The 57,671-nt window shown below is 48.0% G+C and carries 57 protein-coding genes and 1 pseudogene; 54 read left to right on the top strand and 4 right to left on the bottom strand.

Translation table 11 applies throughout. The features are described from left to right. The first annotated feature begins 21 nt into the window (after positions 1 to 21). From atpB to JZI27_RS13125, 35 genes are all read left to right on the top strand, one after another. Entirely contained in the window at positions 22 to 837 is an 816-nt protein-coding gene (gene atpB, locus JZI27_RS13295; RefSeq protein ID WP_122907926.1) for a F0F1 ATP synthase subunit A, read from the top strand. 51 nt (positions 838 to 888) lie between these two features. Next, positions 889 to 1,110, top strand: a complete 222-nt coding sequence (gene atpE / locus JZI27_RS13290; protein ID WP_057134194.1) for a F0F1 ATP synthase subunit C — start codon at positions 889 to 891, stop codon at positions 1,108 to 1,110. A 123-nt stretch (positions 1,111 to 1,233) separates the two neighbouring features. Then, entirely contained in the window at positions 1,234 to 1,737 is a 504-nt protein-coding gene (gene atpF / locus JZI27_RS13285; protein WP_280207779.1) for a F0F1 ATP synthase subunit B, read from the top strand. Then, the gene (locus JZI27_RS13280) at positions 1,734 to 2,261 is read left to right on the top strand and encodes a F0F1 ATP synthase subunit delta (protein WP_280207778.1); all 528 of its coding nucleotides are present in this window, start codon (positions 1,734 to 1,736) and stop codon (positions 2,259 to 2,261) included. Before atpF ends, JZI27_RS13280 begins: the two co-directional genes overlap by 4 nt. 47 nt (positions 2,262 to 2,308) lie before the next feature. Continuing rightward, complete coding sequence (gene atpA / locus JZI27_RS13275; protein WP_280207777.1) at positions 2,309 to 3,820, top strand: F0F1 ATP synthase subunit alpha; 1,512 nt, start codon at positions 2,309 to 2,311, stop codon at positions 3,818 to 3,820. Positions 3,821 to 3,894: 74 nt separating this feature from the next. After that, positions 3,895 to 4,758 (top strand): ATP synthase F1 subunit gamma, encoded by an 864-nt coding sequence (atpG, locus tag JZI27_RS13270; RefSeq protein WP_122907923.1) that lies wholly within the window; start codon positions 3,895 to 3,897, stop codon positions 4,756 to 4,758. Positions 4,759 to 4,806: 48 nt separating this feature from the next. Continuing rightward, entirely contained in the window at positions 4,807 to 6,216 is a 1,410-nt protein-coding gene (atpD, locus tag JZI27_RS13265) for a F0F1 ATP synthase subunit beta (protein ID WP_280207776.1), read from the top strand. Positions 6,217 to 6,243: 27 nt separating this feature from the next. Continuing rightward, entirely contained in the window at positions 6,244 to 6,642 is a 399-nt protein-coding gene (locus JZI27_RS13260) for a F0F1 ATP synthase subunit epsilon (protein ID WP_122907921.1), read from the top strand. Positions 6,643 to 6,872: 230 nt separating this feature from the next. Continuing rightward, positions 6,873 to 7,613 carry a DUF6042 family protein gene (locus JZI27_RS13255; protein ID WP_122907920.1) on the top strand — a complete coding sequence of 247 codons (741 nt, stop codon included), beginning with the start codon at positions 6,873 to 6,875 and terminating at the stop codon, positions 7,611 to 7,613. A gap of 267 nt (positions 7,614 to 7,880) precedes the next feature. Continuing rightward, entirely contained in the window at positions 7,881 to 8,249 is a 369-nt protein-coding gene (locus JZI27_RS13250) for an NADH-quinone oxidoreductase subunit A (protein WP_122907919.1), read from the top strand. After that, positions 8,240 to 8,758 carry a NuoB/complex I 20 kDa subunit family protein gene (locus JZI27_RS13245; RefSeq protein ID WP_122907918.1) on the top strand — a complete coding sequence of 173 codons (519 nt, stop codon included), beginning with the start codon at positions 8,240 to 8,242 and terminating at the stop codon, positions 8,756 to 8,758. Before JZI27_RS13250 ends, JZI27_RS13245 begins: the two co-directional genes overlap by 10 nt. Then, entirely contained in the window at positions 8,755 to 9,750 is a 996-nt protein-coding gene (locus tag JZI27_RS13240; RefSeq protein WP_280207775.1) for an NADH-quinone oxidoreductase subunit C, read from the top strand. The genes JZI27_RS13245 and JZI27_RS13240 overlap by 4 nt, the downstream gene beginning before the upstream one ends. Positions 9,751 to 9,753: 3 nt before the next feature. Then, entirely contained in the window at positions 9,754 to 10,902 is a 1,149-nt protein-coding gene (locus tag JZI27_RS13235) for an NADH-quinone oxidoreductase subunit D (protein WP_122907916.1), read from the top strand. After that, the gene (gene nuoH / locus JZI27_RS13230; protein WP_122907915.1) at positions 10,902 to 11,909 is read left to right on the top strand and encodes an NADH-quinone oxidoreductase subunit NuoH; all 1,008 of its coding nucleotides are present in this window, start codon (positions 10,902 to 10,904) and stop codon (positions 11,907 to 11,909) included. Before JZI27_RS13235 ends, nuoH begins: the two co-directional genes overlap by 1 nt. An 89-nt stretch (positions 11,910 to 11,998) precedes the next feature. Continuing rightward, on the top strand, positions 11,999 to 12,412 hold the full coding sequence (nuoI, locus tag JZI27_RS13225; protein ID WP_122907914.1) for an NADH-quinone oxidoreductase subunit NuoI: 414 nt from the start codon (positions 11,999 to 12,001) through the stop codon (positions 12,410 to 12,412). Then, on the top strand, positions 12,413 to 12,922 hold the full coding sequence (locus JZI27_RS13220) for an NADH-quinone oxidoreductase subunit J (protein ID WP_122907913.1): 510 nt from the start codon (positions 12,413 to 12,415) through the stop codon (positions 12,920 to 12,922). Beyond that, positions 12,919 to 13,230, top strand: coding sequence for an NADH-quinone oxidoreductase subunit NuoK (gene nuoK, locus JZI27_RS13215; RefSeq protein ID WP_057134156.1), 312 nt, complete (start codon positions 12,919 to 12,921; stop codon positions 13,228 to 13,230). Before JZI27_RS13220 ends, nuoK begins: the two co-directional genes overlap by 4 nt. 27 nt (positions 13,231 to 13,257) lie before the next feature. Further along, positions 13,258 to 15,180: an NADH-quinone oxidoreductase subunit L gene (nuoL, locus tag JZI27_RS13210; RefSeq protein ID WP_280207774.1), complete on the top strand. Its 1,923-nt coding sequence runs from the start codon at positions 13,258 to 13,260 to the stop codon at positions 15,178 to 15,180. 49 nt (positions 15,181 to 15,229) lie between these two features. After that, positions 15,230 to 16,705: a complex I subunit 4 family protein gene (locus JZI27_RS13205; protein WP_251242803.1), complete on the top strand. Its 1,476-nt coding sequence runs from the start codon at positions 15,230 to 15,232 to the stop codon at positions 16,703 to 16,705. A gap of 3 nt (positions 16,706 to 16,708) precedes the next feature. Then, complete coding sequence (nuoN, locus tag JZI27_RS13200) at positions 16,709 to 18,226, top strand: NADH-quinone oxidoreductase subunit NuoN (protein WP_280207772.1); 1,518 nt, start codon at positions 16,709 to 16,711, stop codon at positions 18,224 to 18,226. Positions 18,227 to 18,426: 200 nt separating this feature from the next. Next, a complete protein-coding gene (locus tag JZI27_RS13195; protein ID WP_122907910.1) occupies positions 18,427 to 18,657 on the top strand; it encodes a DUF1146 family protein in 231 nt (76 codons plus the stop codon). Positions 18,658 to 18,753: 96 nt separating this feature from the next. Further along, entirely contained in the window at positions 18,754 to 19,503 is a 750-nt protein-coding gene (locus JZI27_RS13190; RefSeq protein WP_122907909.1) for a YwmB family TATA-box binding protein, read from the top strand. 18 nt (positions 19,504 to 19,521) lie between these two features. Beyond that, positions 19,522 to 20,844 (top strand): UDP-N-acetylglucosamine 1-carboxyvinyltransferase, encoded by a 1,323-nt coding sequence (gene murA, locus JZI27_RS13185; protein WP_122907908.1) that lies wholly within the window; start codon positions 19,522 to 19,524, stop codon positions 20,842 to 20,844. 151 nt (positions 20,845 to 20,995) lie between these two features. Continuing rightward, positions 20,996 to 22,006, top strand: coding sequence for a stage II sporulation protein D (gene spoIID, locus JZI27_RS13180; RefSeq protein ID WP_251242633.1), 1,011 nt, complete (start codon positions 20,996 to 20,998; stop codon positions 22,004 to 22,006). Positions 22,007 to 22,097: 91 nt separating this feature from the next. Beyond that, the gene (locus JZI27_RS13175; RefSeq protein WP_280207771.1) at positions 22,098 to 22,832 is read left to right on the top strand and encodes a peptidoglycan DD-metalloendopeptidase family protein; all 735 of its coding nucleotides are present in this window, start codon (positions 22,098 to 22,100) and stop codon (positions 22,830 to 22,832) included. 195 nt (positions 22,833 to 23,027) lie between these two features. Continuing rightward, the gene (spoIIID, locus tag JZI27_RS13170) at positions 23,028 to 23,312 is read left to right on the top strand and encodes a sporulation transcriptional regulator SpoIIID (protein WP_280207770.1); all 285 of its coding nucleotides are present in this window, start codon (positions 23,028 to 23,030) and stop codon (positions 23,310 to 23,312) included. An 81-nt stretch (positions 23,313 to 23,393) separates the two neighbouring features. Continuing rightward, positions 23,394 to 24,410, top strand: coding sequence for a rod shape-determining protein (gene mreB / locus JZI27_RS13165; protein WP_122907904.1), 1,017 nt, complete (start codon positions 23,394 to 23,396; stop codon positions 24,408 to 24,410). A gap of 6 nt (positions 24,411 to 24,416) precedes the next feature. After that, positions 24,417 to 25,385 (top strand): flagellar hook-basal body protein, encoded by a 969-nt coding sequence (locus JZI27_RS13160; RefSeq protein ID WP_280207769.1) that lies wholly within the window; start codon positions 24,417 to 24,419, stop codon positions 25,383 to 25,385. Positions 25,386 to 25,405: 20 nt separating this feature from the next. Further along, positions 25,406 to 26,257, top strand: a complete 852-nt coding sequence (locus JZI27_RS13155; protein ID WP_122907902.1) for a flagellar hook-basal body protein — start codon at positions 25,406 to 25,408, stop codon at positions 26,255 to 26,257. A gap of 28 nt (positions 26,258 to 26,285) precedes the next feature. Then, the gene (locus JZI27_RS13150; protein ID WP_122907901.1) at positions 26,286 to 26,537 is read left to right on the top strand and encodes a DNA-directed RNA polymerase subunit beta; all 252 of its coding nucleotides are present in this window, start codon (positions 26,286 to 26,288) and stop codon (positions 26,535 to 26,537) included. Between the two features lie 243 nt (positions 26,538 to 26,780). Then, positions 26,781 to 27,305, top strand: coding sequence for a CDP-alcohol phosphatidyltransferase family protein (locus JZI27_RS13145; protein ID WP_122908118.1), 525 nt, complete (start codon positions 26,781 to 26,783; stop codon positions 27,303 to 27,305). A 163-nt stretch (positions 27,306 to 27,468) separates the two neighbouring features. Continuing rightward, entirely contained in the window at positions 27,469 to 27,927 is a 459-nt protein-coding gene (gene fabZ / locus JZI27_RS13140) for a 3-hydroxyacyl-ACP dehydratase FabZ (RefSeq protein ID WP_251242630.1), read from the top strand. A 91-nt stretch (positions 27,928 to 28,018) separates the two neighbouring features. Further along, the gene (locus JZI27_RS13135; protein WP_122907899.1) at positions 28,019 to 28,756 is read left to right on the top strand and encodes a WecB/TagA/CpsF family glycosyltransferase; all 738 of its coding nucleotides are present in this window, start codon (positions 28,019 to 28,021) and stop codon (positions 28,754 to 28,756) included. A 25-nt stretch (positions 28,757 to 28,781) separates the two neighbouring features. Next, a complete protein-coding gene (locus JZI27_RS13130; RefSeq protein WP_280207768.1) occupies positions 28,782 to 29,876 on the top strand; it encodes a glycosyltransferase family 4 protein in 1,095 nt (364 codons plus the stop codon). 171 nt (positions 29,877 to 30,047) lie between these two features. Next, on the top strand, positions 30,048 to 34,637 hold the full coding sequence (locus JZI27_RS13125; protein ID WP_280207767.1) for an S-layer homology domain-containing protein: 4,590 nt from the start codon (positions 30,048 to 30,050) through the stop codon (positions 34,635 to 34,637). Positions 34,638 to 34,681: 44 nt separating this feature from the next. On the opposite strand, the gene JZI27_RS13120 is transcribed toward JZI27_RS13125, so the two are convergent. Together JZI27_RS13120 and JZI27_RS13115 are read right to left on the bottom strand one after the other, a co-directional pair. Beyond that, positions 34,682 to 35,215 (bottom strand): coiled-coil domain-containing protein, encoded by a 534-nt coding sequence (locus JZI27_RS13120; RefSeq protein ID WP_280207766.1) that lies wholly within the window; start codon positions 35,213 to 35,215, stop codon positions 34,682 to 34,684. 74 nt (positions 35,216 to 35,289) lie between these two features. After that, complete coding sequence (locus JZI27_RS13115; protein ID WP_251242626.1) at positions 35,290 to 35,943, bottom strand: YigZ family protein; 654 nt, start codon at positions 35,941 to 35,943, stop codon at positions 35,290 to 35,292. Positions 35,944 to 36,204: 261 nt separating this feature from the next. Here JZI27_RS13115 and JZI27_RS13110 point away from each other — a divergent pair, with 261 nt between their 5' ends. The 4 genes from JZI27_RS13110 (at position 36,205) to JZI27_RS13095 (ending at position 44,982) form a co-directional block, all read left to right on the top strand. Next, on the top strand, positions 36,205 to 37,506 hold the full coding sequence (locus JZI27_RS13110) for a TolC family protein (protein ID WP_280207765.1): 1,302 nt from the start codon (positions 36,205 to 36,207) through the stop codon (positions 37,504 to 37,506). A 348-nt stretch (positions 37,507 to 37,854) separates the two neighbouring features. Continuing rightward, positions 37,855 to 41,073, top strand: coding sequence for an S-layer homology domain-containing protein (locus JZI27_RS13105; RefSeq protein WP_280207764.1), 3,219 nt, complete (start codon positions 37,855 to 37,857; stop codon positions 41,071 to 41,073). Between the two features lie 188 nt (positions 41,074 to 41,261). Next, positions 41,262 to 44,294: a hypothetical protein gene (locus tag JZI27_RS13100; RefSeq protein WP_280207763.1), complete on the top strand. Its 3,033-nt coding sequence runs from the start codon at positions 41,262 to 41,264 to the stop codon at positions 44,292 to 44,294. A gap of 403 nt (positions 44,295 to 44,697) precedes the next feature. After that, positions 44,698 to 44,982, top strand: coding sequence for an Rpn family recombination-promoting nuclease/putative transposase (locus tag JZI27_RS13095; protein ID WP_280207762.1), 285 nt, complete (start codon positions 44,698 to 44,700; stop codon positions 44,980 to 44,982). 150 nt (positions 44,983 to 45,132) lie between these two features. Here JZI27_RS13095 and JZI27_RS13090 read toward each other — a convergent pair. Then, positions 45,133 to 45,456: pseudogene (locus tag JZI27_RS13090) on the bottom strand (IS66 family transposase); the annotation flags it as partial. Between the two features lie 31 nt (positions 45,457 to 45,487). Here JZI27_RS13090 and JZI27_RS13085 point away from each other — a divergent pair. From JZI27_RS13085 to JZI27_RS13075, 3 genes are all read left to right on the top strand, one after another. Beyond that, positions 45,488 to 46,069: an Rpn family recombination-promoting nuclease/putative transposase gene (locus JZI27_RS13085; RefSeq protein WP_280207761.1), complete on the top strand. Its 582-nt coding sequence runs from the start codon at positions 45,488 to 45,490 to the stop codon at positions 46,067 to 46,069. Positions 46,070 to 46,260: 191 nt separating this feature from the next. After that, positions 46,261 to 46,746 carry a hypothetical protein gene (locus JZI27_RS13080; RefSeq protein ID WP_280207760.1) on the top strand — a complete coding sequence of 162 codons (486 nt, stop codon included), beginning with the start codon at positions 46,261 to 46,263 and terminating at the stop codon, positions 46,744 to 46,746. A 125-nt stretch (positions 46,747 to 46,871) separates the two neighbouring features. Continuing rightward, complete coding sequence (locus JZI27_RS13075) at positions 46,872 to 47,747, top strand: tyrosine-type recombinase/integrase (RefSeq protein ID WP_280207759.1); 876 nt, start codon at positions 46,872 to 46,874, stop codon at positions 47,745 to 47,747. A gap of 6 nt (positions 47,748 to 47,753) precedes the next feature. On the opposite strand, the gene JZI27_RS13070 is transcribed toward JZI27_RS13075, so the two are convergent. Then, positions 47,754 to 48,095 (bottom strand): helix-turn-helix domain-containing protein, encoded by a 342-nt coding sequence (locus JZI27_RS13070; protein WP_280207758.1) that lies wholly within the window; start codon positions 48,093 to 48,095, stop codon positions 47,754 to 47,756. A gap of 162 nt (positions 48,096 to 48,257) precedes the next feature. On the opposite strand from JZI27_RS13070, the gene JZI27_RS13065 reads away from it, so the two are divergent. The 12 genes from JZI27_RS13065 to JZI27_RS13010 all read left to right on the top strand — a co-directional run. Beyond that, positions 48,258 to 48,509 carry a hypothetical protein gene (locus JZI27_RS13065; RefSeq protein WP_122902776.1) on the top strand — a complete coding sequence of 84 codons (252 nt, stop codon included), beginning with the start codon at positions 48,258 to 48,260 and terminating at the stop codon, positions 48,507 to 48,509. A 301-nt stretch (positions 48,510 to 48,810) separates the two neighbouring features. After that, complete coding sequence (locus JZI27_RS13060) at positions 48,811 to 49,071, top strand: hypothetical protein (protein ID WP_280207757.1); 261 nt, start codon at positions 48,811 to 48,813, stop codon at positions 49,069 to 49,071. A gap of 1 nt (position 49,072) precedes the next feature. After that, entirely contained in the window at positions 49,073 to 49,477 is a 405-nt protein-coding gene (locus tag JZI27_RS13055) for a hypothetical protein (protein WP_280207756.1), read from the top strand. Next, the gene (locus JZI27_RS13050) at positions 49,474 to 49,935 is read left to right on the top strand and encodes a JAB domain-containing protein (protein ID WP_280207755.1); all 462 of its coding nucleotides are present in this window, start codon (positions 49,474 to 49,476) and stop codon (positions 49,933 to 49,935) included. The genes JZI27_RS13055 and JZI27_RS13050 overlap by 4 nt, the downstream gene beginning before the upstream one ends. Before the next feature lies 1 nt (position 49,936). Continuing rightward, positions 49,937 to 50,260 (top strand): DUF960 family protein, encoded by a 324-nt coding sequence (locus JZI27_RS13045; protein WP_280207754.1) that lies wholly within the window; start codon positions 49,937 to 49,939, stop codon positions 50,258 to 50,260. Positions 50,261 to 50,412: 152 nt separating this feature from the next. Next, entirely contained in the window at positions 50,413 to 50,940 is a 528-nt protein-coding gene (locus JZI27_RS13040) for a hypothetical protein (protein ID WP_221842862.1), read from the top strand. A gap of 197 nt (positions 50,941 to 51,137) precedes the next feature. After that, positions 51,138 to 51,998 carry a tyrosine-type recombinase/integrase gene (locus JZI27_RS13035; RefSeq protein WP_005835116.1) on the top strand — a complete coding sequence of 287 codons (861 nt, stop codon included), beginning with the start codon at positions 51,138 to 51,140 and terminating at the stop codon, positions 51,996 to 51,998. Positions 51,999 to 52,031: 33 nt separating this feature from the next. Continuing rightward, positions 52,032 to 52,520, top strand: a complete 489-nt coding sequence (locus JZI27_RS13030; protein ID WP_280207753.1) for a hypothetical protein — start codon at positions 52,032 to 52,034, stop codon at positions 52,518 to 52,520. A 28-nt stretch (positions 52,521 to 52,548) separates the two neighbouring features. Next, complete coding sequence (locus JZI27_RS13025) at positions 52,549 to 53,337, top strand: hypothetical protein (protein WP_280207752.1); 789 nt, start codon at positions 52,549 to 52,551, stop codon at positions 53,335 to 53,337. Positions 53,338 to 53,444: 107 nt separating this feature from the next. Continuing rightward, on the top strand, positions 53,445 to 53,897 hold the full coding sequence (locus JZI27_RS13020) for a hypothetical protein (RefSeq protein ID WP_221842865.1): 453 nt from the start codon (positions 53,445 to 53,447) through the stop codon (positions 53,895 to 53,897). A gap of 70 nt (positions 53,898 to 53,967) precedes the next feature. Next, complete coding sequence (locus JZI27_RS13015) at positions 53,968 to 55,869, top strand: DUF927 domain-containing protein (protein WP_221842866.1); 1,902 nt, start codon at positions 53,968 to 53,970, stop codon at positions 55,867 to 55,869. A gap of 1,559 nt (positions 55,870 to 57,428) precedes the next feature. Beyond that, a partial coding sequence (locus JZI27_RS13010; RefSeq protein WP_280207751.1) for a hypothetical protein occupies positions 57,429 to 57,671 on the top strand: 243 nt, incomplete at its 3' end.

The following is a 57,671-nucleotide window of genomic DNA, read 5'->3' as shown; positions in this document are numbered from 1 at the left end:
CGGAAGAAAGGGGTGAAATACATGCATTATACGCTGCGATTTGAATGGATGGGAATGGTGTTTGACATACCCACACTCATCATGATGGTGGTAACCACTCTAATCGTGATATGGCTTATCCTGAGACTGACTCGCAACCTGCAGTCAGGTGTTCCTGGCAAAGGGCAAAACTTCTTGGAGTGGATTGTTGACTTCGTAAGAGGGATTGCTGGACAGTTTATGGATACGAAGACGGCTTTCCGTTTTATCGGGTTGGGAGTTGCTTTGATTCTTTACATCCTGATCGGGAACTGGCTGGGTCTAGCAACAAACGTGATGACAGCTCATCACAATACTGCTGATCAGCAAGCAAGTGAAAGTTTTATCAAGCTGATTACGATCTCAGGAACTGAAGAAGCTGAGTTAGCAAAACGGGAGATAGTCATGGAAGAACTGACCTCCCAAGATCCGAACAGTCACGGGGTTGTAGTGGCTTGGTGGAAATCACCGACCGCAGCACCAAGTGTGACGTTTGCACTGGCTTTTGTCGTGCTCTTGTATTCTCATATCATCGGGATTCAGAAGAGTTTTGGAGGATGGGCGAAGCATACACTGCTCAATCCATTACACATTCTTGAAGAGTTCGTCATTAAACCTCTCACGCTTCCACTTCGTTTGTTTGGTAACATCTTTGCGGGTGAGATCTTGATCGCATTCCTGCTTTCCTTGGGAGTTCTCGGATCGATTCCGTTGTTCGTCTGGCTTGGATACTCTGTTTTTGTTGGTGCCGTTCAAGCGTACATCTTTACAACGCTCACAATGGTTTATATTTCCCAGCAGGCAAATGACCAACATTAATGTTCTAGGATATTCCTAATGCTTACACAATACTAAGGAGGTTTTTAAACAATGGAAGGTTTGGCTTTGGCAATTGGTATCGTATTTGGTCTCGCAGCATTCGGTGCTGCAATCGGTAACTCCCTCGTAATTTCTAAAACAATTGATGGCGTTGCTCGTCAACCAGAAGCAAGAAGCAGCCTGATGGGTATCATGTTCCTTGGTTTGGGTCTGGTCGAGGCGGTTCCAATTATCGCAGTAGCTATCGGTTTCATGCTCTACGGTAAGCTGTAATTGGAACAATAAAAGTAAGATAGGCGAGGGCTCGACCTTCGCCTTCCTTTTGTAAAAAAAGTTACGTATGATGTTATCCATTTATTAAGATATTCTCCTGCTACTGAGGAAGGAGTGAAAAGCATGTTAGACTTAGGTGCCGTATCCCTTGAATGGGGTTCGATGCTTACCCAGGCTATCGTATTCTTGATTTTGCTGTGGGTTGTAAACAAGTATGCAATGGGGCCGCTTATGGCCGTTATGGAAAAACGCCGTCAGCATGTTGAGAACGAAATCAGTTCTGCTGAACGAAATCGTCAAGAAGCGGAAGCGCTTCTGGCTGAACAACGCAAGGTTCTGGATGAAGCTCGCTCTGAATCCAAGGCAATCATCGACCGTGCTGTTAAGCAAGCTTCTGATGAAGCTGCCAAAATCGTAGCAGAAGCACAAGCTGCGACAGAAAGCATGAAAGCAGGCGCAAAAGCTGAGCTTGCTCGTGAAGTAGAAAAAGCGAAAGCTGAACTGCGCGGTGAATTGACCAGCATTTCCGTACTCTTGGCTTCCAAGATCATCGAGAAAGAACTGGATGAAGCAGCGCAAAAATCTACCGTTGATAAGTTTCTCGCACAAGTGGGAGATCGCTTATGAGTAGCGCGGTAGGAAAGCGTTACGCTCGTGCCTTGTTTGATGTGGCGAGCGAACGTGGGAAAATCGATCAGGTAGAGGCAGATCTGGGTGCGATCGTGCAAGCTGTAGAGCAAAGCGAAGATCTCTCCAAAATCATCCTCCACCCGCATATTGCGGCGGCTGCCAAGCAATCGCTGGTTGATGACCTGTTCAAAAGCCACGTGGGAGAAGAGACTTTCAACTTCCTGGGCGTCCTGATTGAAAATGGACGCGAATTGCAACTGGTTGATATCTATCGTTCCTTTGTCCAACTGGCAAACAACGCGCGTGGCATTGCAGATGCCGTTGTAACCAGTGCTCAACCACTCAGCTCCGAAGAGCAAGCGGAATTGGCAGAGAAGTTCGGACAAACATTGAATAAAAAGCTGCGTCTGACTGCAGTAGTAGATCCGTCTATTCTGGGTGGGATCATCATCAAGATTGGCGACCGTCTATACGATGGCAGCATGAAGACCAAGCTGGAATCCTTCGCGCAAAAAGCGTAAGGCAGGCAGTACCTCTACTAAGAAGTTGGATGAATGGGGTGAATGAAGTGAGTGCAATCAGACCAGAAGAGATTAGCTCCCTCATCAAAGAGCGGATCGCTAACTTTAAATCTGAAATCGAAGTTGTGGATGTTGGCACAGTCATCCAGGTAGGTGACGGTATTGCCCGCATTCACGGTTTGGAAAAAGCCATGCAAGGGGAGCTTCTCGAGTTCCAAAATGGCGTAATGGGTATGGTACTCAACTTGGAAGAAGATAACGTGGGTGCGGTTATCATGGGGCCTTTCCGTGACATTAAGGAAGGCGACACAGTGAAACGTACAGGTCGCGTTATGGAGGTTCCTGTTGGTGAAGCAATGCTTGGCCGCGTCGTGAACCCATTGGGTCAACCGATCGATGGTCAAGGACCAATCGCGAACGATGGCTTCCGTCCGATCGAAAGCCCAGCTCCTGGTGTAATGGCACGTAAATCCGTACATGAACCACTGCAAACCGGTATCAAAGCGATTGACGCGATGATCCCAGTTGGCCGCGGACAGCGTGAATTGATCATTGGTGACCGTCAAACCGGTAAAACCGCTGTTGCTTTGGACACCATTATCAACCAAAAAGGCCAAAACATGATTTGTATCTACGTGGCGATCGGTCAAAAGCAATCGACTGTTGCTAACATCGTAGAAACCCTGCGTAAAGCAGGCGCTCTGGAATACACAATCGTCGTATCCGCTACAGCTTCTGACCCAGCTCCGATGCTGTACCTGGCTCCTTATACCGGTGTAACCATGGGTGAGTACTTCATGTACAAAGGACAACACGTTCTCTGCGTGTATGATGACCTGTCCAAACAGGCTGCCGCATACCGCGAAATGTCCCTGTTGCTCCGTCGTCCTCCAGGCCGTGAAGCGTACCCTGGTGACGTATTCTACTTGCACTCCCGTTTGTTGGAGCGCGCAGCGAAGCTTTCCGATGATTTGGGTGCCGGATCCATTACGGCTCTGCCATTTATCGAAACACAAGCAGGCGATATCTCCGCATACATTCCGACCAACGTGATTTCCATCACTGACGGTCAGATCTTCCTTGAGACTGACCTCTTCAACGCAGGTCAACGTCCTGCCGTGAACACGGGTCTGTCCGTATCCCGTGTAGGTGGTTCGGCGCAAATTAAAGCCATGAAAAAGGTAGCAGGTCCACTCAAGCTCGAGTTGGCTCAATACCGTGAGTTGGCAGCATTTGCGCAGTTCGGTTCCGACCTGGATAAAGCGACTCAAGCACGTTTGACTCGTGGTGAGCGCTTGATGGAAATCATGAAGCAAGGTCAATTCGAACCAATGCCAGTCGAGAAGCAAGTAGCTTCTATTTATACAGCAACAAGAGGTTTCCTCGACGATATTCCAGTTGCAGACGTTGGCCGCTTTGAGAAAGAGCTTCTGTCTTACCTGGAATCCAACGCACCACAATTGTTGGAGCATATCCGTACGACAAAAGATCTTCCAGATGAAAAAGAATTTAACGCGGCGATCGAACAGTTCAAAAAGGGCTTTTCGGTAACGCGCTAATTATTCACGGTTCGACATCAGATGCATGCCGGGCGGTATCGCTCGGGCATGCGTTCTCAAGGTGGTGAAAACGAGTGGCTAAAGGAATTCGCGAGATTCGACGCAGTATTAAAAGTACAAAAAATACGCGCCAGATCACCAAAGCGATGAAAATGGTGGCGGCTGCCAAGCTTCGCCGCAATCAGGAGCGAGCTGAAGCAGCGCGTCCCTATGCTGATAAAATTCAGGAAGTGATCGCAAGCATTGCGAGCGGTACGTCTGGCTCCAAGCATCCGATGCTGCAGTCGCGTCCAGTGAAAAAGACTGGTTACATCGTCATTACATCTGACCGTGGACTTGCTGGCGGTTACAATGCCAATATGCTTCGAGCAGTCGTGAACACCATTGCTGAAAAGCATAAGTCCAAGGATGAGTATGGGATCTTTGTAATCGGACGAAAAGGTCGTGACTTTTTCACCAAGCGCGGCTACCCTGTTCTGGAAGAGATTACTGGCCTGAAAGACAACCCGTCCTTTGCGGATATCAAAAAAGTCGCAGGAAACGCCGTACAATATTTTTCTGATGAAAAGATTGATGAGCTGTACCTGTGCTACAACAAGTTCCAAAGTGCGATTACGCAGATCCCGACCGTAAAACGCTTGCTGCCGTTGGAAGCCCCTGAAGGCAACACGGAGCGCAAGATGGATTACGAGTATGAGCCGTCCTCGGAGGAAGTACTGAGCGTCTTGCTGCCGAAGTATGCGGAAACACTGGTGTACAGCGCCTTGCTTGAAGCGAAGGCGTCCGAAGAAGGTTCCCGTATGACTGCTATGGGCAACGCGACAGACAACGCAACAGACATGATTAATCGATACACGTTGCAGTACAACCGTGCCCGTCAGGCAGCCATTACACAAGAAATTTCCGAGATCGTCGCAGGTGCCAACGCACAGGCGTAATGGCAGCGAATAGCTCCCAATTTAGCTTTACAGGAGGGAAAAAGTAACATGGCGAATGGACGCGTGGTTCAGGTAATGGGTCCGGTTGTTGACATCGAGTTCGACCGCGGACACCTACCTGCCATTTACAATGCGATCAAAATTCAGCATAAAGCACAAAGCGCTGGAGAGCGCGACATCGATTTGACCGTCGAGGTTGCGACTCACCTGGGTGACAACATGGTTCGTACCGTAGCGATGTCTTCCACCGATGGTTTGGTTCGCGGTATGGAAGCGGTTGATACTGGTGCATCTATCTCCGTTCCAGTAGGTGCTGTTACCCTCGGACGCGTATTTAACGTACTGGGTGAACCAATCGACCTGCAGGAATTGGGTAACGTAGAGCGTCGTGACCCTATTCACCGCAAAGCCCCTGAATTCGTAGACCAAGCGACAACGGTTGAGATCCTGGAAACAGGTATCAAAGTTATTGACTTGCTCGCTCCGTATATCAAGGGTGGTAAGATTGGTCTGTTCGGTGGTGCGGGTGTAGGTAAAACCGTTACCATTCAAGAGCTGATCAACAACATCGCGCAAGAGCACGGCGGTATCTCCGTATTTGCCGGTGTAGGTGAGCGTACCCGTGAAGGGAACGACTTGTACCATGAGATGAAAGACGCAGGCGTTCTGCCGAAAACCGCGATGGTATTCGGTCAAATGAACGAACCACCTGGTGCTCGTCTTCGTGTAGCATTGACTGGTCTGACTATGGCGGAATACTTCCGTGATGAAGAAGGCCGTGACGTGTTGCTGTTTATCGATAACATTTTCCGCTTTACTCAAGCGGGTTCTGAAGTATCCGCTCTCTTGGGCCGTATGCCATCTGCGGTAGGTTACCAACCAACCCTGGCTACTGAGATGGGTCAATTGCAAGAGCGTATTACTTCCACGAAAAAAGGTTCCGTAACGTCCATTCAAGCGATCTACGTACCAGCGGATGACTATACTGACCCGGCTCCCGCTACTACGTTTGCTCACTTGGACGCGACAACCAACCTGGAGCGTTCCATCGCTGAGTTGGGGATCTTCCCTGCGGTTGACCCACTCGCGTCTACTTCCCGTGCTCTGTCTCCAGACGTTGTAGGTCAAGAACACTACGACGTAGCACGTGGCGTGCAAAAAATCCTGCAACGCTACAAAGAGTTGCAAGATATCATCGCGATTCTCGGTATGGACGAGTTGAGCGACGAGGACAAACAAGTCGTTGGACGCGCTCGCCGCATTCAACGTTTCCTGTCCCAGTCCTTCCACGTTGCCGAACAATTTACCGGTAACCCAGGACAATACGTGCCTCTGAAAGAAACCGTTCGCAGCTTCAAGGAAATCCTTGAAGGCAAGCACGATCATCTGCCAGAGAGCGCATTCCTCTATGTAGGAACGATTGAAGAAGCGGTTGAAAAAGCGAAGTCTATGGCGTAAGACACCCTGGAAAGGGGAGACCAGTAAGTGAGTAAGATGACAGTTGAAGTCGTAACTCCTGAACGGGTTGTCTACAGTGGTCAAGCCTCAATGGTCATTGCCCGCGGCGTTCAAGGGGATCTCGGTATCTTGCCTAAACATATGCCGATGGTTACCCCGTTGAAAATAGCGCCTGTTCAAATCAAGGTAGAAGGCGATCAAGTAGTGCGGATGGCTGTAAGCGGCGGCTTCATGGAAGTGCGTGGCGACAAAGTAACCATCCTCGCTGAAACAGCTGAAATGCCAGGAGATATTGACGTTGAGCGCGCGAAGGCATCCAAAGGTCGTGCCGAAAAGCGCTTGTCCGAGAAGTATCCTGAGCTCGATGTTCAGCGTGCTGAACGTTCACTGCAACGTGCTCTTGCACGTATTGATGTGACGAAGTAATCAGGTATCCCCGCACCCTTTGTGGTTGCGGGGATTTTTCGTTTAGAGGACGCAAATTACCGTGTAATTCAGGTACCATGCATGAGCAGACCTTCTTTGCGGGCATGATATTTGAAGTTGGTAATTCCTCGGTATTTTTGTGTATAATAGACCTAATGCCCTGCCAATTAACATTTTTTTCATTTGGGACGTACTGTATTGGCGAATGGGAATAAAGGAGAGTGTAAGTGATGCAAACGATTCGCGATATTCGTCAAAACAATAATGGGATTGTCATTCCAAGTGGCTTTACGGCAAACGGCTGGTCCAACGTATTGCCCCATGAAATGAACGTCCTGTTTCAAGCTCTCTGCTTTGTTGTCACTAAATTCGAGACGAAAGCAGAAATGGAAAAGGAACTAAACGAATTCAAGGGACTTCAAGGAACCTTTGCTCCGCCAACACCTGACATGTTCAAGTCTGAGAGTGACTATGAAGGCTATGTGAAGCTGTTGAACAAGCACAAGGCATTCTTTAGCCGTTCCAACTACGAATATCCAAGCTCCCGAGAAGAAGCCGTCCAGCTCTTTTCCAAATGGGGCTTGTTGATTGACAAGCAAGATGTTTGGGATATCCCAGTACAGCCCTTCCCAGATGTCATCAATCTGTTTGAGCTGACAGAGGCGGAGCAATTGGCGCTGTCCTATGTCAAGCTGGAAGCATTGGTGCATCCTATGTTCAGCAAGCTGATCATGCAACTGCATGAACATGATGAGAACACCTTCAACTTGTCTAAAGATGAGCTGAAAGAGATGTTGAATACGAACGACGAGATGTTGTCCGAAGTATTGATCAAGCTGACACCATATTTGGAAGAGGCTATTGATAATATGCTTGAGATTCCAGACGATGAGAAAATGAAATTTACAGTCGTGTGGGAACGCGTATACGAAGACTTCCTGGGTCAGCAGTTTGGTAATAACGTTCAATAATGCGTTTGGCCAAGCCTTTACAGAGCCACACTTAGAATATGCATGAACGTTTGGAAAAACTTAGGGAAATTTTCTCTGAGTTTTTTCCTTTATATACCTGAGGTGGAAGGCTTTCGTTAGACACTCTCTGGCGGATTTGCTATAATGATAAAGGTATTTTTTTCTAGCAGTATCAGAATGCGTAAGGAAAGATCGAAAGGAGAACCACATCTTTAAAAGGCAGAAAAAACAGTTTTTTACCATGAGGGACAGAAGGGAACGTGGGTAATGGACATCTATACCAACAATTACGTCATTGTCGCCATTTTTTTGATTCTTGGTGTGTTGTTGCCCGTGGCTACTGTTAGCTTTGTTGGCCCGTTGTTGCGTCCGAAAAAACCGACTGCAGAAAAACAAACGACTTATGAAAGCGGTAACATTCCAGTTGGTGACAGTTGGGTTCGCTTCAATGTAAAGTATTACATCTTTGCCTTGATGTTTGTGATTTTTGATGTAGAGACGCTCTTTCTATACCCGTGGGCTGTTGCTTACAAAGAACTTGGTCTTTTTGCACTGGTAGAAATGGCGATCTTTATCACCTTGCTAGTCGTTGGATTGATTTACGCATGGAGAAAGAAGGTGCTGGAATGGAACTAGACCTGACGAGCATTGCGCCTGAACTGCAAGAAGAATTGGATAGGAACGTCATGTTTACAACACTGGAAACGGTAAAGGGTTGGGTGCGAAGCAATTCGCTCTGGCCTTTAACTTTTGGTTTGGCCTGTTGTGCGATTGAGATGATGGGTGCAGGTGGGGCGCGTTATGACCTGGACCGTTTTGGTGTGATTTTTCGCGCCTCGCCGAGACAATCCGACGTGATGATCGTAGCGGGTACGGTAACCAAAAAAATGGCACCGTTGCTGCGCCGATTGTACGATCAAATGCCTGAGCCGAAATGGGTCATTGCGATGGGCTCCTGTGCGACAGCCGGTGGTCCGTACGTAAAATCCTACAGCGTGGTCAAAGGTGTTGACCAGATTGTTCCGGTGGATGTATATATACCGGGTTGTCCACCTAATCCTGCAGCGTTGATCTATGGGATTAACAAGCTACAAGAAAAGATTCGCTATGAGGCGAAGACTGGGAAGCAGGTGACCAGTCGATGACGGAAGAGAATCGCAAACCGACGCCGGAGGAAAAAGCAAAAGCAGCCGCTGAGGCAATGGCCAAGGCAAGAGCGGCGAAGGAAGCGAAGGAAGCCGCCGCTCAAGCAGAAGCGAGTACTCCTGCTTCTGAATCCGCACCAGCGAGCAAGCCAGTCTCGGAAATGACGCCGGAAGAAAAGGCAGCCGCGAAAAAAGCGGCAGCCGCAGAAGCGCTCGCAAAAGCCAAGGCGGCGAAGGAAGCGGCAGAGCAAGGCGAAGAGGCAGGTAGTGACGCTGACGCAAAGGCAAAAGCTGCGGCAGCAGCGAAAGCCAAGGCAGCCGCTGCGGCAGCAGCGAAAGCAAAAGCGGCCCGTGAAGCAGCTGGTCAAGGTGGCGACGAGGGCGGAGACGATGCCAAGGCGAAAGCAGCGGCCGCTGCCAAAGCAAAAGCTGCAGCGGCAGCGGCGGCAAAAGCGAAAGCTGCCCAAGCATCTGGAGAAGCAGGTGGAGAAGAAGAAACTCCAAAAGCTCCTTCCAAAAATCAGCCTTATCTCGACAAGTATGTGGCTTGTCTGACAGAAGCGTTTGGCGCTGATGTACTGGAGGCCTCCTATATTAATGAATTGAGTAAAGAGGTTCCGACTTTGGTGATTCAAAATGAGCGGTGGCACGACGTCGCGACTTTTCTTAAAAGTGACGAACAGCTCGCCTTTGATTACCTGTCGGATTTGCATGGAGTCGATTACGAAGATCGATTAGAAGTCTATTACCATTTCTATTCTTATAAAAATCAGCAAAGCGTTGCCGTAAAAGTCAAAACAGGACGAGAACAGGCAAGCGTGGCATCCGTGATGGATTTGTGGCAGGGGGCCAACTGGAACGAACGGGAAACTTTCGACTTGCTCGGGATTCATTTCCCGGGACATAGCGATTTGCGTCGGATTTTGCTGCCGGATGATTGGGTAGGATATCCGCTGCGCAAGGATTACGTGCAATACGACGAGGAGGTGTAGCAGATGAACCAGAACATCCTCACGACACATGTAGAGACCTCTTCTGATACAGGTATTCGAACCGAAGAGATGCTCTTGAACGTCGGCCCTCAGCATCCCAGCACGCACGGCGTTTTTCGTTTGGTAGTGAAAATCGACGGGGAAACGATTAAGGAAGCCATTCCTGTCATGGGTTACCTTCACCGTGGGACGGAAAAGCTGGCGGAGAACCTGACGTACACACAGATTATTCCGTATACCGACCGGATGGACTACGTATCAGGCATGACGAACAACTATGTATTATGCCATGCCGTAGAGACGATGATGGGTTTGGAAATTCCGGAGCGTGCCCAGTTTCTTCGATTGATCGCGATGGAATTGAATCGCGTAGCCAGCCATCTGGTCTGGTGGGGAACGTTTTTGCTGGACCTTGGAGCAATGGGCCCCTTTCTCTATGCGTTCCGCGATCGGGAAAAAATCCTGGATTTGTTCAATGAGCTGTGCGGTGCCCGCATGACGTTCAACTACATGCGCATCGGTGGCGTCAAATGGGATGCCCCTCCAGGCTGGATCGAGAAAACAAAGGAATTTGTTCAATACATGAAGAAGGAATTGGACAGTTACCACCAGCTCGTGACGGGCAATGAAATCTTCCTTAGCCGGATTGAAGGAATCGGCAAGTTTGATGAGAAAACCGCACTTGATTATTCTCTGTCTGGCGTCATGCTTCGCTCTACAGGGGTCAATTGGGATCTGCGCAAGAACGAGCCCTACTGCATCTATGACCGCTTTGAGTTTGATGTTCCGACAGGGACGGGTGGAGATTGTACGACTCGCTACCATCTGAGAATGGCTGAAGTTGTACAGTCATTGCGAATATTGGAACAGGCACTGGAACAGTTCCCTAGCGAAGGGGAAGTGCTTGGAAAAGTACCACGTGTCATTCGTCCTCCTGCTGGTGAGGCCTATGTGAGGATTGAGTCGCCACGTGGGGAGATCGGGTGCTACATTTCCAGTACCGGTAAAGATAAGCCTTGGAGATTGAAATTCAGGCGTCCATCGTTTACCAATCTACAGATCCTGCCCAAATTATTGGAGGGACAAAGCATTTCCAACATGATTGCGATTCTGGGTAGCATCGACATCGTGCTCGGGGAGGTCGACTGTTAATGAGCGAGCTTTTACAGCAGGCACCTTCATTGGGAAATACACTCTGGTTTGTCTTGGCGGCAGTCGTACTGCTGGCTGTATTGCTGGGCTTCGTCACCTATGCGATTTATTTTGAACGAAAAGTAATCGGCTGGATGCAGCTGCGCATCGGTCCCAACCGAGTCGGTCCATTGGGACTTTTGCAAACCGTAGCGGATGTAACCAAGCTGCTGATCAAAGAAGATACGCGACCAAAGAATGCGGATAGAGCCCTCTTTACTCTAGCTCCAATCCTGGCGTATGCTCCTGCATTCGGTGTGCTTGCCGTCATGCCTTTTACAGAGAGCATTCAGTTCGCGGATCTGGGTATTGGACTTCTCTACTACATTGCTTTATCCGGAATTACTGTATTGGGCGTGATTACGGCAGGCTGGGCCTCCAACAACAAATATTCGCTGATTGGTGGTCTTCGCTCCGCTGCTCAGATGATCAGCTACGAAGTGCCGTTGGTCATGTCTGTCGTAGGGGTCGTGTTGCTGACAGGCAGCATGAACCTCAGAGAGATCGTAGAAGCGCAGCGGGATATGTGGAATATCATTCCGCAATTTCTCGGGTTTGTCGTCTTTATTATCGCGGCACAAGCTGAGCTGAACCGTACGCCATTTGACCTGCCGGAAGCAGAGTCAGAGCTGGTATCCGGTTATCACGTCGAGTACTCCGGTTTTCGCTTTGCGATGTTCATGCTGGCGGAATACGTCTACATGTTCGGTATGGCGACGTTGATCACGGTTCTGTTCCTGGGTGGCTGGTTGCCAATCATTCCGCAATTAGACTTTATCCCGGGAATCATCTGGTTTATATTAAAGTTTTCTGCCTATGTGTTCTTCCAGTTTTGGTTGCGTGCCACGATGCCGCGGATGCGCGTGGATCAGTTGATGTCATTTGCCTGGAAAGTGCTTTTGCCAGTGGCGTTGTTCAATATTTTGCTTACTGCCGTGGTAGTTTCCTATCAAAGTGGCATGTTCTAAGCGAAAGCATGATCCGTCCATGCTTTATTGCAGGGCTTCGCTGAAAGGCTTGGCGCAGTCAAGTTCTCTAATCCTGAGGGGTGACATACATGCTAGGATTGGCCAAAGGCCTGGGGTATACCTTTAAAAAGTTGACTGAGAAAAAAGTGACCCATTTCTATCCCGATGTACCCTTTCCCATGCCGCCGCGCTTTCGTGGCATCCAGCACTTTTCCCCGGAAAAATGCATCGTCTGCAACCAGTGCGCACGCGTTTGTCCGACCGAGTGCATCCAGTTGACAGGAAAGCCTCATCCGGACCCGGAGAAGAAAGGGAAAATCATCGACACCTACGATATTAATTTCGAGATCTGTATCCTGTGCGATCTTTGTACAGAGGTTTGTCCGACAGAAGCGATTGTCATGACCAACAACTTTGAATTGGCCGTTTATAGCAGAGACGAGTTGTACAAGGATCTCAAATGGCTGGACGACAACAATACCAACGTCAGGGAGGAGAACTAAATGAGCGGCGAATTTATAGCCTTTTTCATCCTTTCTCTCCTGACCATTGGTGGAGCCGTATTTATGATCAGCTTTACCCGCGTTGTGCATATGGTCATTTCACTGGGCGTTACCTTTATCAGCATTGCCGGTCTTTTCGTGCTACTCGGTGCTGAGTTTGTCGGGGTCTCCCAAATTCTCGTATACTCAGGTGCCATTTCCATTCTGATGTTGTTCGGAATCATGTTGACCAAGCATGACGCCAAGGACGAGGGAGCAGGGCCATCTTGGAAAAACCGTTTTGCACTCGTGTTCGTGGCGATTGTATTTGGGCTCATTTTCTGGGGAATCCAAAATACGCCTTGGGCGGAACCGACCCAGCCAGTGCCATCGGCTGTCAGCAATGCCAAAGAGATTGGTATTGAGGTGTTCACCAAATACGTGATTCCGTTCGAGCTGCTTTCCGTCCTGTTGCTAGTTTCCCTGGTAGGGGCAATCATCATGGCAAAGAAGGAGGAGGATAAACCATGACAGTGAGCATTTCCTCCTATTTGATGGTCGCGTTGATCCTGTTCTGTGTTGGGTTGTACGGAGCACTGACGAAGCGGAATGCTGTGGTTGTGCTGATTTCCATTGAGTTGATGCTAAACGCGGTGAACATCAATCTGGTGGCGTTCTCCAAGTTTGGTTTGCATCCTGGTGTTGCAGGGCAAATATTTACTTTGTTTACCATGACGGTAGCGGCCGCTGAGGTAGCGGTAGGATTGGCGATCCTGATTGCCTTGTACCGAAACAAAGCGACGGTCAATGTAGACGAGATGGATCAGATGAAACGATAAGATGGAAACCTGATAAGGAGGACAAAGATGGATACTCTATTTGCTTACGCCTGGCTCATCCCTCTGTTTCCGCTTCTTGCTTTCATCGTGATCGTTTCGTTTGGTCGCCAGTTGAAAGAAGGAGCTGCCTTGGTTGGGATCGTGCTGACCGGGATCTCTTTTGGGCTAGCGCTGCTTACCTTTTGGGAGAGATTCCAGGATGGAGCGGCAAATTATAAATTTAACGTGAACTGGTTGCAGGTCGGAGATATTGTGATCAGCATGGGTTTCGAAGTCAATCAGCTGAACGCGATGATGCTGGTAATCGTGACCCTCGTAAGCCTCTTGGTACAGATCTACTCCAAAGGCTACATGCACGGAGATGAGCGTTTTCCGGTGTTTTATCAGTATCTGGCGCTGTTTACCTTTTCCATGCTGGGTCTTGTGCTCTCTCCGAACCTGCTGCAGGTGTATATTTTCTGGGAATTGGTCGGGGTCTGTTCGTTCCTCTTGGTGGGTTACTACTACTTCAAGAACGAAGCGAAAGCAGCAGCCAAAAAAGCGTTTATTGTTACACGGATCGGGGATCTGGGTCTGTTTATCGCCATCTGTCTGTTGTTCTGGTGGACAGGAAGCTTTGAATATACGCAAATCTTTGACAGTGTTGCGCTAGGCAAACTGGACCCGTGGATGATTACTTTGGCGGCTATCCTGATTTTTGTGGGAGCGGTTGGAAAATCCGGTCAGTTTCCGCTGCATACCTGGCTTCCTGATGCGATGGAAGGTCCGACACCTGTATCGGCCTTGATTCACGCGGCGACGATGGTTGCAGCAGGGGTTTATCTGGTAGCAGCTACCTTTCCTTTGTTTATCGCATCGGATACAGCGTTGAACGTAGTGGCGTACGTAGGCGGCTTCACAGCTATTTTTGCGGCGTCGATTGGTCTCACCCAGACCGATATCAAGCGAGTGCTCGCATACTCTACAGTGAGTCAACTCGGGTACATGATGATGGCTCTCGGTGTAGCAGGAGCGGCAGGTTACGTAGCAGGTTCTTTCCATTTGATGACCCACGCCTTTTTCAAAGCCCTTCTCTTCCTGGGAGCGGGCAGCGTCATTCACGCTGTACATACGCAAAATGTATTTGAAATGGGTGGCATTTGGAAGAAAATGCCGATTACCGCATTAACCTTTTTAATTGGCTGTCTGGCTATCGCGGGGATATTCCCGTTCGCTGGATTCTGGTCGAAAGAGGCGATTATCGGCGCTGTTTATGGGGCGCATCGATTTGACCTGCTGATTATCGCTCTGGTCGCAGCGTTCTTCACGGCTTTCTACATGTTCCGTTTGTTCTTCCTGACCTTCGCGGGAAAACCACGGGGAAAACACGTACCGCATGAATCTCCTGCAGTCATGACAGGTCCACTCTTGATCCTCGCGCTTTTGGCGATTGTGGCAGGCTTCATCAATACTCCATATGGACCGTATTTGTCTGATTGGCTGCTCGCTTCCGATACAGGAACGGCAATCAGCCAGGTTTTTGGAGACGAAGTGGCGCATGCGGCATCATGGCTGCAAGTTGTGGCTTTGCTGATATCGATCGCGGGAATCGTGCTCGCCTATCTGATGTACGGCAAGAAGAAAATCCCTTCCGATACCATCCCGGAGACGCTCCCATGGCTTTATCAGCTCTCCTACCGCAAGTATTACGTGGATGAGCTTTATCATGCAGTGATCGTTCGGCCGCTTGGGTGGATCGGTGTAGTGTTGAATGGCTTTGATAAGTATGTCATCGACGGTTTGGTTGGACTCACAGCCAAAATCGCGACTGGCATCGCTGCGCTTCACACGAAAGCACAAAATGGACAGATTCAATCGTATGGAGCGATGGTGTTGTTTGGTCTGTTGTTGTTGATCATCGCCATCAGCTTGACGGCACAAGGGGGTGGACGCTTTGGATCTGGTCAATAGCATCCTCTTGTCGGTGCTGGTATTCTCGCCCGTTCTGGCGATCTTGATCATGGCTTTCATCCCTCAACACCAGGGTGGGGTCATCAAAAAAGTGGGAGTCCTTGGTACGTTGCTTCCGCTTCTGTTGTCTCTATATTTGTTTGCTTCCTTTCATTACGGGTCATCCAATCTGCAGTTTGTCGAGAAATACGATTGGATTTCGATTCCCATCTCATTTGATCAGGCAGGTAATCCCTACGGGTTGGAAATTAACTACGAACTGGGTGTTGACGGGGTTTCCATGCCGCTGCTCGTTCTGACTGCTATTATCGCTACGCTGGCGGCAGTCGCTTCCTGGCAGATCAAGAAGAGGCTGAAAGAGTTTTTTATCCTGTTTCATGTGTTGCTAATCGGAATGTTGGGCGTTTTTGCAGCAGATAACCTGTTCCTGTTCTTTATCTTTTTTGAAATGACGCTAGTGCCGATGTTTTTCCTCGTCGGAATCTGGGGTTATGGTGAACGGGAGAAGGCAGCAAACAAATTCTTGCTGTACAACGGGATTGGCTCTGGAATCATGCTGATTGCGTTCATTGTTCTCTATCTTCTCTTGCAGACGATGAACATGGATCAGATTTCAAATGCATTGACGACGGCGGGTCATCCGGTCGCATCAGCGATCACTCCTGAACTCCGATTTGGCCTGTTCCTGGCTTTGTTCATCGCATTTGCCATCAAGCTTCCGGTATTTCCGTTCCATACCTGGATGCTAAAAGTACACGTTCAGGCACCTCCGTCTATCGTGATGATTCACTCCGGCATTTTGCTGAAGATGGGGGCTTACGGGGTCCTGCGGATGGGGATTGGATTTTTCCCTGAGCAGGCATACCAGTTCGCTACCTGGTTGGCCGTGCTTGGCATCATCAACATTCTGTACGGCGCGGTACTCGCATATGTGCAAAAGGATTTGAAAATGGTTCTGGCCTATTCCAGTATCAGTCACATGGGAATTGTCCTGCTCGGATTTGCGGCGATGAATACCATCGGCTTTCAAGGGGCCATGTTCCAGATCGTATCGCACGGCTTTATCTCTGCACTGCTCTTCTTCCTGATCGGCGTGATTTGGGATCGTACCCAAACCTCGATGATCGACGAGCTGGGGGGATTGGCCAAATCCATGCCATTTGTCAGTGGAATCTTGCTGGCAGGAGGGATGGCGTCCCTCGGATTGCCGGGGATGTCTGGATTCATCAGCGAGTTCTTCGCCTTCCTGGGATTGTTCGGCAAACTTCCAGTCATGGCAGTCGTCGGCGCACTCGGTATCGTACTGACGGCAGTATACTTGCTGCGTGCCATATTGCGTACTACATTCGGCCCAACACCTGACCGTTTTAATCGTCTCGCGGATGCTCAACCAATGGAAGTGATCCCGATGGTTGTCCTCCTCGGCTTCATCATCCTGATCGGGGTGTATCCTGCCATTTTGGGAAATCCGCTGCAGCAGACCTTGAAAACAATCGTACCCATCGTGACGGGAATAGGAGGGTAAGCCATGGAAGTAAAAGACATCTTCTCATATGACTGGAGCTACCTTCTGCCCGAATTTATCATTCTAGGCTTTGCTACAGGGCTATCACTTCTCGATCTGTTCGCCGGAAAGCGATTGGGTAAACAAGCGATCGGACTGCTTTCCCTGGTGGGGGTGCTGCTGGCAACGACATTTGTTTTCGTCAACATGACGACGCTTGATCAGCCATACAGCTACATGGCGGACATGATTCGTATCGATGACTACGGCAATGCTTTCAAACTGCTCTTCCTGGGCGGGACTGCATTCACGATCCTGATCTCCCTCTCCTATTTAAATCAGGGAGAGGTGGCACATAGGGGAGAATATTACTACCTGTTGCTCAGCGGTTTGCTTGGTGCGATGGTCATGGCCTCCTCGGCGGACCTGATCACGATGTTTGTCGGGCTGGAGCTGCTGTCGCTGTCATCGTATGTGCTGGTTGGCATGCGGAAAAAGTCTCTCCATTCCAACGAGTCGGCATTTAAATACGTCGTTTCCGGCTCGATTGCCACCGCAGTGACCTTGTTTGGGATGTCGTATGTGTACGGCTTGACGGGAACCACCAACATCTACGAAATTTCGCAGCGTCTCGCGGAAGCGGGGATGATGGGCTACCAGTTTATCATCTATATGGCGTTTGCATTTCTAGCGGTTGGCCTTGCCTTTAAAATCTCTGCGGCACCCAACCATATGTGGGCACCGGACGTCTACCAGGGAGCTCCGACCCCGGTGACAGCTTTCCTGGCAGTTGTCTCGAAAGCAGCTGGATTTTCCCTCGTATTCCGATTGCTGCTGATTAGTTTTCTGCAAGTGCCAAGTGCTGAAGGACCTTTCTTTTTCGTACAGGGCAGCTTGTATCTGGGACTCATAGCAGCAGCGTCGATGATCATCGGAAATACGATGGCCCTCAAACAGACCAACGTCAAGCGGATGATGGCGTATTCGGGTATCGCACAGGCAGGTTATTTGCTGGTACCGTTCTCACCGCCGACGACTCTGTTTTTCAGTGAAGTGATCTTCTATCTATTCGGTTATTTGCTCGTGAGCTTTGGTGCGTTTGCCGTGATCATGGTGGTGGCCAAAGAACAACAGACGGAAGACCTGAAAGGATTTGCCGGCTTGTACCATCGCTCTCCTGTCATGGCGATCTCGATGACGATTTTCCTCCTTTCCTTGGCGGGGATTCCCATCTCGGTCGGCTTCTTCGGGAAATTCTATCTGTTCATGGGGGCGCTGGCCCAAGAGAACTACTGGCTGTCGGGTGTCATGATCGTGACCAGCGTCGTTTCCTATTACTATTACTTCGGGATTATCCGGCAGATGTACATGCGCTCAGGAGAGAGCGAAGCACCGTTGGCCGTACCAAGAGGAATCTGGCTACTTGTATTGCTGCTCGCGATCGCGACCGTGTTCTTCGGTGTCTTCCCGGGACTCGTGACCGATTATATCCAAGTAAACTTTAACCCGTCGTTCGACTTTGGAAATATGCTGCCTTCTTGAGCACAATGAAACTCGAAACAGACCCGTACTTCATGTACAATAAAAGGGATGGTCAACCAATGACCGTCCCTTTTTTCCGTATAAATATGTTAAATCTGTTAAAACCGCTTATATATCGCGGAGAACCCGAATTTCTGTACCATCAGACTCTTGGCAAAGGTAAGATGGCTCATGTATTTTCAATAGAGGAGGAACGGATTGTGCCGAGTGAAATATATGGCTTCTTAAGTATCATCCTGTCCATCGTCTTTATTGGATTAAGCTGGTGGACCCTTCAGGCTGTAAGGTTTGAAAAACTCCTAAAAAAACCGAACAGCGCACAAGCCAAGCTGCTGCAAATCTTTTTGTCTATTGTAATTGGCTATGAGTTGTCCCGCTTCTTCAGCGATTATCTGGGTTGGTCGCTGATCATCGGAAATCTGTTCTCCTAATTCTCTCACGTGTAATCTGAATTTATTGGTATATCCACCCAATTTCATGTGCAAACTGAGAAGTACAAAGAGCTACATGAATGGGAGAGAGAAGAAATGAAAATGTGGTCAGGTTTGTTGTCTCTAGCGATGCTAATCGTTTTGGGGATCGTCTATTGGGTACCGGCACAAGCGAAGGAAATTCCCGATGTGGCAATTGCTGCGCGGTTGCTTGCGGTAATCGAAGAGACGGGAGCTACCGGACTACAGGTTCAGATGCGCGGCCGCACATCGCTTGGACAGGTAGAAAGTCCTGCGGAGCTTGAAAAGTTGGCAAACAGTTGGGCAACAGAACTCGCAATTCCGGTTACCAGCTTCGTTTTTTCTCAAGAGAATCACATCGTCTCTCACACGGCAGAAATCATCCAGGATGGCGTACAGGTACGTTTTGAAATAACAGGAGTTTCCATAAATGGTGCATTTGATACATATCTAGTGTTGGAACTAACCGGAAGCCGTGAATCACTACCATATATTGAATCTACGCAGGATAACTTTGTAAAATCCTTGTCAAAAGCCGACTTTATTCCGCAAATTAGCACTTGTATTCGCGGAATGTACAATGTTAAGATGAGTGTTGATCAACAGGAGGGTAAAATATTGTCGATTTTTCAGGCCCTCCAAGCCAAAGAACGAGAACGTTTAGCAGATGAAACTGTAGTCAGTATTTCCGGCTACACGAAGCTGTGGAAGCCGTTCATTTCGCTAAACGGGGACAAGATGAACCTACAGGTGGCAACGCATCGAGACAGTCATGCAGGAACGCAGATCACCGTAGGCACACCAATCATCACAGTGGAATATTAGCACGCGGAGGGGTACACATTGGATAAAATGATTGTCCGCGGTGGTAAGGCATTGGTAGGAAACGTCAAGGTTTCCGGAGCCAAAAATGCCGTACTCCCTATCATTGCAGCATCTATCCTGGCAGAAGAAGGGACAAGCATCATTTCGGATGTTCCAGCCCTTGACGACGTTAGGACGATATGCGACCTCTTGAAATCGATGGGAATCTCCCTTACATATGATCATGAAGTGCTGACAATCGACGCTTCCTCTTTGTCGAGCGTTGAGGCATCCTATGAACTTGTTCGCAAAATGCGGGCGTCCTTCTTGGTAATGGGACCGCTTTTAGCGAGAAAGGGACGGGCACGTGTCGCTCTTCCAGGTGGTTGCGCCATTGGGACGCGACCAATCGATCAGCACCTCAAAGGCTTTGAGGCGATGGGAGCAAAAATCGATATCGGACAAGGATTTATTGATGCGAGCGTGGAGGGCAGATTGAAAGGTGCGAAAATTTACCTGGATATCGCCAGTGTAGGAGCAACCGAAAACATCATGATGGCCGCTGCTTTGGCAGAAGGCACGACCGTGATTGAAAATGCCGCAGAAGAACCTGAAATCGTGGATTTGGCCAACTATCTCAACCGAATGGGAGCAAAAATCCGCGGTGCTGGTACTGGTTCGATTCGGATCGAAGGCGTTGAAACCATGAAGGGCTGCACACATTGTGTGATTCCTGACCGGATTGAAGCAGGTACGTTTATGGTAGCTGCTGCTATTACGGGTGGCGATGTGTTTGTAGAAGGTGCGATCTGCGACCATCTGAAGTCTGTTACAGCCAAGCTGAGAGAGATGGGCGTAGAAGTAGACGAACAGGAAAACGGCATTCGCGTGACGCGCAAGGGCAAGCTGAAGGCTGTTGACTTGAAGACCTTGCCATACCCTGGTTTCCCTACCGATATGCAGTCACAAATGATGGCTTTGTTGCTCGTTTCCGAGGGTACAAGCATTGTGACAGAGACGGTTTTTGAAAATCGCTTCATGCATGTCGAGGAGTTCCGTCGGATGAACGCCAATATCAAGATTGAGGGACGCAGCGCCATCGTCGAGGGTGGAGCCAAGCTGACTGGCAGCAAGGTAGCCGCTACAGATTTGCGCGCAGGTGCAGCTCTGGTCTTGGCCGGATTGGTATCTGAAGGCGATACGGAAGTTACAGCCTTGCATCACATCGACCGAGGCTACGTCAACTTTGCGGAAAAACTTCAAGCGTTGGGCGCAGACGTGGAGCGCTACATTCATCAAGAGCAGCAGGAAGCTGCAGCTCCGGAAGCGATTAAGATCAATTTTTCACCCAACTTTGCGTAATACTTGCCGTCCAGGCATAGATATGAAAGAAAGGCTCTCTGCTAGCAGGGGGCCTTTTTGCATTCTCGCTTCTCTCTCATTCTCTCGTTCTATCGTATGGATACAGTACATAGACTGGAAGTGTCAGCACGATACGGGGAGGATTCCAAGCATGAAACGTTATTTTGTCATGTGGTTTGTCGCATTACCGATCTTGCTCGTTCTCATGCCAGCCGCCTTGGTATATCTGTTTTCACCAACCAGTCAGGTAGCGGGGGGAGAGAGTGTCGCCGTCCTGCAACCGGACAACCAGGCCGTCATAAAGCCAGGTCTGGAAGTGAAGGTTTACCGTACGGAGAAAAAAGTGGTGGAAACACTACCAATGGAAGAGTACATCACCGGAGTGGTGGCCGCGGAAATGCCGGCAGAGTTTGAACTGGAAGCTCTCAAGGCACAGGCGATGGCTGCGAGAACATACATTGTGCGCAGGCTGAGCGAGGGAAAATGGGACGATGTACCGGATGGGGCTCAGGTGCTGGACACAGTCCGTCACCAGGTCTATATGGATGAAGTACAGCGCAAAGAACGATGGAGCAGTCAGTACGAGTGGAAAAACAAGCGGATTCAACAAGCGGTTCAGGCCACGGCAGGCATTGTGCTTACCTTTCAGGGACAGCCGATTGACGCGACCTTCTTTTCCACCAGCAATGGCTTCACTGAGAACTCCGGTGAGTATTGGGAAAAAGCCATTCCTTATTTGAAAAGCGTGGCGAGTCCGTGGGACATTGATTCTCCCCGCTATCAGGAAACCGTCGTTTTTACAACTGAGGAGCTGGAAAAAAGTCTTGGGGTGAAGCTGGTGCAAGAGGTGTCTTCCAATGGTTCCTGGTTTCGCGTGACTTCAACGACTACGGGGAATCGCGTCGGTAAGATCCACATTGGAGGAAAGGATTTCTCAGGACGGGAAGTGCGGGAAAAGCTGAATCTCAACTCTTCGTCGTTTACGATGGAATTGCGGGGCAAGCAGGTCTATATCACGACCAAGGGGTACGGCCATGGCGTCGGCATGAGTCAATGGGGGGCAAATGGAATGGCGAAGTCAGGGAAAAACGCAGAGCAGATCGTGAAATATTATTATCAGGGGATCGATTTGCAGGATTATTCGAAGTTTCTCTCCGTTTAGATGGGCAATTGGTAAATTTTTAATTTTCCCTTCTCTCTCAGGTTTATACGTCAAAATTCTGGCGATACTGAGGGATGAGGTGATGAATAAAATGGAAAATGAAAAAAATCAAAATCAACCGATTCCATTCAAGAAGTCAAGTTCTTGGAAAAAGATGATGGGCAAGAAATGGGCGTTTCCGGCGATCTACATCGGTACTGCAGCAATCATTCTCGCTTTTGTGATGTGGTATCAGGGTAATGTCATCAGCACGGTATCCGAATTGACCAATCCACAGGATGGCGTGGTAGTGACGAACCCAGAGGGTAATCCAACTCCTGGGACTGATACACAAGGCGATGATGCAGTACCTGTAGCAGGTAGCGTGGAACCACTGGCATGGCCAGTCGGAGCAGGAGTTCAGTACGATCAGGTCATGAGCTTCTTCGATGAAAAGGCAACAGCGGAAGAGCAGCAAAAAGCGTTGATCAAGTACAACAATTCCTACTTCCCTCACACGGGAATCGATTTGAAGGCAGTCGACGGCAAGAGCTTTGATGTCGTAGCTGCATTGGCTGGTAAAGTGACGAAAGTGGAAAATGATCCACTCGTCGGTCGAGTCGTCGAAGTCGAGCATGCTGACAAGATGGTTAGTGTGTATCAAAGCTTGGAGAATATCATTGTAAAACCGGGCGACGAGGTCACACAAGGACAGGTGCTTGGTTCTGCAGGACGCAGCGAGTATGAAAAAGATGCCAGTGTACATCTTCACTTTGAAGTACGTGTCGATGGCAAGGCAGTAAATCCGGAGCAATACCTGCTTCAGCCGGAAGCAAAAAATCAATAATCGTAAAAAACACCTGTAAAATCCCAATTTTTTACAGGTGTTTTTTTGTGCAAAACGCTTCGACTTTTTGCATGTGTACAAACTGTGAAAAAAAGATGCGGCCGTGCTGGCTTGTCAGGCTTGGAAACGTAGAATATGTGTCCGCACCCACCCATATATTGTATCAGACAATGTAGATACAAGGAGGCGAGTGATGTGCACGACTACATCAAAGAGCGGACCATCAAAATCGGCCGATATATTTTAGAGACGCGCAATACGGTTCGGATGATCGCCAAAGAATTCGGTGTTTCCAAAAGTACAGTGCACAAGGACCTGACAGAGCGGTTGCCTGAAATAAATCCCGAGTTGGCCAACCAAGTAAAGGAAATTTTGGAATACCACAAGGCTATCCGTCATCTTCGCGGAGGAGAGGCAACGAAAATCAAGTACAAGAGACGTAGCAAAAAAGTGCATGTAGAACAGGAGGAAAGTGTGTAAGAAAGAATTTCCTTGTCCTCTCACGTAGAAGAGCCTATGATATTAGTTAGGAATGTAACTGGTAACAGGGAGGACCTTGCAATGTTTGGCAAAGATATCGGAATCGACTTGGGGACGGCAAACGTCTTGGTATTTGTGAAAGGCAAAGGAATTGTCCTTGACGAACCAGCTGTCGTGGCAATTGACAATCAAACAAGAAAAGTGTTGGCTGTAGGCAATGAAGCCTATCGAATGGTAGGCCGGACTCCAGGGAATATCGTAGCGATCCGACCTTTGCGAGAAGGGGTTATTGCGGACTTCGAAATTACTGAGGCCATGCTTAAGCATTTCTTGACCAAAATCGGCGGAAAAAGCATGTTTGCTCGTCCGCGTATCTTGATTTGTTGTCCAACAAACATCACGTCTGTGGAACAAAAGGCCATTCGCGAAGCGGCTGAACGAAGCGGCGGAGCGAGAGAAGTGTATATTGAGGAAGAGCCAAAAGTAGCTGCTGTTGGCGCTGGCATGGACATTTTTCAGCCGTCCGGAAATATGGTTGTCGATATCGGTGGCGGTACAACGGACGTAGCCGTACTTTCGATGGGTGATATCGTCACGTCTTCTTCCATCAAAATCGCAGGCGATACGTTTGACGTGGCGATCATGCGATACATAAAGAATAAATACAAGTTGCTGATTGGTGAACGTACGGCTGAAGATATTAAAGTTCAGATTGGAACTGTATTCGGCGGACGCCAGGACGAAATGGACATTCGTGGACGAGATATGGTAAGCGGATTGCCGCAAACCATTAATATTCGCTCCCATGAAGTCCAAGAAGCCCTGGCTGAGTCGGTTAGTGCAATTGTACAAGCATCAAAATCTGTTTTAGAACGAACACCTCCGGAGCTTTCTGCCGATATAATAGATAAGGGTGTATTCCTGACTGGTGGCGGCGCACTTTTGCACGGACTTGACCAGATGCTGGCAGAGGAACTGAAGGTTCCAGTCCTGGTAGCGGACGAGCCGATGATGTGCGTAGCCAAAGGTACGGGAATGATGTTGGATTACTTGGATAAAGTACCAGCTACTCGCAATAAGAAGCTCTTCGGGGGGTAAGATCCTGTGATCAGAGGCTTGTATACGTCTGCATCAGGCATGTTGGCCTTGCAGAACAGACACGAAGCACTGGCGAATAACATCGCGAATATCAATACACCTGGCTACAAGCAGGACGTGGGTCTCATGCGTGCATTTCCGGAACAGCTGATCTCTCGGATTCGCGATCAGCAGGGACCAGATATTCAAGGAATGCCGACCATGAATGGACAGGCTGCCGTTATTGGTCGTCTGCACACGGGTGTGTACATGTCAGAAGCTTTGCCGGTATTTGGGCAAGGCGATATCGCGGAAACTCGCAATCCGTATGACGTTGCATTGATGGACAACCTGCAGAGGGATGAAGACGGCAATGAACAACGCCTCTTCTTTAGCGTGGCTAAGTTGGAGGATTTGACGCAACCCGCTGATCCGGAGCAAATTCGCTACACGCGAAACGGGAACTGGGATGTCAATTTTGACGGGTATCTCGTAACACCGGATGGTTATTACGTGTTGGGCAACGATAATCAGGCCATTCGCATCAATGATCCGGCTGGTGTGAAAGTGGGAGATCTACTGCAGATCGGTCTTCAAGGTGAGTTGATGTACAAAGACCCTGCTGGAGAACCTGAGGATCCACCTGTTTTAATGGATCAGCGTCTAGGTTTGGCAGTCATCACAAAACCTCAGATGATGGTTCGCGAAGGCACAAGTGTGTTTCGCTATGAAGGTGATATTGCACCCGCAGCACTAGAGGAAGCCGAGATTGAAGACTTGACTGCGTTTGGTGCTGGCGAGTACGCGAATCCCCTAATAGCAGGGCGTTACGGATTAAAGCAGGGGTGGATTGAGCGGGCGAATGTAGACCCTGCCCAAACGATGACGGACATGATGGCTGTACTGCGCGCCTATGAAGCGAATCAACGGGTTTTGACTACGATTGACGGAACTTTGGATAAGGCTGCCAATGAAATTGGACGAGTAAACGGGTAAACTAGGGGGTAAGGACGAAGATGCAGTCTCTTAACATTTCTACTTCAGCTCTGCGCGGTATTCAGCTTGCGCTGGACAATTCTGCGAACAACATGTCGAATTTGGACACGGTTGGATACAAGCGTCGAGTCGCTTCGTTTTCCGAGTTGCTTGCCGATTCGATGAATGAGCAGCCTTCTACCGACCGTGAAAATCGCAACTCACCAGTTGGTATACGCATTGGCAGTGGAGCCAAACTCGGAATGACCAAGCTGGATATGGGACAGGGTAGTATGAAACCAACCGATGTTCCCACCGATTTGATGATTCAGGGGGAAGGCTATTTTCGGGTAGGTTCCCAGGAGACGGATGCAAACGGTGCCCGAGTGGAAGAGATGCGCTTTACGCGCGATGGGAATTTTCACTTGGAGGAAAGCGCGTATTTTGGTGGATTTATACTCGTTTCTTCTACAGGCCATGTGCTGTTGAACGAATCGGATAATCCACTTGTTCTTCCTACGGATGAAGTGAGGGAGCTAGTGATCTCCGAAGACGGGTATGTGTCGGTTAACGGAGAACCTACCTTTGAACGAGTAGGAATCTGGAAAGTACATAACCCTGACTCCATGAGACAGGTTGGAAAAAATCTATGGGGTCTTTCAGAGCTTGCTTATGATGATCCTGCGACCTTTAATCCCGATGATTACTACGAGCTGGCTTGGACGAACAATCTTGCTTCCGTCCGTCAAGGAGCATTGGAGGGTTCCAATGTAAACCTGCAGGAGGAAATGTCTCAGCTCATCAATATTCAGCGCGCATACCAGCTCAATTCACGGGCGATTGGGATCACAGATCAAATGATGGGCATTGCCACTTCGATACGCAGTCGTTAATCCCATTCGTCTAGATGGAGGATACAGAATGAATCAAGGAAAGGGACAACGTTTCCCGCGAGATACCCAAGAGGTTGCTCAAAAAGAACGCGTCAGGAGCGGCAAGAGATGGCCAGTCGTGTTGGCAAAAGTCTTGTTGGTCCCGATCCTGTTGTTTTTCTCACTGGTTGTTGGATTGATGATCGGTTACGGTGTTGTTGGGGATAAGCCGTCTTCGGAAGTGTTCGATCTGGGTACGTACCAACATATGTATGATTTGCTATTCGCAGATACGGAATAGGGAACAAGCTCACATCCTTAGCGGGCCCGGACCATTGGTTTGGGCTATCTGCTTTTTCTGTGAAAAACGTCCCCTCTCATCGGGGGATCGAAACATCTCGACGTTTTTCATAAAAGTCGATGTTACCGCTTGCGGTTACCAAAACGGTCATGACCGTTTTGGAGGACTTGTTGTTGAGATTGTCCACAGAGTATAATAGATCGAGTGGTTGAAAAAGGAAGTGCAGTTTTTCATTACGGAGGGATATCCGTGAATCTTCCTAATATGCTTACGATCTTTCGCATCGTTCTTATCCCTTTGTACCTGTACGTGTTTTTTTCCGAACTGCCCTTTCATTTGGAGATCGCCTTGGGCATCCTCATCGTGGCAGGGCTGACAGATATTGCGGATGGGTATATCGCAAGGAAGTATAAGCTGGTGACCACGTTTGGCGTCATGATGGATCCTTTGGCAGACAAACTGATGATGCTTGCAGTCATAGCCTCATTATTTCTGACAGATCGGATCAGCCTGTGGGCAACGCTGTTTTTCTTTGCTCGGGATGTGGCGATGATTGGTGTTGCAGCTGTCTACCACTTCCGTGGAAAGAAGACGGTACCAGCCAATGCCTACGGGAAACTGACTACGGTGCTGCTTTACCTGGTTATCCCTTTGGTCATGTACCGTTATCCGTACAGCGAGGCCATCCTATGGTCAGTCATTGCATTTTCTTTCCTTGCAAGCGCGATCTACTTGGGGAAATTTCGTTTGTTGAACAAGTCGTCATAAGATGTGTGGAAAAAGAGCACTTCCGGGAAGGGAAGGAAGTGCTCCTTTTATCTCAACCCCGTACTCCACTTGACGGAGGCGGGTGGTTGTTTTTAGTTTCAGTTTGAAGGTTCTTCTTCATGCATGGACAAGTCTAGTTAAGTATGGAAATGGAGCGGTGTTCGTGGAAATGAAAGCACCTATGGATAGTACACAGATTCAAGCTGTTATTCCGCATCGGTACCCTTTTTTGCTGGTGGACAAGATCACGGAGCTGGAATTGGGCAAACGGGCTGTCGGACTTAAGAATGTTACCATTAACGAGCCTTTCTTTCAGGGGCATTTTCCCGGATTTCCGGTCATGCCTGGTGTGCTGATCGTAGAGGCGCTCGCACAGGTGGGTGCTGTGGCCATGCTGAGCATGGAAGATAACCAAGGAAAGATTGGACTGTTCGCAGGGATTGATGGGTTCCGCTTCAAGGATCAGGTAAAGCCTGGAGATACGCTGATCCTGGAGGTCGAAATGACACGCGTTCGCGGAACTGTTGGAAAAGGGCATGGACGAGCAATGGTAAACGACAAGGTCGTTGCCGAGGGCGACTTGATGTTTGCTCTGATCGATGCGGAACAGGCACATTCTTGATCTATCTTGAATGTGCCTTTCTTTTCGGTTAGAATGGCATCTGGGAACATTTTTAACTCGTCGACCGTCTAATAAACTGAAGGTGAAACCATTGACCAAACCGGTTGCAAATATACTTGGCGTACCATTTACTACACGCGGCTTTGGCGAGACTGTTACTCATCTGGTGGAACGGATTGAAAGCGGAGAACAAATGCATGTACTCACCGCAAATCCGGAAATTGTTATGCTTGCAAACGAAAATCAGGCTTTTCGCACAATCGTAGAACAAGCCTATGTCGTACCAGATGGGATCGGAATCGTATATGCAGCCAAGTGGACGAATCAACCCATCCACGAGCGCGTAACCGGCGTGGAGCTGGTAGAAGCTTTGATGGCAGAAGCAGACAAAAAACAATGGAATGTGTATTTATTGGGTGCGTCACCGGAAGTGATCCAGCTTGCTGCACAAAAGCTGGAGCAGCGATTTCCGAATGCGCACATCGTCGGGTATAGGGACGGCTATTTTCGGCAAGACGAAGAAGAACAGATCGTACAGGAGATCGCAAGCAAAAAGACCCAATTGCTCTTTGTAGCGATGGGTTCGCCCAAGCAAGATCAGTGGCTAGCCCGATACCGCGACCAACTGCAAGCTTCCTTGATGATGGGAGTGGGCGGAACTTTTGACGTCATTTCGGGAAAAGTAAAACGAGCCCCTATGCTGTGGCAGAAGCTGAATCTGGAATGGCTGTACCGGTTGCTTGCTACGCCTTCACGTTGGAAGCGGCAATTGGCGATACCGCGATTTGTTTGGACCGTCTTAAAAGAAAAATGGAGTAACCGCTCCTAGAGCACCCGTAGAGAGGAGACAGCCGATGTCTACGTTAATCTTCGGATTTTTGACCTCGCTGATCGTTGCATTTATTGCTACACCTTATGTAAAAAAACTGGCTGAAAAAGTAGGGGCAGTGGACGCTCCCAACCAACGCAAGGTGCATACCCGAATTATGCCTCGCATGGGTGGATTGGCCATTTACCTCGGATATATGGTTGCTTTCTTTCTGTTTGTTCCGTTTGCTGATAAAACAGAGATGATGGGGATTTTTATTGGTAGTACGATCGTCATGGTGGTGGGAATGCTGGATGACAAATACCAGCTCTCGCCAAAATGGAAGCTGCTGGGGCAACTCATCGCTACAGTCATTGTCGTTATCCCGTTCGGTTTAAAAATAGGTGTGGTCAATCTTCCGTATTCGGGAAGCATTGATTTTGGCAGTGGCTGGCTGTTGTGGCTGGCAGTGCCAATCACGATGTTCTGGATCGTCGGCGTGACGAATGCCGTGAACCTGATTGATGGCTTGGATGGCTTGTCTGCAGGTGTTTCCGCCATTGCTACGGGAACGATGGCGGTTGTGGCGCTTCTAATGGACGAGGTTAACGTTGCCATTTACTGTTTTGTTTTGCTGGGAGCGATTCTCGGCTTCCTGTATTTCAATTTTCACCCGGCACGCCTGTTCATGGGCGATACCGGATCGCTCTTTTTAGGATTTAATCTTGCGGCCTTATCGATTATGGGTTTTAAAGAAGCGTTGTTTGTATCGTTTATTATTCCGATTGTGGTCCTGGGAGTGCCACTCTGGGATACCTTTTTCGCTATCGTGCGGCGGATCGTCAACAAAAAGCCGATTTCGAGCCCGGATAAAGGTCATCTGCATCACTGTTTGCTAAACATGGGACTGTCACATCGCTCCACCGTACTTGTCATCTACACGATCAGCGTCTTCTTCGGAACGATGGCGATCTTGCTGACCAAGACTACGAAGTGGACAACTTTGATCGTGATGGTCGCGCTACTGATTGCGATCCATCTGGGTACGGAGATCGTCGGTCTGGTAAGTCGCCGACATCGCCCGTTGATCAATATTTATCGGAGATTGAAAGTGAAGATGGCGCATCGACGCAGTCATTAATTCCGTACAAAACCTCTGCTGACCAGCAGGGGTTTTTTTTCGCCATTATTTAGGTGCAAACCCTTAACTGACTGGATTAATTGTCCGATAAATAAAAGGGAGAAGGAATTGCCCCGAACTACCGGATTCTGGGTGTAAATAAGGAATTCAATGAAGTGGAGAGGTGAAGACATGAGGAAACAATATCAAGGCTTTCGTCGTTGGTTCGCGCTATGCCTGACGATGATGATGTTGGTCACAGGACTAGTTCCTACTATGCCGGCATTTGCAGCAATAGGAAGCAACTGGGATGCAGGAGTAACAGTGCCTACTCAATACTTAGCGACCGGGTCCCAGAATGGTCACACATATGCGACTCCAATCAAAACAAAAACACGGTTGCTTTCTGATGTTGTATTGAAGTACGGGAGTGATGCCAAGCTGAATGTAGGGATCGATGTTGTAGTAGGCAGTACTACCGTTACTACGACAGAAGTCATCAAGGCTGATAGAACGGTAAAACTACCTGATTTTGTTCTAGATACCAGCGGGGCAGTAACGAAGGTCACGGTAAAGCCAAAAGTGATTTCGGATGCAGCAAAGGATCTTGTTGAACTGTATTTCCAATATACCCCATCCAATACCGGTGTTACGGTGCAATTTACGGAACCAGCACCAGGCACAACAGGTACACCTACAGGAGCAGATTCAAGTGATCCTATTGTTGTAACTAACAGAATTCTTTCAGGTTTAGCTTATACGTATACGGATTCGGGCTCTATTGATAAAACAAAACCAGTAGAAGTAAGAATAAACGGAACAACACTTCGCACGCTTAACGGAACTGGCGGTACAATTCCTGATATTGATTTGGTCCCAGGGTTGAATGCTATCCAAATTTTAGCAACGAATACGGCTGCTAGTGATGTCATCTATTACGAGTACAAGACTACGAATAGTCCGATTACCATCACTAATTTCACAGGTGGCACAACAGCTTACAATCCGGTATTGTTCGGTGACTCGAAGGTTACTTTGACTGGTACTTTTGGCAGTGGTGTTTCGGGTACGGGTCTTCGTCTGAAAATCATTACCAATAATGGTCAAACCGTTCAGGATTTAAACAATACTGCTCCATCGATTAGTGGAAGCACATTTACGTTTACGGATATTGGTTTGAAACCTGGTTTGAACCAAATTGCTTTTTATGAAAAGATCGGAAATGTAACGAAAGAGCATTTTCAGTTTTATATTCAATACAACAACACTCCGCTGGTCAGCGACTTGAAGGTAAATGATATACCGTTGAATGACCACAACGTTGATAGTAATCCCACCTATATTGCAGTAGCATCTCTGAATAGATTGACTCTCAGTATGGATGGTACGGCACTGAATGCCGATACGGTGGAGGTAAAGAATCAGACTACAGGCGATGTGGTAAGGACAAGCGTAAATCGTACAGGGAGTTTTGGTTTGAATTTCCCATCGCAAATAGGAGAGAATACGCTGGAAATTCGCGTATTTAATCAAGACAAAGAAGTAGGTACGTTTATCCGAAAACTTTTGGTTACGACTACTTCCGACGGTAGTGCCGATCAATTCTACAAGGTAAAATTAAATGACGTGAATTTGGTTGCTGGACAGCAAATAGTGATCAAGGGACCAAATCCGTCCGGAAATTTTACCATTGAAGGCTCTGCGCTTTTAAAGTTTGTCAATATCGAAGGACTGCAACAGTTCCAGTCTTTCCAAATTGTGATCACCGATGAATTGGGTAATAAGACTCCAATAGCGATTGCTCACGGGACAGAATCCAATGTTAAGGAAAAGGAAAATCCGCAAAGTGGATTTACGGAATTTAGTATCAATAAGACCGTTTCAACTATGCAATTACAAAAGAATAAGAAGTATAAAATTAGTCTTGAATATCAATATTTAACAAAAGGTTCGAGCACAGCAGTGGATACTGAATCTGGTTTCATAAAAGTGAATAACTACGAATATGAAATTAAGTATCTTTACGAGGATGAAGCGAGCATTGTGCAAGTGATTAATGTCGCGGCACAACAAGTACTCTCACCTACGGGCTCTAATGTCATCGTGACTTCCCCGCTTGAGTTAAAAGTGATGAAGCAGAAATTACCTGCAACCAGCTCAAATATATACGTGCTGTACAATGGTCAATTACTGCGAGAAGGAACGAATTACGATTATGTATTTACTCCTGGCACCTCGTCTGACTTCTTCACTATTACGTTGAAGAAACTGGCACAGGGGCAAGGGAAGCTGACGATCGGTTACCGTGCTATTCCGCAAACTTCACCGTTCCCTGACAATCCAACATGGGATACAGTTGTTAACTATACCCTGGATGTTCGAATTACACCTTACGCTCAGCTCACCTATGTGGACACGACTGGACAAGTCAGAAGCTTTGAAGATGGCTATTTGATCAATAGTGATAATGACATTCAGCCATTGGACGGTAAGCTTTATAACTATGTAATGAAGGAAACTACTGTAGAAAGCACAGTCACTCGTAATATCTCTGCACATCTGAATGACACCGAGTTAGATATCTCTAGCGTGAATCCGGCGAAAGGGACATTTAAGATACTCAAAGATCAATTGAAATATAAAAAAGGAAACAATGTACTGAAGATCACGCTAAAGGACGATCCGAAAACCGTATTTATTTACAACGTTTCCTATAACACTTCAAAGACCCCTTCCGTAGAAGATATTAAACTGGAAATCGTGACAAATGGGGAAGATGAAGAGCTTACTAAAAAAGCAGGAGACTCAGCTTATCAAACAGGAGCTAATTTCTTAAGAAGCTTCTCGTTTAATGTGAAAGATGCGACACATGTCTATATCGAGAAGAACGGTAAGCGTATCAATGATTTCCGTTACAGAAACGGCGGATGGGAACAAGACACTACAAACCAAGAATACGTAAACGCTCGTCTGGAAGCGACACTCAACAATCAGCTTGAGGACTTCTATGACGAACATAATCTTGATTCTGTATCGCGTACCCGTTTTGAAGGGAAAATGAACTCCAGGCAATACGGTGATCTCGTAGAGGAAGTTCAGGATGCAGTAACAAAACCAGAAGAACAAGAGCAAAAGCTTGCTTTGTTCCCGCTGACGTTGCGCAAAGGTGGTACAACTGTATATACGATTGTAGCGGAAGATGATAATGGTACTGTTATTCGTTACGACATCAATATCAACCAAAAGTACTCGAGTTGGGAAGTCTTATCTCCAGTTAAGGCAAAAGAGACTGATCAATATGTGATTGTGAACAGTAACAGCGCTGTTATTAAGATCTTTGCGGAAAACGCTGATCAAGTACTATTTGGAAAAACTGAAGCGAAAGTATCCAACACAACGAACCGCGACTTCTACTATGATGATGATTTGGGTAAAACCGTACCAGAAACCTACTATGTATTTACGGCAACAGTGCCACTCAAAAAAGGGCTAAACACCGTAAAGTACGCAGTAAAGGTAGGGACTGAAACGTACAACGACGAGATCAAGATCTACAACGCCAACTCCACCGTTAATGGTGCCGAATACCGCGATGTACTGGGTAAAAAAGTCTCGTTCACTGTGTTCGATAAGCAGCTGGTGCTGAAATTCCCAAGTGGTACAGTTTTGCTGTCGCCAGATGACGGTCGTGCTGGCCAAGAAGTGAAAAACCCGAACGGCGATATCTTTGTAGATGTACCTCTATACTTCGGTATTGCGGATCGTACGACTGGACAAGTCAGTCTCTCAGATGACAACTTGGAGAACAGACTCGTTTTGGATGCCAACTTTAACTACGCCAGCCCGCTGTACTACATCGACGCTGGTGACATAGAAGCTCCTTGGGGTAGAGATCCTTACTACGATGAAGGAAATGCTGAAGACTTCAAGAGCCGTTGGGGAGATAACCTGGTGCCAAGCCGTCAAGGAACACTCACACTGCAGTACAATTCTTCTATTGTAAACGCAGCGAATACCATGCTGACGATCTACTATCACAACGGTGATGAGTGGAGAAACGTAGGCGGGGTAGTGAATACAGGTTCCCAAACTGTTCAAGTGCCGTTCCAAGGCTTTGGTTTCTACATGGTCATGAAAACCAGAGAATCCTACGATGATGTAGTAAGTCATGATTTTGCACGCGATGCGATGGAGACTCTGTATGCAAAAGGAATCATGCCTGCATACAGCGGAAGCAGCTTTGGAGCAAACCGTGATATGACACGTGGTGAGTTTGCGACCATGCTGGTAAAAGCACTGGCTTTGCCGATTGACGCTGGCCCGTACCGCGACAGCAATGAGCGCGATCCACTCGAACCAACATTTACTGACGTTCGACCCAATCGTGATCGTTGGGACTACGAGTACAAATACATCGAGACAGCAGCTCGCGCAGGTATCATTCGTGGTAAACAGCCTGGCTACTTCCGTCCGGATGATTCCCTGACACGTGAAGAAGCAACCATCATGATTGCACGTGCGCTCAACCTGAAGGTGGGCTCCCTGGATGCTTCCAAGCTGGCATTGAACAAATCGTTCACGGATGCCAAAGATGTCAGCTATTACGCTGCACCATCCGTATTGGCAGTTACCAAAGCCAAGCTGATGAATGGCGAACCAGATGATACGACTGCCAAAAAACCGACGTTCAGCTTTAAGCCAAGAAACAACCTGACTCGTGCAGAGATGGCCGTTATCACTGTGCGTGTGATGGTACAAATGAAGAAACTGCCGAAGCAGTAAACGCACTATAATATAGAAGAAAGCTGAAGCAGCTCTGCGCCGCTTCAGCTTTCTTTTTCATACTTCGCTACTCGTTCACGCAGCAGGTAAATGTCTTTTTCATGCTGCCATACCTTTTTTTCGAGAAAATCCAGATGTACCTTTTTATCGATCTGCTCCTCCCGAATTTCCCTTACCTCTTGATTGAGGTTGTCCAACCGATCATTCGTACTGGCAACCTTCTGAATCAACTCAGCACCCATCTCTTCCACGAGCTTCATGAGCGATTCTTGTCTTTCCATGCGCTGCTCGAGGGCACTCATGCCCTGCTCGAAATTTCCCATACGCTGTTCCAGTTGTTCAAACCGGATATCATGCTGGTCTAACCGCTCCTCGACTCTGTCTAACCGCTCCTCGACTCTGTCTAACCGCTCTTCGATTCTGTCTAACCGCTCTTCGATTCTGTCTAACCGCTCTTCGACTCTGTCCAACCGCTCCTCGACTCTGTCCAGCCGTTGCTCAATCGCTCCAAACTTTTCTTCCATTCGATCAGACATTTGACTGAGCTTTTCAAACAAGTCATCCAAAGTCTTCCCCATGTCCATACCCCCTCGCGCATGTGCATGCACTATATAACTATCGTAAATAATGATAGCCCATCCCGCAAGCGAATTTATTCCTCGTCCCCGACAGCATCCACAGGGACCTCCACATATTCTTTTTCCCCTCGATCGATCTGGGCCTGGCCATTCGTCAAGTCTATCATTCTCTCGATAAAGCCATCCTGTTCACCTTCGGGGATGAGCACATGTGCCGATACTTTATCCGTAAAGTCAGTGCCTACTACACGCTGCTCGCCGATACGCAGCTCGTTTTCCACCTTGCCCCACCATGTATAATCCACATGAATCGATATTTTTTGGTGGAGCGTATGCACGACGATCCGCGCTGCTTTCAGTGCAGTGACAGTCCCAGCCGTATACGCTCGAACCAAGCCGCCAGCCCCCAGCTTGATACCGCCGAAGTAGCGGGTCACGACCACTACGGTATCCTTGACTCCGTTTTTCTTGATACATTCCAGAATGGGCTTGCCTGCCGTTCCGCTAGGCTCTCCATCGTCACTGGAGCGTTGAATCTGATCATTTTCTCCAATGACAAATGCAGAGCAGTTATGGGTAGCGTCCCAATGCTTTTTCTTGATGGCTGCGATGAACGCTGAAGCCTCTTCTTCGGTAGTCACGCGTTGTGCATACCCAATAAATCGAGAACGTTCTATTATAATGTCGTCTTCTCCGTAGCCCGCAACGGTCTTATACTGATGTAACATCGTCCGATCACCTCAAGAAAAGGATAGCATGTCAAAAGAAAGTTCGCGAATCCTGAAATGTTTTTGACACATATTCGTATTATTCTTTACAAGCAGATGTGTACTAATAATGAAAGGATCGAATCTATACATGAGGAGGTGTGTGTCGAACCGGCTTATGCAAATAGTTCCAAGTTTTAATTTTTCGTGTACGAAACATCGCTATGTGATATAGTGATGTTGGGACAAACTGTAATATTTTGATTAGAAGGAGTGGACAATATGAATTTTCCATACTCATCGAAAAAATGGCAAAAGATCAGTATGGCTGCCGTTTTGACGACAGTGCTTGGAGTAGGCTCGTTGACAGCCTATGCGAATAATGCAGACGATGCCAAGGCAGCTCAGACTGAAGTGGAGGCATCAGCTGAAACAGCAGCCCCAACCGAAGCTGCTCCTGAACAGGCAACCGAAGCCAAGGCAGATGAGCCAAAAGCGGAAGCAACTGTTACAGAAACCAAAACACCTGCTGCCACAGAACAAAAAACCACCACACCATCAGCTGAGGCAACGACCGGTATAGAGCAATTGACCTTGGAAAAAGCGATTCAACAAGCATTGGAAACAAATGCTACGCTCGAAAATACCCGCTTGAGTGTGAAAAACGCGGACCTCAACTCGATGCTGTCTTATAAGTCACCTGCTGAAATGCCGAGTGAGGTCATTTGGTCTTTGGATGCAGCGAAAGCAAAATACGTGACCAATGCTACCATCGATATGAACCGTCTGTTGAACTCCTTGCAGCTCAAAGCAACTGAAAGCAAGATCAAGCTGGGAGCGCAACAGGCATACTACGATCTGATTTACGCACAAAATGACCTGAACCTGAAAAAACAAAGTCTGACGCGTGCGCAAACGCAGTTGAAGGTAGCAAAAGCAGCATTTGAAGTAGGTACCAAGGCGAAAACAGATGTTTTGCAGGCGGAAATGGGCTTGGCTGGTGCGCAGGCTGCTTTGACCACCGCGGAGAACAACCTGGAAATCGAACGCATGGAGCTCAATGATTTCCTCGGGGTAGACCTGGACAAGAAGTGGAATATCGTCGTTGCCAACAAACAGGCTGCGCCTATCACCAAAACTTTGCAGCAAGCACAGACCGAAGCGCTGGAAAAGCGTGTGGAAATGACCAAGGTCAAGGAAGAACTGAAGCTGGCTGAGCTGAATGTAAAGCTGGTTGAAGAGTACTCCGTGCTTGCGACCTACCAAGGCCGTATTGCTCAAAACAATGTAGAGACCTCCAAGGTCGCGATCGAACAACAAGAGCGTGCCATCAGCAAAGAAGTAGCACAAGCCTACTACAACCTGAATGCAGCACGTCAAGCGATTGACTTTCAGAAAAAAGCAAAGGATTCGGCAGCAGAAAGCTACCGCCTGACCAATCTGCGCTTTGAAAACGGACTTGCAACGACACTGGAAGTGATCCAGGCAGAGGAAGAATTGTCTGATCGCGAAAACCAGTATCAACGTGCGATCCTTACCTACAACCTGGCTGTAGTCAACTTCGATACAGCATTGGGCAACTAAGAGAATTATTGTAAGGATCTGATCAGAACTGGAAAAAGGTTCAATGGTGACAGACCGCCGAGCGTACCCTATAATACGAGTTGTGGCGGTTGTCACTCCTTACATAAACAAGTGAATAACGACCACGAAAAAATCTTTAAACTTTTTTTCGAAGGCGCCGCAACTTTTGCTGAGCTGAGGCGTTTAATAGGATGTCACACGAAACACGGGGAATTGTGTAAAAAAGATTCACGAATTCTAGCAACTGTGTTACACTAGTGATTGTTGCATTTTACACAATACTGAATATACTAGAGATTTTTAACACGGAAAAAGCGATGCTGTCCTGCGGAAGGAGGTGACACGCGCTTGCAGGATTCGGGCTTTAAAAAGAAAGATAGATTATCAACGAATATTCCCCAAGAACAATTTGTTTATACTAGAGGAGGAGAACACAAGGTTATGAAAAAGGTTGTTAACAGTGTACTGGCTAGTGCTCTAGCACTTACAGTTGCTCCTATGGCTTTTGCTGAAGAAGCAGCTACAACAGCTCCTGTAATGGATGCTCAGCTTGAAAAAACGGTAAAACGTTTGGAAGCACTCGGATTGGTAGCAGGTTATGGAAACGGCGACTACGGCGTAGACAAAACCATCACTCGTGCTGAGTTCGCTACTCTGATCGTTCGCGCTCGCGGTTTGGAGCAAGGTGCTAAACTGGCACAATTCCAATCCACTTTCGTTGACGTAAACACTGCTGACTGGTTCTCCGGCTTCGTAAACGTAGCTTCCGGTCAAGACATCGTTAAAGGTTATGCAGACAAAACCTTTAAACCTCAAAATCAAGTAACATACGCGGAAGCAGTAGCTATGATCATCCGCGCCCTGGGTTATGACCCTGCAGTTAAAGGTGCATGGCCTAACAACTACATCGCAAAAGCTTCTGAGCTGAACATTGCGAAAAACGTAGCAGCTCCGAACAATGCCGCAACTCGTGGCGAAGTTTTCAAAATGCTGGACAACGCACTCCGCGTTAAATTGATGGAGCAAGTTGAATACGGTACTGATATCCGTTTCACATTCTCTGACCAAACTCTGCTGACTCGTTACCTCGACGTAACCGTTCGCGACATGGATTGGGTAAACGACGAGCGTCTTGATGGCGACGACCTGCCATTCGTTACGAACGTACCTGTAGTAGGTCTGGGTACTTTGAAAGCTAACGAAATCACCATCGCTGGTAAATCCGCTGGTCTGGGTAACAACACTACTTATAAAGTAGCTGATGGTATCAACCCTAACGAATTTGCTGGTCAACACGTTCAAGTTTGGATCAAAAACGACGCTCCAAGCACAATCGTTTGGATCGAAGGATCTACTCATGAGGACGTAGTTCTGGATCGTCTGGGTGACTTCTTCCTGAACGGCACCGACATGAAAGGTGACGGCAGCAAACTGGACAAAGACAGTGCTATTAAAAACCTGAAAGTTGAACTGGATGCTTCCGGTAAAACTTACAAGTTCTCTGAAGATGTAAAAGTTACTTACAACTTCAAGCCAGACGATTCCTTGGATCTGTTGCAAGATATTATCACAGACAACGATTCGTTCTCTGCAAAAATCGTTCTCAATGACAAGAACGAAATCAATTACATCCATGTAATTGATGACAAATCAATGAAGAAATCGACTAAGGGCGTTAAATACGGCTCCCAAATCATTGAGAAAGTTGACGCTGACAAGAAGAAAATCAGCAACTTGGACGGTAAAAAGTTCAATGACCTGGAAGATCTTGAAGAAGGCGAAGATTTCCTCGTATTCCTGGACAACAAACCAGCAACTTTGGCTGACCTGAAGCCTATGGACGTATACAATGTATACTATGCAAACGGCGACGAAGACAAATTGCTCGTGTTTGCTAACCGTAGTGTAGTTGAAGGTAAAGTAGAAAAAGTACACATCCGTAGCAAAACAGACAACCGTCTGGTGATTGGTGGTAAAACGTACCGCTTCGCGTTGGATAAATCTACTTACTCCGACAACGCTAACAAAGACATCGAAGACATCACAGAAAATAACCAGGACACCATGAGAGATCTGGATGGAGAAGAAGTAAAACTGTATCTGGATCCAGCTGGTTGGATTCGTCACATCGAAACCAAAGACAGCATCAGCGATCGCAAGTTCAAAGCTATGGTTACCAAACAAGCGATCTACAGCGGCGGAGACATCTCCTTCGAAGTAATCTCTGATAAAGGTAAAAAACACACCATCGAGATCGATGCAGATGACATCAAGGACGTTGATGGTAAAGATTACGATGAAGATTCGATCCTCGAAGACTTCACTCCAAGCCAAACTAGCCCATTGCTGTTGGAAGTAACTTTGGATGCGAAAGGCGACGCTGAAAAAGTTAAAGTTCTGAAATCTTCCGTTGACATGATCGAGCTGAAAGACGATGCATGGGATAAAGCTGCTGATGAAGACGAAGAAATTATTAAACACAATGGCGTAACATATGAAGTAACCAGCGACACAGCAATCTTCGATGTGACTGGCGAAATCACAGGTTCCCTGCGTGAAACCTTGAAAAAACCAGGTATCGCTAAGTTCTCCAAAATCGCAGACGAGAAAAACCAAACTGTACTCTTCGCAGTGGATGAAGAAGATGAAGAAGTAGAAGCAATCTTCCTCGTTGCTGGTAAATCTGCGAGCAGCGACATGCAATATGGTCAAGTTCTTGGATGGGATCAAGCTAACAAAGTACACACCATGGAAGTAGTCACTAAAGTTGACAATGAAGTGAAAAAAGTAACCTACAACTTGGATGACAAATCAAGCGAACTGACCGACAGAGGTATCAGACGTGGTGACTTCATCGCCTTCACTATGAACGCAAGTGATGAAGTAGAAGTTGACGAAGTGGTTGAAGTTATTGACAGAGCAGACGTACTCGAAAGTCTGAAATTGATCGACGAAGACAATTGGGCAGATGCAGAAATCGCCCACATCACTACAGCGATTGCTACCAAAGTTGACGGTAACAAAATCACTTACGAGTGGAAAGACAAGGAAGGCAACAAAGAATCCAAAACTTACACCGTTCGTACAAACACAGCTTACTTCAATGCTGATGCAATCGCACCTGGCGACAAAGTTGAAGAAGGTGACTACATCGTACTGTTCAGCACTGAAGATGTAGAAAACCGTTACGACTATGTACTCTTCATCAACAGCGAGAAAGATGTTAAGAAGTATGATATGGATACAGATAGCTTCTTGGCTCAGAGCGCTTCCGGCGGTAAAGGCGGTACTACACCACCTCCACCAACAGATGAACTCGTAGACGAAGCTTCTGTAACAGTTGTTGAAAAAGAACAACTGCCAGGTATGATCTCCATCTACACCGTAACTGGTGAAGGTCTTGCTGGAGCAACTGTAGAAGTTAAAGTAGGTACTCGTTCCGCTGAAGACACTATCGATGCTGATGGTAACTTCGAAGTGAAAGTTACAGGTAAACCAGGCGAAACTAAAGCTACTGTAACTGTAACTAAAGGTGACGAATCCGTAGAATTCGAAGTATCTATCTAATAGCAACAACATAGAAAAACACAAGCTTGATTGAGTAATCTGGGGCAGAGGGTTTTCCCCTCTGCTCTGATTTACTCATGCGACTTGTCATGCAACTAAGTACGGAGGAACACACTCAACAAGATTACATACAGCTAGAGTGTTTCTCATATAAAAAATCCTATTTTTTTAATCTGGAGGGGTAGTACGTGAATAAAAAGCTGGTCCTTTCTGTGCTCTCGACTGCACTCGTAGCGAGCATGGCTTCTGCTGCAATGGCTAAACCAAGCGCTGGTATTTACATCGGTGGAGATGTAGATAAGTACTACAGTGCGATTCCTTTCCTCGATAACTTTGATGCAGCTCTGGATGAGATCTTGGATAACCTGGAAGATTCCGTATTCGTTGATCCAAATGGAAATGCTGCTAAGTTGTCCGATGCACTTTCTGCTGACGACATCAACACTGTTCTGAAACCTGCTACTGAAGCTGACTTCGAAGCTAACGACTATAAAGTTGTAGGCGAAGAAGGAAAAGTATGGAATCCTAAGGATTGGACTCCAGAAGTTCCTGGTGAACTGAAAGTTGAAAGTGTAAGTGCTATTAACGCTAATAGCATCAAAGTTACTTTCAACAAAGCTGTTGAAGATACTTCTAAAGTAACTTTCACTGTGAAACAAGGATTGGCTACCATTACAGTGAATGCTGCTACTTGGAACGAAGCTAAAACAGAGGCAACTCTGGCTAAGGCTTCTGGGGTTTTTGCAGCTGGTGAGTACACAGTAACTGCTGCTGGCGTAGATGGAATCAAAGATGCTACGAAAACCGTTAAATTCGATGCACAAGCTGTTGACAAGATTGAAATCGTTGGCGACAATGCTGTAAAAGCTGCTAATGGTCAAACAGCAACATTCTCTTACAAAGTATTGGACCAATATGGCACTGACATTACCAAAACTACCGATTTGACTGCTACTGCTTCTGAGGGTGTAGCTGTACAACTGGATAAAGTTAAAGGTCTTGGCACATTGACTGCTGATTTCACAGCTACCAATGCTCCAAAAACAGTTGTCGTTACACTGGTAGATGCAAAAACAGGAAAAAATAGCTTTAAAACTCTCAACATCGCAGCATCGGCTACCGTTGATACTCTTACTCTTGGCGATGTAACATATCCGAAGGACGTTACTAGACTGTATGCAGGATCTGCTGAAGCAGGTTACCTCGCGTACACTGCGGCTGACCAATACGGTAATGCAATTACAGAACCAGCTGCTCTGAACAGTGCACTTGAGTTGGTATCTTCTGATGCTAATGTTAAATTCTCTTTCGTTAAGAAAGACGAAAAAGCATACATCAACATTGATACAACTGGTTTAGCAACTGCTAAGAAAGTTACGTTGACTGTTGTAAACAAAAAGACTGGTAATCCGGTCGTAAAACAACTGGATATCGTTGCTACAGCAGCTCCAGATGCTATTAGCTTTGGCGCATTGAGCAAAGAGGTTGTATCTGTTAACGATACTGTTTACATGGATATCGTTGTAACTGATCAGTTTGGCACTCAATTGGCACCAAAAGATTATGCTGGTAAAGATCTGAAGATTACCGCTACAGGTGGTTTGGCTGGCCAAGTAAATGTGGTAACGGACAAAACCGATGCTAAATACGGTAAACTGAAACTTACACCAACTTCCAAAGGAAAAGCTACAATCGTAAGCACCCTTGGTGATAAAGTTGTAAGCACAGTTGTAGACGTTCAAGATACGCGTGTACTTTCTGAAGTTGTTGCAGCTCCGAATCAAAACGTGATTCAAGGTGCTGAAGCTACTTTGAAATTTGGTTTTAAAGATCAGTATGGCGCTGCAATTGAAAAGGCTGCTAATACGGCTGATATGTCCTACAACATCACTGTTACAAAAGTAGACGGTGATGAAGGGGCTGTAACCGTTATTTCCCCGACTTTGACTGGCGCTAATGAGGTAGACCTGAACAATGTTAAAGTTAAAGCTGCTGCTGGTAAAACTGGTTCCGCAAAAGTTAAAGTTGAACTGATTGGCAAGGATGGCAAGACAGTAGTTAGCTCTGCTGAGACAACTGTTAAGGTAACTGCTAACAACGCAGAAGGATTGAACTACAGCGTTGTTGCTCTGCCAGCATTGGTTGCAGATACTGCTCACTTTGTTAATGGTACTGATGCTTATGCTGCACCTGTAAAAGTTGAAGCAACTACCGCTGACGGAACGAAAGTAGCTGTTAACCCAGAGCAAATCGTTAAAGTAGAAGTTGTTAACGGAAATGGTTACTTTGAAGCCTCTAATGCTGTAGTAGCAGAAGCTGAAGGCAATGTTGATGCACAAGAAGGATATTTTGTAGTTGCAGCTGCTAAAAAAGCAGATGACAAAGCTCCAACCAATGCAAAAGTTCGTGTAACAGTAAATACAGCTGATGGTTTGAAAGTTCTCGAAGCACCTATTACTTTCACTTCCGAAGCTCCTGAAGTAAAAGAAGTTATGATTGCTGATCAAGCAGCAGATATCGATACTCCTACTGAACTTCCTGAAGATACTAAGGCAGTTACAGAAGTTGAGTTTAAAGACCTTGCTGATGCAGCTAATGGAGTAGACAACGTATTTGTTAACGTAAAAGACCAATACGGAGTTTGGTCTACTGTAGATGCTGACTTTATTGTTAACACACCTAACTTGATCGACCTGGGTGAAGGCAACAAATTTGCAACTGCTGATGGTGTGTTCTCCTTGACATCTACAGAAGGTGCTGATGTAGTTAAGTACGCTGAAGATAAAGCTATCAAATTGAGCACACTCCAAGGTACAGTTGCTAAAACGTTGACAGTTACCTTTACTGATGCTTACTTCGCTTTGACTGCCGAAGACTTCGGGGATCATTCTGACGATGTAAATGAGTACAGTGTTGGCTTTAATGTAAAGGGAGCAAATGCATCGGACCTCAGCGAAGTTGAAGTTACTTTGTATGATAAAGATGGTAACGAACTAGCAACAAACACTGCTAAAGATGGACTGTTTAAACTTGTGCTTGATGAAAAAGCACAATTGTCCAGCCCGTTTGATGTACAAGGGGTATTCACCGATGACATCTGGAACTACGGTAAATGGGCAACTGGTAAGGAAACTGTGAAGCCAGCGAAAGCTGTTATTACAGTAACAGATAAGTTTGGTAACACGTTTACTAAAGAAAACACAAACTTCACAGGTAAATAATACGGGTGTTTTCAAACCCGAGTTATTTGAAAGAAAGGGTCTACCTCTAAAGGGTAGATTCTTTTTTTTTGCTCAAACTCACTACAAAACACTTCGCTAGCTCGCTGCATTTCCTTTCTCCTTACATGCCCGCCAGCACCTTCCTAGCCACAAAAAGCAGACCGGTCAGACTCCCCTTACTGCAAACTATAAAAACTGCAGTCAGAAGCCCTCTTCCCCGCCCACGTTTTCCCTTTCCCCTCACTTTTTTCTTCACGCCATCCCAGCCGTAATGACCGTAAAATCAAACATATATTATTCCCTTGATCTAGGATAGAAAGGAGGTTCCAGCAGGAGTGTCGAACACGCATTCCAGTGGTATAATGGTAGTACAGACAACGGACGGAGAAGGGAGAGTGATGACGTGACCAAACTAATGGACTTGAAGATCGACTTCGCGTTCAAGCAGGTGTTTGGCAAAGAGGGAAACGAACCGATTCTCCTTGCCTTTCTGAATGCCGCGCTCCAATTGCCGAAGGAAAAGCGGCTCTCTTCGGTGGAAATCCTCAATCCGGAAATCAATCGGGAACACATCGAGGATAAGGCATCCGTGCTGGATATCCACGCCAAGACAGAGCAGGGGGAGCACGTCAACATCGAGATTCAGCTGGCGAACAAGTTCGACATAGAAAACTTGGCGATTGCCTAGCGTATGCGACGGCAGAGCCATAGTTGCACTTGTGTCTAACCAGAGTGCCAATGCAATCTGGTTAGACCATGGAGAAGCGTACCCTGTACTACTGTAAGCGTCAAATAGCCCCCACCTTGTTGCCAAGATGAGGGCTGGTCTATGCTGGGGTCAAGAGTTGAACACGCGGCAAGTTAGCGGTAACGACGGCGACCAAGGCAGCAAACTGTCCAGGGTTTCTGGATTTTTCAGATCAGGAAGCTGTGGGAGCTGCTCGAATAGGTACGTCAAATACTTGAACGGGTTCAGTCCATTCTCCTTTGCTGTTTCGATGACACTGTAGATGATTGCGCTCGCCTTTGCACCGCGAGGCGTATTGGCGAACAGCCAATTCTTTCGTCCGATCACAAACGGCTTCATCGACCGCTCGCTGCGGTTGTTGTCAATCTCGAGCCGCCCATCCTGCAAAAACGCCGTCAGCTTGTCCCACTGGTCACGCATCTACTCGGCCCAAATGCAAAAAGGAATGCCGTACACGGAACTGGCGAAGACGATCACGATCAACATCCTCAATTTTCGCTTTCTGCGGGAAACTGAGCGGTTCCACACCACATTCCACCTGTACGAGGATCAGGAGCAGTTTCCGCTGACAGATGTGATGGAGATTCACTTCATGGAGATCCCGAAGCTGATGGACAAGTGGGAACAGCGGGCGGTCAATCCGCATGACAATGAGCTGGAGAGATGGTTGCTGCTGCTGGAGGCGGACGATCACGAAGAAATTCGCAAGGAATTGGAGGCGATAGCGATGCGAGATCCGGTGATGAAACGGGCGTTTGACGAATGGGAAGACCTGAGCCGTGACGAGAAGAAGTGGGTGGAGTACGAGTCACGACGGAAAGCGATTTTGGATGAGATGGCTGCTGTCAGAGAAGCAGAGATTCGGCAGCAGAGAGCGAGGGAAGAAGGTTTGGCCGAGGGTGAAGCAAAGGGAAAGGCAAACATTGTACTGAACATGCTTGCAAAGGGCTTGAATGTAATAGAAATCGCTGAGTTGACTGGACTAACCGTAGCAGAAGTCGAAAAACTGAAACAGCAGCTTCACTAGACTAACCTTCCCCCTTGTCCTGATGTGACGAGGGGTTTTCTCTTTTGTAGAAAACGAATTCCACACCAGAAAGGGGGCAGAAAATCCGCCTTCCGTCCACTCCATCGCTTGCAAAACAATTACATAATCGTACACGTAAACGTATACGTAGGCGTTGACGAAACCAAAACATCAGAGCAGGAGTGGACGAGATGAACGACACGAAATCAATCCTTGCTAGAGTACTTGCCCAGCAGGAAGCGAAAAGGGCCGCACAAGCAGCCGAAAACCAACAGCAGGGGGCTTCCACAGAGAGAGCAAATGTAGTACCTCTCAAGGCAGTGGAGCAAAAAATCCAGGAGAGGAGGAACCACGCGCCGAAATCGACGGAAGGTCAACAGGCCAAGCCGTTGAGAGTAAAACCACGGCAAGCAAACAAGGCAGAAGGCACAGACAAAGTTGGCAAACCGGAGACTGTACAGCCACCGTCACAGCAGCTGTCTTCGATGAAAATCCCGAAGAGACAAGCCTCGTTCGAGAAACGGTACAGAAGGGTCACGACGTACCTGGAGAACGGCGTGTACGACAAAGTGCAGCAGCTGTACGAGTCGGGGGAGATCGACCGGATCAGCAACCTAGTCAATACGGCGGTCAGACTGTACCTCATGAAACACTACGGGTACGGCAGCAAAGAGTAGCCCGAAATCCCGCACAGAACGCTTTGTACGCAAGCAAAAACGAAAAAGTGATGCAACCCACAGCCCTACGTCCCCGAGCGGATGTAGGGCCTTTTTGTGTTGTGTTTGGAAAGGAGGAAGGAAGCGTGGATGAGATCACGCAGTTTGAGCAGTACCTCTTGGAAAACGGCATCGCTCCGAAAACGATCGAGTCCTACGTGGGGGACGTGAGAGGATTCTGCGAGTACCTGCGGCAGATGGGCGTGGAAAGCGAGACAGACCTGAAACGATTCTACGTAGTCAGCTACAAGAACCATCTCGTCGAAAACAAGTACGCCGTTGCGACGATCAACAAGAAAATCAATTCGCTCCAGGCGTACAACCTGTACCTCATCGAAAAAGGCATCCTGACGGAACAGGTCGTCACCCTACAGCGAGATCGAATCAAGGTGGCAGCTGGCAGCGAAGGCGAGGTAGACGTTTTCTCCGAGCAGGAAGTCAACCAACTCCTCTTCTTTGTCCAGGACAGGAGCAAGGTCAGCCTGCGAAACCACCTCATTGTTTGGATGCTGCTCTACACGGGAGTACGGGTCAGCGAGCTGTGCGGAATTCAGTTGGCAGACATCGACTACCTCACCAACACGCTCAGGGTCACAGGCAAGGGAGGGAAGTACCGTGAGATTCCGCTTCGGCCTGACCTAGCGGAACTCATCCGTGAGTACATCCGGACGGAACGGCAGGAGAACAAACACAAAGACAGTCCCTACCTGCTACTCAGCCAGCGTGCGCCCAAACTGCACAAGGACGCGGTCAACACCATGCTGGAAGGACTGGAGAAGCAACTGGGCTTCAAGATGTACCCGCACAAATTCCGGCACACGTTCTGCTCCCGATTGCTGAAAAAGGGAGTCCCGCTCACAACGGTTTCCAAACTTGCAGGCCATGCTCACATCCAGACCACCGCTCATTATTACATCAACACCAGCAAGCAGGAGAAAGAGTTGGCGGTCAACCTCCTCTAGTGTCATCTACTGGTACTTCTCTTGCTCCCACTCAAAAACGGACTTCACAAGTTTCAGGGCCAAAGCGCGGTCTTGTTTGGAGCGCTCCGTTAGCAGATCAATCAGTTGGCGAAGCTCGTCTGGTCGTGGGGAAGGGTCAATGTGCCGGAACAGATCTTCCATCGAAACGCCAAGACCTTTGGCGATCTTCTCCAGGCTCTCCACCGTGACGTTCTTTTCCCCACGCTCTACTTGCCCCACGTAGTTCGTATGTAAACCGGACAATTCGCCTAATTGCTCCTGGCTCATCCCCTTCTCTTTTCGGAGAAAGCGGATTCGATTGCCTAATCGCTTGACCAACTCGGTCATGGAAACCACCTCAAGACAAGCTTACGGGAGGAAAAGAAATGGGAACACAAACTATAAATGTGAATTGACAGAAAGATAACACCCAAAGATAATAATTAGTGAAGTTTTCCAATCGATAGTGTGGAATGGTAACCCAATCTAGCAAAAACGGAGGCAAGAAACATGGACGCAATTCTTTTCTACGGCATCATCATTCTACTGGCACTCGGCTTTCTCTCTTTTGCCTGGCTCATTGTAAGGGGATGGCTGGAGCTCATCTTTTCCTTCCTGCTCGGGGTGTTCAAACTTCTGTGGAACATCATCAAAGTGGCGTTCTGGGTCGTAACATTGCCGTTTCGTTTGATTGGAGCAATCTTTCGCCTGTTCCGAAGAAAGCCGCGCGAATCAAGGGAACAGGATGTCACCTCAATTTAGGTACCCCTGCAGGTGATGAGATAGAAGATCGTACCGGAAAGGGGGTGAAAAAGATGGCGCTTTGCAGTGAATGCGGAGGCAAGAAGAAAGTTCTTTGCGATTGCACCGGCGGAGTTGGAAAACACGCCGCCGATGATGATTGTTACGCGTGCGGCGGCTCGGGTGTACATACCTGCCCGGCCTGCAACGGTACAGGAAAAGAATAACCAACTTTTTCGTCAGTAAGGCATTCTGCCGCCCGTAACAGGGACGGTGGGATGCCTTTTTCCATTTTCGAGCGTGTTACAAAAGGAGGACACCCATGACAACAACAGCCGAACAGTACGAGCAGCTTGTTTTGCACGAGGACAAGATCGTGTTTGGCATCCAGACCTGCGAGCAGTGCGTCACACTGCTACTCGACAACCTCTACCACACCGGAGAGGCACAGAATCAAGACACCTACACCGAGATTCTCAAGATCATTCACGAAGTCGAACAGCGACTGAGGGGAGAATGGCTCACCATCAAAATCCAAAAGGCACTGCTCGCACACCAGATGAAACGGAAAGGGGACGTATAACATGAGAACGATCAAAACCTTGGCAGATGTACGCTGCTTGCAAGAAGCCAAAGTGTTTTCTCCAACTTTTCTGTCGTACCTGGAGGAAGAGTTTTTGGGACTGAAAGAAGCGTTCGACTTCGACGGTCTGGACGAAGAGTTTGCGCTGGATCACTACGGCTTCATGGTTGTGCTGGAGAAGGGAGACAACCTACGGGATCTGAGCGTGGTCGGCCTAAGCAGAGAGGACGGGGGACTTCTCGGCAGCCTGCCGGAGTTTGTCGAGAAGGTGGAACGAAACGGTGAGTGCTGGTACAAGGTGGTCGAGATCTACACCAACGAGTACGGGATGGCCTTCTACGTCCCGGCAAAAGCAATCTCTGACGACAACGAAATCCAAAACTGGTTGGAGGAGCATGTAGAATGAGTCAAAACAGAGAAGTCGCCAAACGAGTCAACATCGTCCGAGTCAAAATGGTACGGGAAGCAAGCCTCCTGTACCCGCAGCGCCGCATTAGGATGGCAAGGGATGTCGTAGAACTGTTCCTCACGTTTCTCCAAGAAACGGATCGGGAGCAGTTCTTTTTGCTTTGCCTAAACACGAAGAACGAACCGACTGCGCTGCACACCGTGTCAATCGGTTCCCTGGATGCAAGCATTGTCCATCCAAGGGAAGTGTACAAGGTCGCCATTCTCTCCAACGCGGCTTCGGTCATTGTCGCGCACAACCATCCCAGCGGAGATCCTACACCAAGCAAGGAGGACATTCAAGTGACGAGGAAACTGCAAGAGGCCGGAGAGTTGCTAGGCATCACTCTGTTGGATCACGTCATTGTGGGTACCGAGGGAGCCTACACCAGCCTAAAAGAAAGGGGACTCATGTAACATGACAACAAACGAGATGTTTTCGTCCGAAAAGTATGCGACAAGAGGAGTCAGCGAGCGAGTGCCGCTGGACATTCAACTGGCCCTGTGGAGCATCCTGGACAAGCGAAAACAACGGGGAGACACCCTGGACTGCCTCCAGGTGTTTGATCTGACCATCGAACACGTAGACGGAGAGCCCTTGCAGGTGGTACGGAACCGTCAGGAACAGCCGCCACATGAGGAAACAATCTACCTGGACGTTCTCGAACCGGTGGAAGGAATCACGCTTTGGGTCATCGACTCCGGTGAGTACTGCACCATGTTGTTCCCGGAAGAATACTAGGAGGTGACGTGGTGAATCCAGCAACCATTGCAAAGGTTGTCATACTTGTTGCCGAAATCATTCTCTTGATTGGGAAGGAAAGACAATCGTAGACCACTTTTAGAATTTTCTCTTTCTTGCTACGATAAAGGGCAAGGAAGGAGAAGGAGAACATGAACCACAATGAAACAGTGAATATGGCTTGGATTGCTGCACAGTTGGCAGACAAAGGAATGGATGAACAGACCGTCCGCCGGTATTTTCAAAAAATCCTAAAATTCCTTGCCATGTCAAGACAGGATTTCAAAGTAGGCAAAGACTACAGCTTTGAAACAGATCTTGCCGCGTACATCGGGTGGCTCGTCGATCAAGTAGACAAGCCGTTTTTATCCAAGACGCTCAAGGGAAAGCAACCGACCATCGAGGAAGTGAAGGAATTCTACGAAGCGCAGATGGCCTACGCGGAAACAGCAAACGAACCGTTTCGCTCACAAGCGAAGCAACTGGCCGAGGAATTGCTCATGAGTCATACCCAACATTTGTACGAGGAAACCATGAGTCGGGTAAAGAGGGCAGCCGAATTACTACAAAAACTGCCAATTCGGGAGCAAGTGGAGGCAATTTTGCAGACACACCCTGTTTTGGATACCTGGATAGACGAATTGGAGAAAAGAATCGGAAAAAGTGAAAAAGGAGAATAAACACAGGAGAGAAGCAGGAAGCTCGCGTTGGGCTTCCTGTTTCTTTTTGTCCAATCAATTTTGCATTTGAAAGTTGACAGGATAAACCATTTCCGACTCTGGTAAATTTGGGCCATAAGCAATTCACAGATAAAAAGTAATTTGTGAATTTGCCCATTTTGTTCTTTGACAACTTCACATGAAAGGAGTGAAAACGGATGCTGCTGTCACAAGCCATCCAACAGTTCGACCAGTACCTCTCGGCGATCGACCGGAGCGAGGAAACGAGGTCAGGGTACCAGAAAGACTTGACCCAACTCCACCGCTTTCTGGAAGAGCGCTACAACTGCCCTCCGTACCTGGAGGACATCCAGTTGGCCGATCTGGAAGCGTACCTCAGCTGGCTGAAAGAAGAGAAGGGGTACGCTCCGGCCAGCCGCAGCCGAAACCTGTATACGCTGCGCTCCTTCTACAACTACTGCTACAAGAAGGAGTTGGTCGATCGAAACATCGCGCTGTCGCTGGAGAACATCAAACTCCCGCACAAAGAGCGTCAGTACCTGTCCGAAGAGGAAGTCAACGAGCTGGTGCAGGCCATTGACCACGACCTCATTCGATTGGTCGTCAAGTTCCTGTACTTCACGGGACTTCGCATCTCCGAGTGCCTGAACCTGACGGTAGACGATGTCGACCTGGAGCGCCAGATGGTTCATGTTCGTGGCGGCAAAGGGAACAAAGACCGAGTGGTTCCCCTCTCAGAAAAGATTGTTCCACCACTTCGGGCGTACCTCGAAAAGAAACGTCCACAGGGCACGGATCGGTTTTTTGCGACCGAGAAGACCGGGAAGCTCTCTGCGGTATATGTCAACAGTGTGCTGGCAGACGCTACCACAAAACTGGGTTGGAAAAAGACAGTCACCGCACACATCTTGCGTCACAGCTTCGCCAGTCAGCTGGTGAAAAAAGATGTGAACATCGTCAACATTTCCAAGCTCCTCGGGCATAGTTCGATCAAAGTGACCAGTGTGTACACGCACGCCAACACCAACCAGCTAAAAGAAGCGGTCAGTGTGTTGTAGCGAAAAACATCAAATGAAAGGTAGGAAATTCCAATGAATCAAACAAACAAGCGTATTCTCGCACCATCTAAAAAAGTACAGTATGTCGGGTTCCGGTACTATGTGTATGGGTACCACCAAGTCCTATTTCAGGACATGAACGAGGAAGACGGGGGTGAATTTTACGAGGGGGCTCGATGGGAAATTGCAGGGATGCTCCACTCGATACCAGGCGTGGTATCCAGAGAAGTAGATGATGGCGTCATTCAAGTGGAGGTCACGTTTCCCATTTGTGTAGATGAACCATTTTCGTGGAATCAGTTGGTTGTCGTCCAACAAAAACTGAAGGAGTTCCTGGAAGAAAAAACAGATGCGATGCTCAGTTGCGAGGCAGGTGACATCCTGTTCTTTTCTCGAGACATAGAAGACAACCCGCAGTGGTTGCATCAAGCGACATCTTTCCGGAGTCTGTTGCTGCAACTTGAATCCAGCGACTGGTATACCTGGATCAGCGTCGAAAATTCAAGGGACTGGCATGGTTGAGAAATCAGGATGAAAGAAGGCGAACGAAATGGCAATGCCCGTTTTCAAGAAACCGGTCTACGATGAACGAAGCAACGAAATCTTGCGAATGCTGACCGAAGGTATGAGCCGGGACGAAGTGGCTGCCAAGCTAGGGTATAGCAATACTCGCTCCATGCACACCGTCATGAACCGCAAAAACTTTGTCTGGGATGAGCGCAAAAAGAACTACGTCCCCGCATATTCCCAGTACCACGATGCGGTGAATCAGGCTATTCCATCCTCCTCCAAGATGGGGCAGATTTTGTCCCTGTTTGCCAAAGAGGGAGCCGATGCCAAAGAGATAGCCAAACGACTGGGCTTTGCGGATCACCGGGAGATGGCCAGCTACATCAAAGGCAAAGGGTACGTGTGGGATAATGAAAAGCAGAACTATGTGAAGTACACCGGTAAGCTGTCGGAAGAATCAGACGGGCAACAGGATCTGCCTGACTCGCCAACCGAGGAAGACGAGATACGAGCGAGCCCTGTTTCCCCACGTTTGACAGGGGAAGGGCTGGAGCGATACCTTCCGCTTCTTGACATGCTGGAGCGAAACCGGGATCGGCTCATTGACCTGCTCGTCCCGGCTTCCACTACGGGCCAAATCCCACGGTATGCCGTTCCCGGCATCTTCACTACCAAGACCGTCCACATGACCAACCTGTTGGATCAGATGGTGCGAGATTTCAGCCGGGAGAAGAACATCAGCCAGCGGGAGATATTCGAGTGTGCGTTAATCGAATTCTTCCGTCGGTACGGCTACGAGAGGGAAGTGGAACAACTGCTGGGAAGATAATCCCTTCCCCAAACGGGGGAGGGTCTTCCCCACTACCCAATTTTTTTTGGCAAAAACTCGGTACCTGGAAACCGAAATACCTATGAATAAAGAAAGGGAGATGTACAATGCCTCTCATCACCAAATGGAATACCTCACATAAAGGAAATCTCCGTCAGCTGACCCCAGAGGGAATTTATAACGGCACCATTACAGAAGTGACTGCGGAGTATAACGTGTACACTCAGGGCCGTACCGTTGACCGCATTGAGAACACGTATAAACTTGACAATGGTCATATCGTGAAACAGAAGTACATTTGGTACCTGAGCGAAACCAGCAAGCTAGGGCAAGTGGTCATTAATCTTTTGGGGAATGTTGGACACGATGTCGATCTGGAGCAGCTAAAAGGGATGCGTTGCCGGGTGAAAATCGAGCATAACCGGACCCCTGACGGCAAAGTCTGGGTCAACGTAACCGATGTATATCCGATTGATGACGAACAGAAGGTGCGAGAGCAAGCTGCACAGGAACAAGCAGAACAACGTCAAGCGGAAATCGATCAGCTTTTTGCGGAGTAACAGGAACGTCGCTACCTCTTAGGAAACAGGGGTAGCGATTTTTCCCCAACCAAAAAGAGGAGGAACGAACATGAGCAATCCAATGACAGGCATGCAGCAATCCAGATTTATGACAAAAGATGGCGTATTGTATGTGGGAGATCTGCCCATCGGCAGGGATATCCGCGTGATCGCCTTACAAACCAATCTTGATACCAACGAAGTCGGAATCGTCCTTGAATTTGAGGATAACGGCAAGAAGATCAGAAGACGGATTTCTCGCAGTGATCTCACCAAGCCAGGACTCGTGAAGCTCACCCGCTACGGAGCCGATACGTGGGGAGAAGTCGTGGAACACTACGTTGACTATTTGAGAGAGCAAGTAGAAACGATGCCACGTACCTACGTTCATTCCATGGTAGGTTGGGATGAGTTCGAGGGCCAACTGTTCTTCAAACATTATAAAGCAGTCGGCTTAAATTCTATCTACGTTGGTTCTCAGCACGACATTGAGCCCAAAGGCTCCTACGATAAGTGGTTTGCTCTTGTTGAAGCCGAGGTGCTGGGAAATCCGTGGTTGGAATTTGCCCTCGTAGTAGGCTTCACTGCAGCATTGGTGAGTCTCATCGGAAAAAAGGTTCATATCGATTCCCTGTTTTTCAACTTCGCTGGGAAGACTACATCCGGTAAAACAACTTCCACTCGCCTCGGATTAAGTCCGTGGGGGTTGCCGGATTCACGTGATAATGGATTACTCAAGCTTTGGTTTGGAACGGATCAGGGGATTCTCTCCAACCTGACAGGAAACTTCGGGATTCCGATTGGGATCGACGACACCTCTCTCCAGGAAAAAGATAAAGACTACACGGCGCTCATCTACCGCTTGGTAGTGGGAAAAGAAAAGCAAGCGCTGAACGCGGACGGAACGATTCGTCAACGCGGGGAGTGGAATACCACCATTATCTCCAGTTCAGAGCTGTCCATGTTTAATGGAACCGATCAGCGGGCCGGTTTGCGTGTGAGGTTGACCGAAGTCGAGGCACCGTACTGGACAAGTTCGGCGGAGAATGCAGAACGAATCGAACGTGGCGTCCTGGAAAACTACGGTCATGCTGGCCCCAGGTTTGTCGAGTATTTGATGGAGAATTATACCGTCGACCAGTTGGTGGCAGAGTGGGAGCTGGCAAAGGACTTGCTGCTCAAATACATGGAAAAGGATCGGTTGTCTGCTCGCATTGCTGGAAAATTGGCCATTGTCCTTCTGACAGGGAAACTGGTGCGAAAGGCTCTCGGGCTTGCACTTGACCTGGAACAGCTGGCCAAAACCCTCCTGTATATCGAGAAGAAGTCAGTTGAGTCCAGGGATGTCGGTGATGCGGCCTACCGCTACCTGATAGAATTCTTCATGCGGAACCAGAGCAAGTTCTTCGAGGACAAGGGCAAAAAAGGGCTGGTACAGCGCGGGGAGTGCCTCGGCAAGTACCTGACGAACGGGGATACCGTCACGGAGATTCGCATCCCGAAGGAAGGGAACTTTGCGAAGGTCATGGCGGATGGCAAGTTTACCGACCTGGAATCCATCATTGAAAGCTGGAAGCAAAAAGATCTCCTGGTTTGCGACGTTGGAAAAAACTACGTGAACCGCGTGTTTGAAAAAGGGATGCCTCGTGTTCCCCTGTACGCCATCAAGGTAATAGAGCTGGAAGAGGATACACCCGAATCGTTTGAGGTAGTGTTTGGCAACGACATGCTTGCCTTTCTTGCAGACGAGGATGTGGCGTACGAAGAGATTGGCAGTGAAGAGGCAGAGAACAAGGATTTTGGTTACGATGAGGTCGCGCATGAAGATGATTCTGAGGAGGACGCCCCGTACGAAGAGACTGGTGATGAAGAGGCGTACGAGGAAACGTACGACGATGAGACGGAGTACGAGGTCGACCCAGACGATGAATACGAGGAGGAGGAACAAGAAGACTACGAAAACATTGCGTAGGAAACCGATTAAACGAAAAGCGGTCAGTAGGGCTCATCCTGTGCCGGAGTCAGGCAAGGGTGACTGCCCTTCTGGTCGCTTTCTTTTGTGTTCGACGAAGGCAGAGGTGCAATCGGTGAAGTCTCGTCTCACCCTAAGTGGGTGAAGGGATGGGAGCGTTCCTGTGAGCGCTCCGGTTAGTGCGGTAGCTGGTGCGGTGAAAACTCTTGTGTGGCAAGCATTCGGGTGGAATTGCACCGAACGCACCGCAGTTTGGGGGAATAACGGGGACGAAACGATGCAACAGATGCAATCCAGCCTCAGCCTAAGTAGGGCATGGACTCGAATCGTCCCTGCTAGCGCTCCGGTCGGTGCGGTAACTGGTGCGGTAAGATCCCTTGAGTGGCAAGGGTTCGTGCCAAACTGCACCGAACGCACCGCAGTTTGGGGGAATAACGGGGACGAAACGGTGTAACAGGTGCAATCCATCCTCAGTCTAAGTAGGGTAAGGACTCGAATCGTCCCTGCTAGCGCTCCGGTCTGTGCGGTAGTCGGGGCGGTAAAAACCCTCGAGTGGCAATAGCTCGGGCGGAACTGCACCTGCTGCGCCTCCTAGGTTGCCATACAGGGACATGCAAACGTGAGAAGGAGCACCACGAAAAGGTACGCAGGACGTTGTACTCATAATCCTTGTCATTCCTAGACTCACGCGAAAACGCTGCTCTCTCCGATTCTAAGGGGACAATGAAAGAGAAACCATCTGAGCATCTAAAGACAAAAGTCATGTATCTTCCTAATGATGAACTCATACTAGGAGGCATTGGAACGAGGGAAAGAAAGGTTCGGGAATCCCGAAAAATCCCTTCCAGTGAACAAAAAAGAGGAACAGGCACATGAGGAAAAAGGAAAAATCCCCAAAAACAAAAACAACGGGCATTCACGAACCTTTCTTTACAGAGATCCAAAGCCCCTTATATATACCTTCATTTATCATTATTTAATAAAATCATAAAATAATAATATAAAATATAATATTATTAAAATTATTATTATTAAATTAAAATTATGTTTACTTGATGTTATTATCTATTCCGTACAATTGGCGGTGCGATTGGTGCGTTTCCATGAGAATCCATGTACGACATGGAGTTTTACTGCACCGGCTAGCGCACCTGTGGGTGCGACTGTAGGGGCTCTACTGGACTTCTAGGGGTAGACCTCCATTTTTCCATTAGAGAGAGAAAGCCTATTTGTTGAAATGAGTTTCTTCCATTATATATAGGTTATCTATAGTTTGAATTTGATAGCTTTGAAACTCGTTGGGACACATGGTGTTTAGTGATAGTAAAAAATAGGATAATTCAGCTTAAGGTTGTGCTATTAACGGTAATGTAACTGTAACATTCGATCAAGAACTTGAAGCTGCTCCAGCTTCCGCTGATCTGGTTGTAAAACAATCCATCAACGGTGCTGAAGCTGTTGAAGTAACCGAAGCAGACGCTGACATCGTACTCGGCGCTGACAAGAAAACTGTAACGGTAACTGTTCCTGCAGTAGAAGCTACTGATGCAGAACAATCCGTGGTTTACAGCGTTTCTTACAAAGGCGGCGAAGCGAAAGCTGCTGAAGCGTTCAAAGTAGATGCTAAAGATCCACAAGTTGACATTGTGAAAGCAGCTGAAGAAGCTGTTGCAGCTTATGAAGCTGCTCGATTGACAACTGTTGAGGAAGTAGCAGCAGCGGAAGCACTGGGAACGGATGCACAAGCAAAAGTTGACTTGGTAGTTGACACAGATACAAAAGCAGCATTCCAAGCCCGTGTT

The sequence above is a fragment of the Brevibacillus sp. AY1 genome, from assembly GCF_029870785.1.
GTDB lineage: Bacteria > Bacillota > Bacilli > Brevibacillales > Brevibacillaceae > Brevibacillus > Brevibacillus invocatus.
Note: the sequence above shows the minus strand (reverse complement) of the source record. Positions and strands in the feature narration are given on the sequence as shown.

What these genes read in the sequence shown, in the direction of transcription:
- atpB (WP_122907926.1), top strand. Translation starts at nt 22, where the DNA reads ATGCATTATACGCTGCGATTTGAATGGATGGGAATGGTGTTTGACATA.
- atpE (WP_057134194.1), top strand. Translation starts at nt 889, where the DNA reads ATGGAAGGTTTGGCTTTGGCAATTGGTATCGTATTTGGTCTCGCAGCA.
- atpF (WP_280207779.1), top strand. Translation starts at nt 1,234, where the DNA reads ATGTTAGACTTAGGTGCCGTATCCCTTGAATGGGGTTCGATGCTTACC.
- JZI27_RS13280 (WP_280207778.1), top strand. Translation starts at nt 1,734, where the DNA reads ATGAGTAGCGCGGTAGGAAAGCGTTACGCTCGTGCCTTGTTTGATGTG.
- atpD (WP_280207776.1), top strand. Translation starts at nt 4,807, where the DNA reads ATGGCGAATGGACGCGTGGTTCAGGTAATGGGTCCGGTTGTTGACATC.
- JZI27_RS13255 (WP_122907920.1), top strand. Translation starts at nt 6,873, where the DNA reads ATGCAAACGATTCGCGATATTCGTCAAAACAATAATGGGATTGTCATT.
- JZI27_RS13250 (WP_122907919.1), top strand. Translation starts at nt 7,881, where the DNA reads ATGGACATCTATACCAACAATTACGTCATTGTCGCCATTTTTTTGATT.
- JZI27_RS13245 (WP_122907918.1), top strand. Translation starts at nt 8,240, where the DNA reads ATGGAACTAGACCTGACGAGCATTGCGCCTGAACTGCAAGAAGAATTG.
- JZI27_RS13240 (WP_280207775.1), top strand. Translation starts at nt 8,755, where the DNA reads ATGACGGAAGAGAATCGCAAACCGACGCCGGAGGAAAAAGCAAAAGCA.
- JZI27_RS13235 (WP_122907916.1), top strand. Translation starts at nt 9,754, where the DNA reads ATGAACCAGAACATCCTCACGACACATGTAGAGACCTCTTCTGATACA.
- nuoH (WP_122907915.1), top strand. Translation starts at nt 10,902, where the DNA reads ATGAGCGAGCTTTTACAGCAGGCACCTTCATTGGGAAATACACTCTGG.
- nuoI (WP_122907914.1), top strand. Translation starts at nt 11,999, where the DNA reads ATGCTAGGATTGGCCAAAGGCCTGGGGTATACCTTTAAAAAGTTGACT.
- JZI27_RS13220 (WP_122907913.1), top strand. Translation starts at nt 12,413, where the DNA reads ATGAGCGGCGAATTTATAGCCTTTTTCATCCTTTCTCTCCTGACCATT.
- nuoK (WP_057134156.1), top strand. Translation starts at nt 12,919, where the DNA reads ATGACAGTGAGCATTTCCTCCTATTTGATGGTCGCGTTGATCCTGTTC.
- nuoL (WP_280207774.1), top strand. Translation starts at nt 13,258, where the DNA reads ATGGATACTCTATTTGCTTACGCCTGGCTCATCCCTCTGTTTCCGCTT.
- JZI27_RS13205 (WP_251242803.1), top strand. Translation starts at nt 15,230, where the DNA reads ATGGCTTTCATCCCTCAACACCAGGGTGGGGTCATCAAAAAAGTGGGA.
- nuoN (WP_280207772.1), top strand. Translation starts at nt 16,709, where the DNA reads ATGGAAGTAAAAGACATCTTCTCATATGACTGGAGCTACCTTCTGCCC.
- JZI27_RS13190 (WP_122907909.1), top strand. Translation starts at nt 18,754, where the DNA reads ATGAAAATGTGGTCAGGTTTGTTGTCTCTAGCGATGCTAATCGTTTTG.
- spoIID (WP_251242633.1), top strand. Translation starts at nt 20,996, where the DNA reads ATGAAACGTTATTTTGTCATGTGGTTTGTCGCATTACCGATCTTGCTC.
- JZI27_RS13175 (WP_280207771.1), top strand. Translation starts at nt 22,098, where the DNA reads ATGGAAAATGAAAAAAATCAAAATCAACCGATTCCATTCAAGAAGTCA.
- mreB (WP_122907904.1), top strand. Translation starts at nt 23,394, where the DNA reads ATGTTTGGCAAAGATATCGGAATCGACTTGGGGACGGCAAACGTCTTG.
- JZI27_RS13155 (WP_122907902.1), top strand. Translation starts at nt 25,406, where the DNA reads ATGCAGTCTCTTAACATTTCTACTTCAGCTCTGCGCGGTATTCAGCTT.
- JZI27_RS13150 (WP_122907901.1), top strand. Translation starts at nt 26,286, where the DNA reads ATGAATCAAGGAAAGGGACAACGTTTCCCGCGAGATACCCAAGAGGTT.
- JZI27_RS13130 (WP_280207768.1), top strand. Translation starts at nt 28,782, where the DNA reads ATGTCTACGTTAATCTTCGGATTTTTGACCTCGCTGATCGTTGCATTT.
- JZI27_RS13125 (WP_280207767.1), top strand. Translation starts at nt 30,048, where the DNA reads ATGAGGAAACAATATCAAGGCTTTCGTCGTTGGTTCGCGCTATGCCTG.
- JZI27_RS13120 (WP_280207766.1), bottom strand. Translation starts at nt 35,215, where the DNA reads ATGGGGAAGACTTTGGATGACTTGTTTGAAAAGCTCAGTCAAATGTCT.
- JZI27_RS13115 (WP_251242626.1), bottom strand. Translation starts at nt 35,943, where the DNA reads ATGTTACATCAGTATAAGACCGTTGCGGGCTACGGAGAAGACGACATT.
- JZI27_RS13110 (WP_280207765.1), top strand. Translation starts at nt 36,205, where the DNA reads ATGAATTTTCCATACTCATCGAAAAAATGGCAAAAGATCAGTATGGCT.
- JZI27_RS13085 (WP_280207761.1), top strand. Translation starts at nt 45,488, where the DNA reads ATGCCGTACACGGAACTGGCGAAGACGATCACGATCAACATCCTCAAT.
- JZI27_RS13080 (WP_280207760.1), top strand. Translation starts at nt 46,261, where the DNA reads ATGAACGACACGAAATCAATCCTTGCTAGAGTACTTGCCCAGCAGGAA.
- JZI27_RS13070 (WP_280207758.1), bottom strand. Translation starts at nt 48,095, where the DNA reads ATGACCGAGTTGGTCAAGCGATTAGGCAATCGAATCCGCTTTCTCCGA.
- JZI27_RS13065 (WP_122902776.1), top strand. Translation starts at nt 48,258, where the DNA reads ATGGACGCAATTCTTTTCTACGGCATCATCATTCTACTGGCACTCGGC.
- JZI27_RS13060 (WP_280207757.1), top strand. Translation starts at nt 48,811, where the DNA reads ATGACAACAACAGCCGAACAGTACGAGCAGCTTGTTTTGCACGAGGAC.
- JZI27_RS13055 (WP_280207756.1), top strand. Translation starts at nt 49,073, where the DNA reads ATGAGAACGATCAAAACCTTGGCAGATGTACGCTGCTTGCAAGAAGCC.
- JZI27_RS13050 (WP_280207755.1), top strand. Translation starts at nt 49,474, where the DNA reads ATGAGTCAAAACAGAGAAGTCGCCAAACGAGTCAACATCGTCCGAGTC.
- JZI27_RS13045 (WP_280207754.1), top strand. Translation starts at nt 49,937, where the DNA reads ATGACAACAAACGAGATGTTTTCGTCCGAAAAGTATGCGACAAGAGGA.
- JZI27_RS13040 (WP_221842862.1), top strand. Translation starts at nt 50,413, where the DNA reads ATGAACCACAATGAAACAGTGAATATGGCTTGGATTGCTGCACAGTTG.
- JZI27_RS13035 (WP_005835116.1), top strand. Translation starts at nt 51,138, where the DNA reads ATGCTGCTGTCACAAGCCATCCAACAGTTCGACCAGTACCTCTCGGCG.
- JZI27_RS13030 (WP_280207753.1), top strand. Translation starts at nt 52,032, where the DNA reads ATGAATCAAACAAACAAGCGTATTCTCGCACCATCTAAAAAAGTACAG.
- JZI27_RS13025 (WP_280207752.1), top strand. Translation starts at nt 52,549, where the DNA reads ATGGCAATGCCCGTTTTCAAGAAACCGGTCTACGATGAACGAAGCAAC.
- JZI27_RS13020 (WP_221842865.1), top strand. Translation starts at nt 53,445, where the DNA reads ATGCCTCTCATCACCAAATGGAATACCTCACATAAAGGAAATCTCCGT.
- JZI27_RS13015 (WP_221842866.1), top strand. Translation starts at nt 53,968, where the DNA reads ATGAGCAATCCAATGACAGGCATGCAGCAATCCAGATTTATGACAAAA.